This window comes from Hoeflea sp., assembly GCF_039975035.1.
Taxonomy (GTDB): domain Bacteria; phylum Pseudomonadota; class Alphaproteobacteria; order Rhizobiales; family Rhizobiaceae; genus Hoeflea.
In genome coordinates this window covers 1-56,472 of record NZ_JBDWHW010000202.1, presented here as the reverse complement: position 1 = coordinate 56,472, position 56,472 = coordinate 1, and the positions used below count along the sequence as shown (strand labels likewise).

Annotated in this window: 55 protein-coding genes (1 of these 55 only partly in view); 30 read left to right on the top strand and 25 right to left on the bottom strand. The window is 60.4% G+C overall.

Translation table 11 applies throughout. The features are described 5' to 3' along the window. The 6 genes in view from ABJN75_RS18175 to cobM are tightly spaced (at most 3 nt apart) and all read left to right on the top strand, a layout consistent with a single transcriptional unit that may run on beyond the window. Nucleotides 1-1,004 carry the 3' portion of a sirohydrochlorin chelatase gene (locus ABJN75_RS18175; protein WP_348440999.1) on the top strand. 223 nt of this gene lie to the left of the window's left edge, so 1,004 of the gene's 1,227 nt are visible here — the last part of the coding sequence; the start codon falls outside the window, past its left edge; it ends in the stop codon at nt 1,002-1,004. A 3-nt stretch (nt 1,005-1,007) separates the two neighbouring features. Continuing rightward, on the top strand, nt 1,008-1,649 hold the full coding sequence (locus ABJN75_RS18170; RefSeq protein WP_348440998.1) for a precorrin-8X methylmutase: 642 nt from the start codon (nt 1,008-1,010) through the stop codon (nt 1,647-1,649). Beyond that, nucleotides 1,642-2,883: a precorrin-6y C5,15-methyltransferase (decarboxylating) subunit CbiE gene (gene cbiE / locus ABJN75_RS18165; protein WP_348440997.1), complete on the top strand. Its 1,242-nt coding sequence runs from the start codon at nt 1,642-1,644 to the stop codon at nt 2,881-2,883. The genes ABJN75_RS18170 and cbiE overlap by 8 nt, the downstream gene beginning before the upstream one ends. Beyond that, nucleotides 2,880-3,608, top strand: coding sequence for a precorrin-2 C(20)-methyltransferase (gene cobI, locus ABJN75_RS18160; RefSeq protein WP_348440996.1), 729 nt, complete (start codon nt 2,880-2,882; stop codon nt 3,606-3,608). Before cbiE ends, cobI begins: the two co-directional genes overlap by 4 nt. Next, nucleotides 3,605-5,464 carry a precorrin-3B C(17)-methyltransferase gene (cobJ, locus tag ABJN75_RS18155; RefSeq protein WP_348440994.1) on the top strand — a complete coding sequence of 620 codons (1,860 nt, stop codon included), beginning with the start codon at nt 3,605-3,607 and terminating at the stop codon, nt 5,462-5,464. Before cobI ends, cobJ begins: the two co-directional genes overlap by 4 nt. Continuing rightward, nucleotides 5,461-6,243, top strand: coding sequence for a precorrin-4 C(11)-methyltransferase (cobM, locus tag ABJN75_RS18150; RefSeq protein ID WP_348440992.1), 783 nt, complete (start codon nt 5,461-5,463; stop codon nt 6,241-6,243). Before cobJ ends, cobM begins: the two co-directional genes overlap by 4 nt. 9 nt (nt 6,244-6,252) lie before the next feature. On the opposite strand, the gene ABJN75_RS18145 is transcribed toward cobM, so the two are convergent. Together ABJN75_RS18145 and ABJN75_RS18140 are read right to left on the bottom strand one after the other, a co-directional pair. Beyond that, entirely contained in the window at nt 6,253-6,948 is a 696-nt protein-coding gene (locus ABJN75_RS18145) for a cobalt-precorrin-6A reductase (RefSeq protein WP_348440991.1), read from the bottom strand. Then, nucleotides 6,938-8,047: a cobalt-precorrin-5B (C(1))-methyltransferase gene (locus ABJN75_RS18140; protein ID WP_348440990.1), complete on the bottom strand. Its 1,110-nt coding sequence runs from the start codon at nt 8,045-8,047 to the stop codon at nt 6,938-6,940. Before ABJN75_RS18140 ends, ABJN75_RS18145 begins: the two co-directional genes overlap by 11 nt. Before the next feature lie 108 nt (nt 8,048-8,155). Here ABJN75_RS18140 and cobA point away from each other — a divergent pair, with 108 nt between their 5' ends. The 5 genes from cobA (at nt 8,156) to ABJN75_RS18115 (ending at nt 12,853) form a co-directional block, all read left to right on the top strand. Then, the gene (gene cobA, locus ABJN75_RS18135; protein WP_348440989.1) at nt 8,156-9,001 is read left to right on the top strand and encodes a uroporphyrinogen-III C-methyltransferase; all 846 of its coding nucleotides are present in this window, start codon (nt 8,156-8,158) and stop codon (nt 8,999-9,001) included. Next, a complete protein-coding gene (locus ABJN75_RS18130) occupies nt 8,998-10,296 on the top strand; it encodes a cobyrinate a,c-diamide synthase (protein WP_348440988.1) in 1,299 nt (432 codons plus the stop codon). The genes cobA and ABJN75_RS18130 overlap by 4 nt, the downstream gene beginning before the upstream one ends. A gap of 3 nt (nt 10,297-10,299) precedes the next feature. Further along, nucleotides 10,300-11,319: a threonine-phosphate decarboxylase CobD gene (gene cobD / locus ABJN75_RS18125; protein WP_348440987.1), complete on the top strand. Its 1,020-nt coding sequence runs from the start codon at nt 10,300-10,302 to the stop codon at nt 11,317-11,319. Then, nucleotides 11,319-12,290: an adenosylcobinamide-phosphate synthase CbiB gene (gene cbiB / locus ABJN75_RS18120; protein ID WP_348440986.1), complete on the top strand. Its 972-nt coding sequence runs from the start codon at nt 11,319-11,321 to the stop codon at nt 12,288-12,290. The genes cobD and cbiB overlap by 1 nt, the downstream gene beginning before the upstream one ends. 131 nt (nt 12,291-12,421) lie before the next feature. Then, nucleotides 12,422-12,853 (top strand): L,D-transpeptidase, encoded by a 432-nt coding sequence (locus ABJN75_RS18115; RefSeq protein ID WP_348440985.1) that lies wholly within the window; start codon nt 12,422-12,424, stop codon nt 12,851-12,853. A 113-nt stretch (nt 12,854-12,966) separates the two neighbouring features. Here the strand turns inward: ABJN75_RS18115 and ABJN75_RS18110 are convergent, their stop codons facing one another. From ABJN75_RS18110 to hemN, 7 genes are all read right to left on the bottom strand, one after another. After that, nucleotides 12,967-13,938, bottom strand: coding sequence for a lipid A biosynthesis lauroyl acyltransferase (locus ABJN75_RS18110; protein WP_348440984.1), 972 nt, complete (start codon nt 13,936-13,938; stop codon nt 12,967-12,969). Between the two features lie 17 nt (nt 13,939-13,955). Then, complete coding sequence (locus ABJN75_RS18105; protein ID WP_348440983.1) at nt 13,956-14,984, bottom strand: zinc-binding dehydrogenase; 1,029 nt, start codon at nt 14,982-14,984, stop codon at nt 13,956-13,958. A gap of 161 nt (nt 14,985-15,145) precedes the next feature. Next, nucleotides 15,146-16,432: a beta-ketoacyl-ACP synthase gene (locus ABJN75_RS18100; RefSeq protein ID WP_348440982.1), complete on the bottom strand. Its 1,287-nt coding sequence runs from the start codon at nt 16,430-16,432 to the stop codon at nt 15,146-15,148. A 13-nt stretch (nt 16,433-16,445) separates the two neighbouring features. Further along, entirely contained in the window at nt 16,446-17,651 is a 1,206-nt protein-coding gene (locus ABJN75_RS18095; protein WP_348440981.1) for a beta-ketoacyl-ACP synthase, read from the bottom strand. Further along, on the bottom strand, nt 17,648-18,133 hold the full coding sequence (locus tag ABJN75_RS18090) for a 3-hydroxyacyl-ACP dehydratase FabZ family protein (RefSeq protein WP_348440980.1): 486 nt from the start codon (nt 18,131-18,133) through the stop codon (nt 17,648-17,650). The genes ABJN75_RS18095 and ABJN75_RS18090 overlap by 4 nt, the downstream gene beginning before the upstream one ends. 24 nt (nt 18,134-18,157) lie before the next feature. Next, nucleotides 18,158-18,442: an acyl carrier protein gene (locus tag ABJN75_RS18085; protein ID WP_348440979.1), complete on the bottom strand. Its 285-nt coding sequence runs from the start codon at nt 18,440-18,442 to the stop codon at nt 18,158-18,160. A 120-nt stretch (nt 18,443-18,562) separates the two neighbouring features. Beyond that, nucleotides 18,563-19,912, bottom strand: coding sequence for an oxygen-independent coproporphyrinogen III oxidase (gene hemN, locus ABJN75_RS18080; protein WP_348440978.1), 1,350 nt, complete (start codon nt 19,910-19,912; stop codon nt 18,563-18,565). Between the two features lie 157 nt (nt 19,913-20,069). On the opposite strand from hemN, the gene ABJN75_RS18075 reads away from it, so the two are divergent. The 3 genes from ABJN75_RS18075 (at nt 20,070) to ABJN75_RS18065 (ending at nt 23,867) form a co-directional block, all read left to right on the top strand. Continuing rightward, nucleotides 20,070-20,795 carry a Crp/Fnr family transcriptional regulator gene (locus ABJN75_RS18075; protein WP_348440977.1) on the top strand — a complete coding sequence of 242 codons (726 nt, stop codon included), beginning with the start codon at nt 20,070-20,072 and terminating at the stop codon, nt 20,793-20,795. Nucleotides 20,796-21,118: 323 nt separating this feature from the next. Further along, entirely contained in the window at nt 21,119-21,817 is a 699-nt protein-coding gene (locus ABJN75_RS18070) for a PAS domain-containing protein (protein WP_348440976.1), read from the top strand. 385 nt (nt 21,818-22,202) lie between these two features. Then, a complete protein-coding gene (locus tag ABJN75_RS18065; RefSeq protein ID WP_348440975.1) occupies nt 22,203-23,867 on the top strand; it encodes an electron transfer flavoprotein-ubiquinone oxidoreductase in 1,665 nt (554 codons plus the stop codon). Between the two features lie 274 nt (nt 23,868-24,141). Here ABJN75_RS18065 and ABJN75_RS18060 read toward each other — a convergent pair whose 3' ends face one another. Beyond that, a complete protein-coding gene (locus tag ABJN75_RS18060) occupies nt 24,142-24,687 on the bottom strand; it encodes a YaeQ family protein (protein ID WP_348440974.1) in 546 nt (181 codons plus the stop codon). A gap of 423 nt (nt 24,688-25,110) precedes the next feature. On the opposite strand from ABJN75_RS18060, the gene ABJN75_RS18055 reads away from it, so the two are divergent. From ABJN75_RS18055 to ABJN75_RS18045, 3 genes are all read left to right on the top strand, one after another. After that, nucleotides 25,111-26,319 carry an NADH:flavin oxidoreductase/NADH oxidase family protein gene (locus ABJN75_RS18055; protein ID WP_348440973.1) on the top strand — a complete coding sequence of 403 codons (1,209 nt, stop codon included), beginning with the start codon at nt 25,111-25,113 and terminating at the stop codon, nt 26,317-26,319. A gap of 114 nt (nt 26,320-26,433) precedes the next feature. Then, nucleotides 26,434-27,021, top strand: coding sequence for an EamA family transporter (locus ABJN75_RS18050; RefSeq protein ID WP_348440972.1), 588 nt, complete (start codon nt 26,434-26,436; stop codon nt 27,019-27,021). Beyond that, entirely contained in the window at nt 27,018-27,416 is a 399-nt protein-coding gene (locus tag ABJN75_RS18045) for a hypothetical protein (protein WP_348440971.1), read from the top strand. The genes ABJN75_RS18050 and ABJN75_RS18045 overlap by 4 nt, the downstream gene beginning before the upstream one ends. Before the next feature lie 175 nt (nt 27,417-27,591). On the opposite strand, the gene ABJN75_RS18040 is transcribed toward ABJN75_RS18045, so the two are convergent. The 4 genes from ABJN75_RS18040 to ABJN75_RS18025 all read right to left on the bottom strand — a co-directional run bounded on the left by ABJN75_RS18040 (nt 27,592) and on the right by ABJN75_RS18025 (nt 30,215). After that, complete coding sequence (locus ABJN75_RS18040) at nt 27,592-29,091, bottom strand: AMP nucleosidase (protein ID WP_348440970.1); 1,500 nt, start codon at nt 29,089-29,091, stop codon at nt 27,592-27,594. Nucleotides 29,092-29,245: 154 nt separating this feature from the next. Then, nucleotides 29,246-29,419 carry a hypothetical protein gene (locus tag ABJN75_RS18035; protein WP_348440969.1) on the bottom strand — a complete coding sequence of 58 codons (174 nt, stop codon included), beginning with the start codon at nt 29,417-29,419 and terminating at the stop codon, nt 29,246-29,248. A gap of 24 nt (nt 29,420-29,443) precedes the next feature. Next, nucleotides 29,444-29,614: a hypothetical protein gene (locus ABJN75_RS18030; RefSeq protein WP_348440968.1), complete on the bottom strand. Its 171-nt coding sequence runs from the start codon at nt 29,612-29,614 to the stop codon at nt 29,444-29,446. Nucleotides 29,615-29,876: 262 nt separating this feature from the next. After that, entirely contained in the window at nt 29,877-30,215 is a 339-nt protein-coding gene (locus ABJN75_RS18025; protein WP_348440967.1) for a DUF2147 domain-containing protein, read from the bottom strand. 470 nt (nt 30,216-30,685) lie between these two features. On the opposite strand from ABJN75_RS18025, the gene ABJN75_RS18020 reads away from it, so the two are divergent. Continuing rightward, nucleotides 30,686-30,952, top strand: a complete 267-nt coding sequence (locus tag ABJN75_RS18020) for a sel1 repeat family protein (RefSeq protein WP_348440966.1) — start codon at nt 30,686-30,688, stop codon at nt 30,950-30,952. A gap of 180 nt (nt 30,953-31,132) precedes the next feature. Here the strand turns inward: ABJN75_RS18020 and ABJN75_RS18015 are convergent, their stop codons facing one another. Beyond that, nucleotides 31,133-32,245 (bottom strand): pyridoxal phosphate-dependent aminotransferase, encoded by a 1,113-nt coding sequence (locus ABJN75_RS18015; RefSeq protein ID WP_348440965.1) that lies wholly within the window; start codon nt 32,243-32,245, stop codon nt 31,133-31,135. Nucleotides 32,246-32,502: 257 nt separating this feature from the next. Here ABJN75_RS18015 and ABJN75_RS18010 point away from each other — a divergent pair, with 257 nt between their 5' ends. From ABJN75_RS18010 to ABJN75_RS17990, 5 genes are all read left to right on the top strand, one after another. Further along, nucleotides 32,503-33,459, top strand: a complete 957-nt coding sequence (locus ABJN75_RS18010; RefSeq protein WP_348440964.1) for an AEC family transporter — start codon at nt 32,503-32,505, stop codon at nt 33,457-33,459. Nucleotides 33,460-33,572: 113 nt separating this feature from the next. Then, nucleotides 33,573-35,078: a glycerol-3-phosphate dehydrogenase gene (glpD, locus tag ABJN75_RS18005; RefSeq protein WP_348440962.1), complete on the top strand. Its 1,506-nt coding sequence runs from the start codon at nt 33,573-33,575 to the stop codon at nt 35,076-35,078. Between the two features lie 103 nt (nt 35,079-35,181). After that, entirely contained in the window at nt 35,182-36,669 is a 1,488-nt protein-coding gene (gene glpK / locus ABJN75_RS18000; protein WP_348440960.1) for a glycerol kinase GlpK, read from the top strand. Nucleotides 36,670-36,800: 131 nt separating this feature from the next. After that, nucleotides 36,801-36,971 (top strand): VOC family protein, encoded by a 171-nt coding sequence (locus ABJN75_RS17995; protein WP_348440958.1) that lies wholly within the window; start codon nt 36,801-36,803, stop codon nt 36,969-36,971. Nucleotides 36,972-37,034: 63 nt separating this feature from the next. Continuing rightward, complete coding sequence (locus ABJN75_RS17990; protein ID WP_348440957.1) at nt 37,035-37,172, top strand: hypothetical protein; 138 nt, start codon at nt 37,035-37,037, stop codon at nt 37,170-37,172. A gap of 13 nt (nt 37,173-37,185) precedes the next feature. Here ABJN75_RS17990 and ABJN75_RS17985 read toward each other — a convergent pair whose 3' ends face one another. From ABJN75_RS17985 to pcaC, 9 genes are all read right to left on the bottom strand, one after another. Beyond that, nucleotides 37,186-38,559: a L,D-transpeptidase gene (locus ABJN75_RS17985; protein ID WP_348440956.1), complete on the bottom strand. Its 1,374-nt coding sequence runs from the start codon at nt 38,557-38,559 to the stop codon at nt 37,186-37,188. A 90-nt stretch (nt 38,560-38,649) separates the two neighbouring features. Continuing rightward, nucleotides 38,650-39,822 carry a 4-hydroxybenzoate 3-monooxygenase gene (gene pobA, locus ABJN75_RS17980; protein WP_348441009.1) on the bottom strand — a complete coding sequence of 391 codons (1,173 nt, stop codon included), beginning with the start codon at nt 39,820-39,822 and terminating at the stop codon, nt 38,650-38,652. Nucleotides 39,823-39,827: 5 nt separating this feature from the next. Then, nucleotides 39,828-40,886: a 3-carboxy-cis,cis-muconate cycloisomerase gene (locus ABJN75_RS17975; RefSeq protein ID WP_348440955.1), complete on the bottom strand. Its 1,059-nt coding sequence runs from the start codon at nt 40,884-40,886 to the stop codon at nt 39,828-39,830. A gap of 1 nt (nt 40,887) precedes the next feature. Next, on the bottom strand, nt 40,888-42,093 hold the full coding sequence (gene pcaF, locus ABJN75_RS17970) for a 3-oxoadipyl-CoA thiolase (protein WP_348440954.1): 1,206 nt from the start codon (nt 42,091-42,093) through the stop codon (nt 40,888-40,890). Further along, entirely contained in the window at nt 42,093-42,887 is a 795-nt protein-coding gene (locus ABJN75_RS17965) for a CoA-transferase subunit beta (RefSeq protein WP_348440953.1), read from the bottom strand. The genes pcaF and ABJN75_RS17965 overlap by 1 nt, the downstream gene beginning before the upstream one ends. Further along, nucleotides 42,884-43,738 (bottom strand): CoA transferase subunit A, encoded by an 855-nt coding sequence (locus ABJN75_RS17960; protein WP_348440952.1) that lies wholly within the window; start codon nt 43,736-43,738, stop codon nt 42,884-42,886. Before ABJN75_RS17960 ends, ABJN75_RS17965 begins: the two co-directional genes overlap by 4 nt. A gap of 14 nt (nt 43,739-43,752) precedes the next feature. Continuing rightward, the gene (gene pcaG, locus ABJN75_RS17955) at nt 43,753-44,361 is read right to left on the bottom strand and encodes a protocatechuate 3,4-dioxygenase subunit alpha (protein ID WP_348440951.1); all 609 of its coding nucleotides are present in this window, start codon (nt 44,359-44,361) and stop codon (nt 43,753-43,755) included. Between the two features lies 1 nt (nt 44,362). Next, nucleotides 44,363-45,103 (bottom strand): protocatechuate 3,4-dioxygenase subunit beta, encoded by a 741-nt coding sequence (pcaH, locus tag ABJN75_RS17950; RefSeq protein ID WP_348440950.1) that lies wholly within the window; start codon nt 45,101-45,103, stop codon nt 44,363-44,365. After that, nucleotides 45,100-45,495 carry a 4-carboxymuconolactone decarboxylase gene (pcaC, locus tag ABJN75_RS17945; RefSeq protein ID WP_348440949.1) on the bottom strand — a complete coding sequence of 132 codons (396 nt, stop codon included), beginning with the start codon at nt 45,493-45,495 and terminating at the stop codon, nt 45,100-45,102. Before pcaC ends, pcaH begins: the two co-directional genes overlap by 4 nt. 97 nt (nt 45,496-45,592) lie before the next feature. On the opposite strand from pcaC, the gene pcaQ reads away from it, so the two are divergent. From pcaQ to ABJN75_RS17925, 4 genes are all read left to right on the top strand, one after another. After that, nucleotides 45,593-46,510 carry a pca operon transcription factor PcaQ gene (gene pcaQ / locus ABJN75_RS17940; RefSeq protein ID WP_348440948.1) on the top strand — a complete coding sequence of 306 codons (918 nt, stop codon included), beginning with the start codon at nt 45,593-45,595 and terminating at the stop codon, nt 46,508-46,510. 88 nt (nt 46,511-46,598) lie between these two features. Then, nucleotides 46,599-47,360: a DeoR/GlpR family DNA-binding transcription regulator gene (locus tag ABJN75_RS17935; protein ID WP_348440947.1), complete on the top strand. Its 762-nt coding sequence runs from the start codon at nt 46,599-46,601 to the stop codon at nt 47,358-47,360. 468 nt (nt 47,361-47,828) lie between these two features. After that, a complete protein-coding gene (locus ABJN75_RS17930; RefSeq protein WP_348440946.1) occupies nt 47,829-48,974 on the top strand; it encodes an efflux RND transporter periplasmic adaptor subunit in 1,146 nt (381 codons plus the stop codon). Further along, nucleotides 48,971-52,102, top strand: coding sequence for an efflux RND transporter permease subunit (locus ABJN75_RS17925; protein ID WP_348440945.1), 3,132 nt, complete (start codon nt 48,971-48,973; stop codon nt 52,100-52,102). The genes ABJN75_RS17930 and ABJN75_RS17925 overlap by 4 nt, the downstream gene beginning before the upstream one ends. A gap of 82 nt (nt 52,103-52,184) precedes the next feature. On the opposite strand, the gene ABJN75_RS17920 is transcribed toward ABJN75_RS17925, so the two are convergent. Next, nucleotides 52,185-53,156 carry an SLAC1 anion channel family protein gene (locus ABJN75_RS17920; protein WP_348440944.1) on the bottom strand — a complete coding sequence of 324 codons (972 nt, stop codon included), beginning with the start codon at nt 53,154-53,156 and terminating at the stop codon, nt 52,185-52,187. Between the two features lie 469 nt (nt 53,157-53,625). Here ABJN75_RS17920 and ABJN75_RS17915 point away from each other — a divergent pair, with 469 nt between their 5' ends. From ABJN75_RS17915 to ABJN75_RS17905, 3 genes are read left to right on the top strand one after another with little or no spacing between them, the layout of a single operon-like run. Next, nucleotides 53,626-54,669: an ABC transporter ATP-binding protein gene (locus ABJN75_RS17915; RefSeq protein ID WP_348441008.1), complete on the top strand. Its 1,044-nt coding sequence runs from the start codon at nt 53,626-53,628 to the stop codon at nt 54,667-54,669. Beyond that, complete coding sequence (locus ABJN75_RS17910) at nt 54,666-55,562, top strand: ABC transporter permease (protein WP_348440943.1); 897 nt, start codon at nt 54,666-54,668, stop codon at nt 55,560-55,562. The genes ABJN75_RS17915 and ABJN75_RS17910 overlap by 4 nt, the downstream gene beginning before the upstream one ends. Continuing rightward, a complete protein-coding gene (locus tag ABJN75_RS17905; protein WP_348440942.1) occupies nt 55,559-56,359 on the top strand; it encodes an ABC transporter permease in 801 nt (266 codons plus the stop codon). Before ABJN75_RS17910 ends, ABJN75_RS17905 begins: the two co-directional genes overlap by 4 nt. The last annotated feature ends 113 nt before the right edge of the window (nt 56,360-56,472 follow it).

Sequence of the window (56,472 nt, the reverse complement as noted above, 5' to 3'; positions counted from 1 at the left end):
CGGGCATGCTGTTTGCCGCGGGCCACGCCAAGAACGACATCCCGTCGGTGCTCAATACCTATCAGGCGCAAAACTCCGGAATGGTGATCAATTACGGGCGCGAACTTGGCATCGACCTGAAGATGATCAGGGCCGCAGGCGAACGCATCCAGCAGGCGCTCGACAAGGCCAACAAGGAACTGGGCGAGGTGGGCCTGCACGACACGCTGCTGATGGTGGTCGGCCGCGGATCGTCCGATCCCGACGCCAATTCCAACGCGTCGAAGGTGACGCGGATGCTGTGGGAAGGCTTTGGCTTCGGCTGGGCCGAGACCTGCTATTCGGGTGTCACCTTTCCGCTTGTCGGTCCGGGGCTGAGCCATGCTGCGAAGCTCGGCTACAAGCGCATCATCGTGTTTCCCTATTTCCTGTTCACCGGCGTGCTGGTCAAGCGGATCTATTCGCAGACGGATGAAGTGGCGGCCAATCATCCCGACATCCAGTTCATCAAGGCATCCTATCTCAGCGACCATCCGCTGGTGCTGGATACGTTCCAGGACCGGGTGCAGGAGATCGTCGACGGTGAGGCGCTGATGAACTGCCAAATGTGCAAATACCGCGAGCAGGTGCTGGGCTTCGAGGCCGAGGTCGGGCTGCCGCAGGAAAGCCATCACCATCATGTGGAAGGCATCGGCGGCGGTCTGGAAGATTGCCCCTGCAAGGGCGATTGCGATGCATCCTGCCGTGAGGAAGAGTTCTGCAAGGAGCACGGCCTGCCGTGGACGCCGGTGCACAGTCATGCGAGCCCGGCTTCGCTGGAACCGGCGCATGATCATTCGCACGATCATGACCATGCGCACGGGGATGATCACCATCACCATGATGGACACAGTCATAAACATGGGCACTCCCATGATCACGATCATAGCCATGGTGATGACCATTCCCACGACCATCATCACCATCCCTATCCGCATGCAGATCATCCGCATGGGCCACGCTCGATGGACAAGAAGAAGAGCTGAAGCGTGAGCACTCCGGCCCCCATCCGTGATCCGGTCGAAATCTACCGGCGGTCCTTCGCCATCATCCGGGCAGAAGCCGATCTGATGCGGTTTGACGCAGCTTCCCAGGAGGTGGTGGTGCGGATGATCCATGCCTGCGGCATGGTGGATCTGGCGGGTGATGTCGTCGTGTCCGACGGCTTTGCCGCGTCTGCGAGGGCGGCGCTGCAGGCTGGCGCCCCGGTGCTGTGCGACGTGGAGATGGTGCGTCACGGGGTAATCACGCGGCTGATGCCTGCGGATAATGAAGCGCTGTGCCTGCTCAACGATCCGCAAGTGCGCGAGATCGCTGCGCGGGATGCGACCACGCGCTCGGCGGCGCAGGTCGATCTGTGGGCAAAGCGGATGGCGGGTGCTGTGATTGCCATCGGCAACGCACCAACCGCGTTGTTCCGATTGCTGGAGCTGATCGATGCGGGCGCGCCAAAGCCCGCGGCGATCATCGGTGTGCCGGTGGGATTTGTCGGTGCGGTGGAAAGCAAGGATGCGCTGATTGCCGATCCGCGCGGTGTCGAATTCCTCGCGGTCAAGGGCCGTCGTGGCGGCAGCGCGCTGGCCAGTTCGGCCGTCAACGCGATTGCCGGGGGGCTTGAAGGACATGGCTAGCGAAGTTGGAGCCAAGGCTCCGTGGCTGACCATCATCGGTATCGGCGACAACGGGCTCGACAGCCTGACGCCGCTAGCGCGGACGCTGTTTGACGCAGCCGAGACCATCATTGCGCCCGAACGGGTGCTGGCGCGGATCGATTGCGGCAAGCGGGAAACCATTGCCTGGACCTTTGGCATCAAGGACACAATCGCGCTGGTGATGGCGCGGCGCGGAACGCCAGTCACCATTCTCGCCACCGGCGACCCGATGTTTTATGGCGTCGGCGCGACGCTGATGCGCGATCTCGACAAGGCGGAGATGCGGGTGATCCCGTCGCCGTCGGCATTTTCACTCGCTGCCTCGCGGCTCGGATGGGCGCTGCAGGATGTGGCGATGATTTCGCTGCATGGCCGCTCGGTGCATGGCCTGGCGGCGCATGTGCAGCCGGACGCGCGTATCGTTGCGCTGACCTCGACAGGCCGCACGGTGGTGGAAGCGGCGCAGATCCTGAGTGCACGCGGCTATGGCCGGTCCGAGATGCATGTGCTTGAACATATCGGCGGACCAGATGAGCGCATCAAGACCATGCGGGCCGACCGGGTTGCCGCCGACAAGCCGGACTTTGCCGATTTCAACACGCTGGCGATTGTCTGTGTCGCCCAGCCGGGCGCGGTTTTGCTGCCGGCTGTTCCGGGACTGCCGGATGAGACCTTCGAGCATGACGGACAACTGACCAAGCGGGAAGTCAGGGCAACAACCCTGGCGCGGCTTGGCCCGGTGCCGGGCGGGTTGTTGTGGGATGTCGGTGCGGGGTGCGGGTCGATCGGAATAGAATGGATGCGCGCGGCGCGCGGCGCCCGGGCAATCGCGATCGAATCCAATGAAGCACGCCGGACGATGACAGCGCACAATGCGGTGGTCCTGGGAACTCCCGGTCTCGATATCGTGCCAGGCGCCGCACCCGGGGCGCTGGCAAATCTGGACATGCCGGATGCGGTGTTCATTGGTGGCGGCATTTCCCATGACGGAGTGTTCGACGCCGCATGGGACGCACTCAAGCCGTTCGGCCGCATGGTCGCCAACGCTGTGACGGTGGAGGGCGAAGCCCGCTTGTTCGCGCTGCAATCGGTCCATGGCGGTGAGCTGATCCGCATGCAGGTGAGCCGTGCCGAACCGGTGGGTCGCTATCTCGGCTGGAAGCCGATGATGCCAGTGACGCTCTGGTCGGTAACAAAAGGGCTGGATGCATGAACGGTAAATTGTACGGGGTCGGACTTGGTCCGGGTGACCCGGATCTGATCACGTTGAAGGCGCACAGAATCCTGCAGAGCGTTCCGGTGATCGCCTGGCCGGCGCCTGATACAGGGCCGAGTTTCGCCCGTGCCATCGCCGCGCCACACTTGCCTGGAGGGCAGCTGGAGATCCCGATTGTGATGCCAATGCGCACCGAACGGTTTCCGGCGCGCGACGTCTATGACAAGGCTTCCATGGAGATCTCCGCTCATCTTGATGCGGGCCGCGACGTTGCGGTCTTGTGCGAGGGCGATCCGTTTTTCTATGGCTCGTTCATGTATGTGTTCGAGCGGCTTGCGTCGCGCTATCCCACCGAAGTGGTGCCGGGTGTGTCTTCGATGATGGCAGCGGCAAGTGCTGCTGGGCGTCCATTGGCCGCGCGCAACGATGTGTTGAGCGTGATTCCGGGCCCGATGGATGACGAGGCGATGGCCGCGCGGCTCGAGCTTTGCGACGCGGTGGCGATCATCAAGGTCGGACGGCACTTTGGCCGGATCCGGGCCTTGATAGATCGGCTCGATCTGATGGATCAGGCTGTTTATGCCGAGCGGGTGTCGCTTGAGGCCGAACGGCTGATGCCGCTCGCGGACGTCGCCGATGTCACCGCACCCTATTTTTCGATGATCCTGATCTACAAAGGCGGCGAGGAATGGATCCACGCATTGCCCGGGAGTAAAGCATGACCACATCACCGGCGATTGTCATTCTCTCGGATGCGGCCTTGCCGACGGGACGGCGTATTGCCGAAGCTCTGGGCGGAGAGGTGCACGGCCTTGCCCGGCGCGTTGCTGACGGCGCTGATCTTGGATTTGACGATACCGGCGCGCATCTGGCTGATTTGTTCCGGCAGGGCCGGCCGATCATCGGACTGATGGCGGCGGGTGCGATAATCCGGCTTCTCGCGCCGCACCTCAATGACAAGCTGCGCGAACCGCCTGTGCTCGTCGTTGCCGAAGACGGATCGGCTGTGGTTCCGCTACTGGGCGGTCATCATGGCGCCAATGATCTGGCGCGCCGGATCGCCGCACTCCTTGAGGGGGTTGCAGCCATCACCACGGCGGGCGATCTGAAATTCGGCGTGGCACTCGATGCGCCGCCGGAAGGCTGGGTGCTGGCGAATCCAGAAGACTCCAAGCGGGTGATGGCCGATCTGGTGGCCGGCGGCAGCATCCGGCTTGAAGGCGACGCACCTTGGCCCACCGAGAGCGGGCTGCCATTTTCGACCGATGGCGACGTGGTTCTGGCTGTTTCCGACACGGCTGTTGCGCCACCCGCCAACGGACTGCTGTACCATCCAAAGACACTTGTGCTTGGCATCGGGTGCGAACGCGGTGCTGACGGTGACGAGGCGCTGAAACTGGCGCTGGAAAGTCTCACCGAAGCAGGCCTGTCTCCGGCGTCGGTCGGGTTGGTGGCGTCGATCGATGTGAAGGCCGATGAAGCGGCAGTGCATCATGTGGCGAGCCATTTTGGCTGTTCGGCGCGGTTCTTCGATGCGGCAACGCTGGAAGCTCAAACGCCGCGGCTGAAGCATCCGTCAGATATCGTGTTTGCCGAGGTGGGGTGCCATGGTGTGTCCGAAGGTGCGGCACTGGCCTCTGTCGGGGCATCAGGTGAATTGATTGCGGCGAAGCGCAAAAGCCGCCGTGCCACTTGTGCCATAGCCCGGGCGGTGGAGCCTTTCACTGCAGCGAACCTGTCGGGCAGGGCGCGCGGTAAATTGATGGTGGTCGGCATCGGGCCTGGGTCGAATGGCTGGCGTTCGCCGGAAGTCTCGGCAATGGTTTCGGCATCGACAGATCTGGTTGGCTATTCGCTCTATCTTGATCTGCTCGGACCGCTGACCAAAAGCAAGACGCGGCATGATTTCGATCTGGGCAAGGAAGAGGCGCGGGTGCGCCACGCCATGGAGCTGGCCGGTGAGGGAAAATCGGTGGCGCTGGTCTGTTCCGGTGATGCCGGGATCTATGCGATGGCGACGCTGGTGTTCGAACTCTTGGACAAGTCGGACGGGCCGGAAGGCCTGACGGCACAAGCACGCCGGATCAAGATTGCAGTCTCGCCGGGCATCTCGGCGCTGCAGGCTGCGGCGGCACGCGCGGGTGCGCCACTGGGCCATGATTTCTGCACCATCTCGCTGTCCGACCTGCTGACGCCCTGGGAAGATATCAAGCGCCGGGTGACGGCGGCGGGCGAGGGCGATTTCGTTATCGCGTTTTACAATCCGGTGTCGAGGAAGCGCCGCACCCAACTGGCCTGGGCGCGTGACAAGCTGCTCGAACATCGCCCGACTTCCACGCCGGTGATCCTTGCCACCAATCTCGGGCGCGAGGGAGAGCTGATCCGCATCGTCCCGCTCGGCTCGCTCAATGTCGATGATGTCGACATGCTGACCGTGGTGGTGGTCGGCTCATCCAATTCCACGACGGTGGCAACCGGCGACGGCAGGAGCTGGGTCTATACGCCGCGCGGTTACGCCCGCAAGGAAGGCACCGCGATGACACAGGTTGGGACACAGATATCAGGAGACGCGGCATGACCGTCTATTTCATCGGCGCCGGACCTGGCGCGCCGGACCTCATCACTGTACGCGGGCTCAAGCTGATCGAGCGCTGCCCGGTGTGCCTGTATGCCGGTTCGCTGGTGCCCGAAGAGATCGTGCACGCCGCGCCGGAAGACGCGCTGGTCAAAGACACGGCGCCGATGCATCTCGACGAGATCATCGCGGATATGGAAGTGGCGCATGCGGCGGGTCAGGACGTGGCACGGGTGCATTCGGGCGATCCGGCGATTTATGGCGCGGTGGCCGAACAGATGCGGCGGCTCGATGCGCTGGGGATCGACTACGAAGTGGTGCCGGGCGTGCCGGCCTTTGCCGGGGTTGCCGCAAGGCTTGCCACGGAGCTGACATTGCCGGAGATCGCCCAGACGGTGATCATCACCCGCACCGGCATGAAGGCGTCGTCGATGCCGGAATTCGAGCAGCTGGAAATTCTCGGCCAGTCCCGCGCGACGCTGGCGATCCACCTGTCGATCCGCAATCTCGATTATGTGCGCCGGTCGCTGGAGCCCTATTACGGGGCGGATTGTCCGGTGGTGATCGCCTACCGCGCCACCTGGCCGGACGAGCTGTTCATCCGCACCACGCTGGAAGGCATGAAGGAAGAGGTGCGCAAGCACAAGATCACCCGCACGGCGCTGATCATGGTCGGCAAGGTGTTTGGCGACGTCAGCTTCCGCGACAGCGACCTCTACAATTCCGAGTACTCGCACGTGCTGCGGAATGTCGGGAAAAAGAAGAAGGCGAAGGTGGCGTAATCGCCTCGATCAGCCCCGCCCAACCATGATTACCAGCAGCCCCAATTCCCGCGCTGCTTCGATCTTGGCGTAAGCCGCCTTGCCGCCCGAGTTGCGGCAGACGATGTGGGTGATGGAGTGGGCGATCAGCAGCATTGTTTCCACTGCCGGGGTATCGCCTGGACGTCCCAGTATCAAGGCGTGACCTGGAAGCTCCAGCGGCAGATCCGGCGGGTCGATCATTCGGACGACGAAATGCACGTCGTCGCGGACGGCGAACTGACTGATATGCTGCGAGCCCAATGCCAGCAGCACACGGGCGTTGGGCGGAATGGCGTCGCGGGCGGCTTCCAGTGTTTCGACTTCGATCCAGTCATCGCCGGGTTGTCTTACCCATGGAGTGCGGGTGCGGATGTCGAGCGGCACTCCGGCGATCCGCGTGGCTTCCATGGCATTGGCGCTGATCTGGCGGGCGAAGGGGTGGGTGGCATCGATCAGGCGTGTCACGCCTGTCTCACGCAGATAGCGGGCCAGTCCCTCAACTCCGCCGAAGCCGCCGGTGCGGAGCTCGCCGGCAAGCGGCGCGGGTTCCCTTGTGCGACCGGCAAGCGAGGTGATGATCCGGGCTTCGGGGTTTGCCGCAACCCATTCTCTGGCCAGATCCGCGGCTTCCCGTGTGCCGCCCAGAATCAGGATGGTTTCTGATGGCTCTGGACTATTCGGCATGAGCGAGCAGCGCTCCGGCGCGATCGGTGACCATAACGTCGACGGAGACCGGCGCGCCGCGCAACGTTGAAAGCGCGGCGGCGCGGGCTCTTGCTGCGACGATGGAAGGGAGATCGATCCCCTGATTGCGAGTCAATTCCAGCGTTTCGAGTGCGGTGTTGGCTGCCCGAATTCTGTCTTGCAAGGCGGGGTCTGCACCCAATTCCACAGCACGTGCCGCCAGCCATTCCATGTCGACCTGGCTGCGGCCGGAATGAAGGTCAAGTGCGCCTTGTGCAAGCTTGCACATCTTGGCGAAGCCGCCGGCGATGGTCAGGCGTGGTACGGGGTGGGTGCGGAGATATTTAAGCAAGCCGCCGGCGAAATCACCCATGTCGAGGCAGGCCAGATCGGACAGGCGATGAAATGTCTGCGCGGTCTTTTCCGAACTTGAACCGGTGGCGCCCAGCACATGGGCGAAACCCTCGGCGCGGGCGACATCGATGCCGCGATGGATCGAATGGATCCAGGCAGCGCAGGAATAGGGGTGCACGATGCCGGTGGTGCCGAGCACCGAAAGCCCGCCGATAATGCCGAGCCGCGGGTTCCAGGTTTGCAAGGCAAGCTCGGCGCCGTTCTCGATTGCAATCTCGATTTCGATGTCGACGGGCACGCCGTACTGTTCGCAGAGAGCGGTGACGACCTCGGTCATCATGCGGCGGGGAACCGGGTTGATGGCTGCTTCGCCCACCGCAATCGGCAGGCCGGCCCTGGTGACTGTGCCAACGCCTGCGCCTGCCTTGAAGACAATGCCGGTCGCTTCGGGCAAGCGGCGCACACTTGCCATGACAAGCGCGCCGTGGGTGACGTCCGGGTCGTCGCCGGCGTCCTTGATGATGCCTGCCATGGAACAGGTCCCGCTGATGGTTTCGCGGGCAAGCGCAAAGCTCGGGGTCTCGCCTTTTGGCAGGGTGATTTCGACAGGGTCAGGAAAGTCGCCGGTGAGCAATGCCGTGAGCGCCGCCTTGGTTGCGGCGGTTGCGCAGGCGCCGGTGGTCCAGCCGCGGCGCAGTGCCGTGGCGGGTTTTTCCAGCCTGATTTCGTTTTCGCCAGTGTCCATGTCGCAGTTCTCGGTCGTGTCTTGCCTGTTGCCGTTATAGAGTGCGATTGATACGGGTGTAACCCATGGTATTTTGCAGCAATTGCCTGCGAGCGTGAACGGAAAAGCATGAGCGACTGGCAAAAAGATCTGCCGCAGATGAAACCGGGCGAGGTGTGGCTGGTGGGTGCCGGACCGGGCGATCCCGGCCTGCTGACGCTGCACGCCGCCAATGCGCTCGCCCAGGCCGATGTGATCGTTCACGATGCGCTGGTCAACGCCGATTGCCTCAAGCTGGCGCGTACCGGTGTGGCACTGGAATATGCCGGCAAACGCGGTGGCAAGCCCTCGGCCAAGCAACGTGACATTTCGCTGCGACTGGTCGAACTGGCGCGCGAGGGCAATCGCGTGTTGCGGCTCAAGGGTGGAGATCCGTTCGTGTTCGGGCGTGGCGGCGAGGAAGCGCTGACGCTGGTCGAGCACCACATTCCGTTCCGTATCGTGCCGGGGATTACCGCCGGCATCGGCGGGCTGGCCTATGCCGGCATTCCGGTGACGCACCGCGACACCAACCACACCGTCACCTTCCTGACCGGGCATGATTCCTCCGGCCTGGTGCCGGACCGGATTGACTGGGATGGTGTGGCGCGCGGTAGCCAGGTGATCGTGATGTACATGGCGATGAAACACATCTCCACCATCGCCGCGCGGCTGATCGATGCCGGCCGGGCCGCCGACGAACCCGTCGCTTTTGTCACCGATGCATCGACAGCGGCGCAGAACGTGCTTGAAACCACGCTCGCCCGGGCGGCCGACGATGTCGCCGCGTACGGATTGCAGCCGCCGGCGATCGTCGTGGTCGGGCAGGTGGTGCGGCTCCGCCCGGCGCTTGACTGGATGGGAGCGGCTGCCGGCCGGGTGCTGACCGCCGACCCCATGGGACACCGCGCCGACGCGCAGAAGGACAGTGCATGACGGGCTTGATGATTGCCGCGCCTCAATCGGGTTCGGGCAAGACGACAGTGACTCTGGGACTTCTCAGGGCCTTGAAACGTCGCGGGGTTTCGCTGGCGCCGGGCAAGGCCGGTCCGGACTATATCGACCCTGCATTCCATGCAGCGGCGAGCGGCGCAACCTGTCTCAACTATGATCCGTGGGCAATGCGCAGCGACCTGCTGCTCGCCAATGCGTCGCTGCAATCGCAAGGCGGACGCATGCTGGTGATCGAGGCGATGATGGGGCTGTTTGACGGCGCGGCGGACGGGTCCGGATCGGCTGCGGACCTTGCCGGATTGCTGGGCCTGCCGGTCGTTCTGGTGATCGATTGCTCCAGCATGTCCCATTCGGTGGCGGCGCTGGCGCGGGGCTTTGCCAATTTTCATCCAGACATTCTCATCCCCGGCGTCATCCTCAACCGCGTGGCGAGCGCCCGGCATGAAGGCATGCTGCGCCAAGCACTGGAGAACGCGCGTATCGATGTGCTCGGCGCGCTGCCAAACGACGAGAAACTGGTTACGCCACAGCGCCATCTGGGACTGGTGCAGGCCGGCGAGAACGCAAAGCTTGCAACGTTGATCGACGCTGCTGCCGACGTGATCGAAGCCCGTGTCGATATCGACAAGCTCATCAAGCTGGCAAAGCGCGCGGTATCGTCACCTGCGCCAGCCAATATTCGCCGGTTGCCTCCGCCGGGTCAAAAGATCGCGGTGGCGCGCGATATCGCGTTTGCCTTTGCTTATGAACACATGCTGCTTGGCTGGCAGCGGCGGGGCGCCGAAATCTCGTTCTTTTCGCCGCTTGCCGATGAAGCGCCGGATGATGATTGCGACGCCGTGATCCTGCCCGGTGGATACCCGGAACTGCATGCCGGCGCAATTTCCGGCGCGGCCCGGTTCAAGTCCGGCACGCATTCGGCCATCGGTCGCGGCATTCCCGTCTATGGCGAATGTGGAGGCTATATGGTGCTTGGCGACGGGCTGATTGATGCCGAGGGAACGCGGCATGAAATGCTGGGTGCCTTGCCGCTGGTGACCAGCTTTGCCGACAAGAAACGGCATCTGGGCTACCGGCAGCTAACCCCATTGCCGGGATTTTTCTGGCCCATGGAGCTCTCGGCGCACGAATTCCACTACGCCACCACCGTGGCCGAAGGCGAAGCGGACCGGCCGTTTTCGGCGCGGGATGCGCTGGGTGCGGATCAGGGGGAAGTTGGCCTCAAGCGTGGCAATGTTGCGGGATCTTTCATGCATGTCATTGACCGGATGGACTAGGCGATGACCCCGGGCAGCGAACCGATCGCCCATGGCGGCGCGCTTTCAGAAGCCATGGCGCGCTATGGCGGAACGGCTTCCGAGTGGCTCGATCTGTCGACGGGGATAAGTCCGTTCACCCTGCCGTTGCCGGAACTGACACTCAATAGCTGGCGGCGATTGCCGGAACAGGCCGAAGTGCTGCAGGTGTGCGAGCTGGCGATGCAGCACTATGGCGGCTCGGTAATGCCGGTGGCCGTTCCAGGCACACAGGCAGCGATCCAGTTGCTTCCGTGGCTCACACCGGATGCCAGAAAGGTTGCGATCGTTTCGCCGACCTTTGCGGAGTATGAGCAGTCCTATCATCGCATGAATATTTCCGTCGAGCCGATCAGGACGCTTGAAGCAGCCGCGGGCACCGGGGCGGATGCCGTGGTTCTGGTGAACCCCAACAATCCCGACGGGCGGGAAACACCGCGCGATGATGTGTTCGGCTTTGCCCGGGCGCACCGTCGCAAGCTGGTGATCATCGACGAAGCCTTTGCCGACATGCGTCAGGACCTGTCGATGGCCGGAGCGGCAGGGATGGAACCCAACCTCGTTGTGCTGCGATCCTTCGGCAAGTTCTTTGGTCTTGCGGGATTGCGGCTCGGCTTTGTTTTCGCGCAACCGTGTCTGGCGGCAATCGTCAACGAACGGATCGGCCCATGGGCGGTTTCCGGCCCGGCGCTGGCGATCGCAACGCATGCCTTTTCACGCATTGATCTGGTTGAGGAACTGCGCAGGAAGATCGAAATAGCCAATGCGATGACCAGATCGGCTCTCAACAAGGCCTGCGTGCCGATTGTCGGCGAGACGGCGCTGTTTTTCTATTGCGAAGTGGGCGATGGCGCTGCGGTGCGCGAAGCACTCGCCAGTCACAAGGTGCTGGTGCGGGCGTTTGATCACAGCCCGTCGCGGATCCGTATCGGACTGGCGCCTGATGAACTGTCCGCCGTCAGGCTTCGCGAAACATTGCGGCTTGCGGGTGCCCGGGCTTCGTGATGGGGCATTTGCCGGTTCTTCTCGCTGCGCTGGTGCTGGATCGCCTCATTGGCGATCCCGACTGGTTGTGGCGCCGGATCAGCCATCCTGTTGTGATTTTCGGTCAAGCGATCAGATTTGCCGACAAGCGGTGCAACCGGGCAGGAGACAGCCCGGGTGTTCGCCGCCAAAAGGGACGCATCGCGATTGTCGGTCTGCTTTTGCTCGCGGCACTGGTCGGTTGGGTCCTGGCCAGTGTGTTCGATCGGCTTGGCGCTGCGGGCGTGCTGCTCGAGGTCCTGACGGTAAGCGTCTTTCTGGCACAGAAGAGCCTTGCCGATCATGTCACCGCTGTGGCCAACGGACTTTGCCGGGACGGGCTGGCTGGAGGTCGCAAGGCGGTTTCCATGATCGTCGGGCGTGACCCGGAAGCGTTGGATGAGGCCGGGGTCTCGAGGGCAGCGATCGAAAGCCTTGCCGAGAATTTTTCAGACGGAACCGTCGCCCCTGTCCTGTGGTTCGCGCTGTTGGGGCTGCCCGGGCTGCTAGCTTACAAGATGCTCAATACCGCCGATTCGATGATCGGACATCTCAATGACCGGCACCGGGATTTCGGCCGGGCGGCGGCGAAGCTGGATGATCTTGCCAACTGGCCGGCATCGCGTTTGTCGGCGCTGCTGATTGCGGCCGGAGCGGGAATGGTCAACGGGTGGACCTCCCTGCAAAGGGCCGCGGACTCGGCACTGAAAGATCAGGGACTGCATCGTTCGCCCAATGCAGGGTGGCCGGAAGCCGCGATGGCGGGCGGACTTGATCTTGTGCTGGGCGGTCCGCGCCGCTACGGCGGAGAGGTGGTGATGGAGACCGGTTTGAACGGCTCGGGCCGACCGCAAGCGGGGGCGCGGGACATTCTGGACGGGCTTGCGATATACCGGCGTGCCTGCGACTGCCTCGCGCTGATGGTTCTGGCGGGCTTTGTTGTTTCATTTTAATTCAGTAAAATCAATGACCTAGATTAATTGTTAGAATGCGATCATGCATTTTAACTTTAACTCATGAAGTCACCTGTTTAGATTAGACTTGTTCTAGTATAATTTGGTTCAGGGTAACTGGGGAAACAAACATGCGTAATTTTTTCTTGGCAGGGGTATTGGCCCTTGCACTTATGCCATTCTCGTCGGCTTCGGCATTTGCCGCCAAGCTTGTGGCGAAGGTCGATATTTCATCGCAAACTATGGTTGTAACCCACAATGGCAAGGTGAAATACAAGTGGCCTGTCTCGACCGGCCGCAAGGGATACTCGACGCCGACCGGAACCTATACGGCCAAGTGGCTCTCACGGCATCACCGGTCGCGCAAGTACAACAACGCGCCGATGCCTTATGCGGTGTTCTATCATGGCGGTTACGCTGTGCATGCGACCTATGACACCAAACGGCTCGGACGCGTCGCCTCGCATGGCTGTGTGCGGCTGGCGCCGGAACATGCGGCGAAATTTTTCTCGCTGGTGCAAAAGACCGGAAACAGCAACACCCGCATCGTGGTCAAGCGCTAAACAAAACCGTTGTGGAAGGGCGGAAAGCCGCTCAGGCTGTGCCGTCGGTGTCCTGTCTGGAAGGGGGCAGCCCCTCACATGCTTCTTTGGCCCGGTTCGTCACCGGGCCAAATTCATTTCGGGCTTTGGGAAATCTTCAATGCTTTAAGCTGATACTTGATTTGCCAGCGGTCATGGAACCATTGCCACTGACCCGGGTATTCGCGCACCCAGTCTTCGACCTTGTCGTTGAGCAATTGTGCCGTGGCCGCAACATCGACCTTGCCATCCGGACGGCGCGGGATTTCGATCGGTGCCTCGACAACCAGCCGGTGGCGACCGTCGGGAAGGCGGATGGCTCGCGCCGGATAAACGTCACATTCATATTGCCGCACCAGCTTGGCCAGCAGCGGATTTGTGTGGGCCTCGAGCCCGAAAAACGTTGTTTTCTCGCCCTTGTGGAATTTCTGGTCAACCAGCATTCCGACGCCGCCGCCGCTTTCCAGGCGCCGCGCCAGTGTGAAAGCGGCTCCGGCGCGCGAGGGCACCAAATGCCCCCTCGATGTGCGGCGTGCGGCAAGCACCCTCTTGGCGATATAGGGATTGTTGGGCGGACGGAACAACGCCATCACATCCAGTTCGTAGGCCGCCGCCGCGATCGGCAACAGTTCGAAATTGCCGGTATGTGCGGTGAAGACGATGAACGGCTTTTTGGTGTCGCGAAGCCTGATGAAGTTTTCGATGCCGTCGACTTCTATTCGTCCAGCTTCGGTGGCTGCCGGATCGTAATCGAAAAGCTGGTCGAGAAAGACATATTCCGCGGCAAGCCGGGACATGTTGCCCCACATTTCGATGGCGATCTCATGCCGTTCGGCTTCGGTTTTTTCCGGATAGGCCCTTGAAAGGTTGGCCATCGCCAGCCTGTGGCGTGACGTCAACGGGCCGATTCGCCGGGCGAGATAATCGACGAGTGCAATCGCCTTGTCCGCGGGAAACAGCGAGATCACCCGCAATACGCCGAAGATGGTTTTCGCGATCAGCCAGTCCCTGGCGCGTCGCATTGCGATGATGATGCGCGTCAGCGCCATGCGGAGGGGACTTGCCATGTGCCGGTTCGTTGACCTTAATCCATCTTGAGAATGATTTTGCCGAAGACATCGCGGTCTTCCATGCGGGCCAGGGCGACGGAAATATCGTCAAAACCGACTTCCGTATCAATGACCGGATGGACGAGGTTGGCGGCCATTTTCTGCATGGCATTGGCCATGTTTTCCATACGGCAGCCAAACGACCCGAACAATTTGAGCTGTTGCTGGAACAACATCATCAGGTTCATCTGGGTGGAGACGCCGGAGGTCGAGCCGCAAGTCACCAGCCGTCCGCCGCGCCTGAGCGACAGCATAGAGCCTGCCCATGTGTCAGCGCCGACATGTTCGAACACCACATCGACACCGCGTTTCTTGGTGAGTTTGCGAACCACACCCTCGAAACGGTCTTCGCGGTAATTGATCACATGGTCCGCGCCCAATGCCCTGGCCGGTTCGATCTTCGCATCGGAGCCGACGGTGGTGATAACGGTGCAACCGATCTTCTTGGCGAGCTGGATTGCGGCGGATCCTATGCCCGATCCTCCGGCGTGAACGAGGATGGTTTCACCCGGCTCGAGTCTGGCATTGTCTAACAGCATGTGTTCGACTGTGCCGAAGGTCACCGGTGTGACAGCCGCGCCGATGGCTGTGACGCCGGGAGGTGCGGGCACCAGAAGCCGGGCCGGCAGATTGACCTTTTCCTGGGCAAAGCCATCGAGATGGAAGCCGTGAACGCCGCTGACGTGTTCGCAAAGATTGTCGCGGCCTTCGCGGCAGGGACGGCACAGCCCGCATGTGCGTGCGCCGTAGATTGCAACCAACTGGCCGGGAACCAGACCGGAAACGCCATGGCCAACCGCGTCAATCACGCCTGATGCCTCGGCGCCGATTACCAGCGGCATCTTGCGTTTGGCAAAGGCCATGCCGCGCCAACCCCAGACATCAATATGGTTGAGCGCAACCGCCTTGATGGAAACAGTGGCTTCGCCGATGCCCGGCGGCGGCGGCGGCGGCAAGTCCACCGTTTCAAGCTTGCGATCTTCGATAAGCTGCAATGCCCGCATGGATAGTGTCCTTCGCCGCATGGCGGAGCCCTGTCGGCCGCCAATGTCTTTACAGGTGGAGCCCAAACGCCGGGATCCAGGTGGGCGCCACGCTTGTTCGCTCACACCTTGAATGGATGTTTGACCGGCAATGCCGCAGGATCGCCGGAGTGCGACATGCCTTAAGCGGGTTCAGCCGACATGACAAGGCATGCGTTTTGTCCGCCAAAGCCGAAAGAGTTGGACAGAACGCTGGTGACCGTGGCGTCGCGTTTGACATTGGGGACCACGTCGAGCGGGATTGTAGGGTCCGGATTGTCGTAATTGATGGTGGGCGGAAGAACGCCGGTCGAAATGGTCAGCAGGGAAAATACCGCCTCCACCGCGCCCGCCGCGGTCAGCGTATGGCCGATCATCGATTTGTTGGATGATACCGGTACATTGGCCATACGGTCGCCGAACACGGTCGACAATGACAGATATTCCATCTTGTCATTTTCGGGGGTCGAGGTGCCATGGGCGTTGATATAGCCGATTTCATCGGCAGATATCCCGGCGTCTGCCAGAGCCGCGCGAATGGTGGCGATCGCCGGTGCGCCGCCGGGCGAAGAGCGGGTGCGATGGAAATCGTCGGCCTTCTCGCCGCAGCCGCTGATGATGCCCAGAACCCGCGCGCCGCGAGCGATGGCTGTCTCCAACGATTCGAGCACCAGTGTTGCAGCTCCCTCGGCAATCACGAATCCGTCGCGATCCTTGGTGAAGGGGCGGGAAGCCGTCTCGGGCCGGTCGTTGTTGGTTGATAGCGCAGAGAGCAGTGAAAACCGGATCAGCGCTTCGGCGCTGACCGAACCGTCGGTAGCCACGCTCAGCGCGCGGTCAACACGTCCCTGGCGGATAGCTTCGACGCCAAGCTGGATGGCGGTTGCGCCGGATGCGCAGGCCGTCGACAGCGTGACAGGCAGTCCACGGGTTCCGAACCTATCGGCCAGACGCTCCGAAATGGCCCCGAACAAGACCGCTTCATGGAATTGCGGGTCGGCTTGTTCGCGCAACACGGTGAGGAATTGCTCATAGGCGTTTCCGCTCATCGCGTCGGGCTGCACGCGGTCGCCAAGCTCGAAGCGCGCGCTCCATTCCGGTTCAATCGGAGGCGCCGCGAGGAACAGCGGACCACCGAAATCGCCGGAAAGACCGGCTTGCGCGAGCGCTTCAATGGTGGTCTCCCGAGCAAACGCGAAGGAGCGTTCGACCGCATTGGAAACCGGGATGTCGATGAAATCGACGGTGCCGCTGATCCGTGTGGACAAGCCCTCTGACGGAAACCGGGTGATCGGATGGATCCCGGATTTGCCCGCGGTCAGTGCGGCCCAGTTGTCTTTGATACCCTGACCCAGAGACGAGACGACGCCCATGCCGGTGACTGCTACCAGCGGGCGGCCCAGATGGTCCTTGTAGGCGGCTTTGCTCATGATTGTCTCCGTCTCATGGCATTCTCGTCAGGCGGGCGATGCCTTCGCCGCGAGCGTGACCAATCGTGGTTACGATCGCCGAATTGGCAGCAGTCGAGGCGGTGCCGTCGTCGCCGGCCGCGAAGGGGCTAATTGGCCCCTCGGCGTCAAGCGTCAGGCAGGCAAGCGCCAGTCCGGTGGGGAATTGGGCCTCCAGGGAGTGACCGAACAGGGCGCCGACGGTGCGCACAGGCGTTGCCGGGAACCGTGATTTCAGGAAAGCCCGTTCGCGAGCTGCCAGATCCGGAAAGCCGCTGGTTCCGCAAAAGACCACAGTATCGGCACCGGTCTGTGGTGCGCCGGTATCGTCGGACAGGCGGTTCAACCGGTTCTCCAGCTGATCATGGTCGCGCGAGCCGCGATCGGCTGCAACTGCGTCGAGGCGGGCATAGATATGGGCGCCGCGGGCAGTGGCGTGCTCGAGTGATTCGAGGACCAGAAACGCGCCGGATGTTCCCAGGTTCAGGCCATTCGCCGATCCATCGCTGTTCCAGAACGGTCTGTCCGGGGTCTTGCCGAGCCCCTGAACTGCTTCGATCACCATCATCATGTCGATACGTTCAGCGATGAATGCGCCGCCGACAAGGCAATGCGTCGACTGTCCGGCGGATATACGGGCATGGGCGACCTCGATGGCCGAAATGCCCGCGCCTTCCTCTCCCATCAGGGTCCGGGATGATCCGGTGACTTTGTGGACGATTGAAATGTTGCCGGCGAGCAGATTGGACAATTGGGCGAGAAACAATGTCGGACGCAGTTCGGTGGTCAATTTTTCGTTGAGCAATTGTTCCCGGTCGTTACGTTTGCGACCTTCTTCGATAATCAGCGTGTCAACGGCGATATCACGTTCACCGCCACCGGCAGCCACGATCATGTCCATCGACGCGCAAGACTCCAGGTCACCCTTGAGCCCCGCATCATCGAGAGCCAGGCCTGCTGCGTAGACGCCAAGCCGTTGCCAGTTTTCCATCTGGCGCTGGTCGCCGCGGCGCGGAATCTGCTGTGACCAGTCAATCTCGGGAAGAGGATGAACCGTGTAGGGCGCAAAACTGTCAGTGTCGACGTTGCGGGCCGGCGCAGCACCGCCCATCAGCACATCGTGATGGACTTGACGTCCTACCCCGAGGGACGTCACCAGACCGATGCCGGTTACCACCACCTCATGGCGCTTGTCTGTCATTGCCGATCTCCTGTGGCATTCGCCATGGCGCTCAAAAGTCCCACTTCGCCGGCGCGGGTGCGCACTGTTTCGGCAAGCGGTACCTGATCAAAAGGAACTGTCCTGAGCTTGAGCTGACAGTCGGCCACCTTCTTGCCACCGCTGGTGATTTTGGCCTTGGTCACCGCATAGCCGGAGCCCTCATGCTCCAGCGTCGCAGTGATCTCCAGAGCCGTTCCGGGTGTGACGAAATCTCGCATCTTGGCGCCATCCACTGTCATCAGAAACGGCATTGCCGAAAAGCCGGTCTTGGCGAGAACCAGAAAGCCGCTGGCCTGAGCCATGGTTTCTATCAGCAAGACGCCGGGAACCAATGGCATCCCGGGAAAATGGCCTTCGAATACAGGGCTGGCGTCGGGGACTTTCGAGCTTGCAACCAGAGTGGCATGCTCAAGGTCAAGCGCCACAATGCGGTCAATCATCTGGAAGTATTCAAGTTGCATGGAAAAGCCCCGCCGCGCCGGGCCTCAACCCTTTGCTGCTCTCAGCTCATCAATCTTGGTGCAAAGGTTTCCAAGAACGAAATATTCCTCTGTCGAAGCTTTCCCGTCATTGACTTCCTGGGTCCACTGCTCGAGCGGGATCTTGATGCCGAATTCCTTGTCGACAGCGAAAACAATGTCGAGGAAATCCAGGCTGTCGATGCCCAAATCATCAATCGTGTGGCTTTCTGTGGTGATGGAATCGCGGTCAATCTCGCTTGTTTCTGCGATGATGTCGGCGACCTTGTCAAAAGTTGCGGTCACGCTCATGTCCTCATTGGATAACAGTTTGGGCGAAGCTATAGAAAAATCCGGCGCAAAAGCCAATGGCTTCTTTGCCCGCTATTGGCCAACGGACCCGAATGATATTACCAGATAAGACTGAGGCGATCAGACCGCAAGGGAATGGCGGGCGGTGCCGGTGCCAAAATAGGCGTCGAATGCGGACGCCACGGATCGCACGAAAGGTCTGCCTTTCTGTGTGATCTGGAAAAGTCCGCCGGCGAATTCGATCATGCCATCGGTGTCGCAGCCAGCCAGATACTCGGCTTCATCGAGGATGCTTTCCGCAGCGCCGCCGAATTCGTGCCGGATGGTGGCAAAGGAAAAGGCGAAATCGCACATCAACAACTCGATGATGCGGGCGCGGATACGGTCTTCGGTTGAAAGTTCAAAGCCGCGCACAACTGGAAGCCGGCCGAGATTGACCTGACGCTGGTATTCGCCAGTCGATGGCTGGTTCTGCACATAACCTTGCGGCAGCTGACCTATGGAGGAGGCTCCCATGCCGATCAGCGCATCGGCGGTGTCGCTGGTGTAGCCTTGGAAATTGCGCCGCATCGCGCCGGAAGCTGCAGCAATCGCCAAGCTGTCGGCAGGCAACGCAAAATGATCGATGCCAATGGCGGTGTATCCCGCAAGGGTCAGTGAAGAGGCGGCACGGTTCATCTGCGCGAACCGCTCCGTCACATCCGGTAACGCTGCCTCGTCGATCATCTTCTGATTGGCTTTCATCCACGGGACGTGAGCGTAGCCGAACAGCGCGATCCGGTCCGGGGTGAGGGAGAGAACCTTCTTGATGGTACGGTCCATGGATTTTCGGGTCTGGTGCGGCAGACCGTAGAGCACGTCGCAATTGACCGAACGGACACCGCGGGCCCGGACCTGTTCGACGACGTCCCGGGTCTGTTCGAATGTCTGCTCGCGGTTGATGGCTCTCTGTACCTTTTCGTCAAAATCCTGGACACCAATAGAGGCGCGGGTCATTCCAATGGCAGCAAGTGCATCATATCTGTCGGCTGTGAGGTCGTTGGGATCCATTTCCACGCTGATTTCGGCATCGGCGTCGAAATTGAACCGGTTGCGCAGTGTCTGGCTGAGGGTCACGATGTCATCAGGGCGCAGCATGGTCGGCGATCCGCCGCCCAGGTGCAGCGCGGTGACCCGGCAGCCCGGATCTATCAGGCTCGAAATCGTCTCGATCTCGTTTGTGAGAGCGGCCAGATAAGTCGTGAGCGGTTCATATTTCAGGGTCTGCTTGGTGTTGCAGCCGCAAAACCAACAAAGCCGGTCGCACCAGGGGATGTGGATATAAAGAGATACAGTCTGCCCCGGCTTCAGTTGCCGCAGCCAGCGCGCGTAAACATCGCCGTCAATCCCGGCATGGAAATGCGGGGCTGTCGGATAGCTGGTATAGCGTGGGGCCGGCCCACCATGTTTGCGGAGAAAATCTTTTCGCATTCACCGATCTCCCATACTTGAGTGCGTACATTGCTTATGTGAAGCCTGCGCGCCTTGACTTTGATCAAACCTCGCTGTTCTTTGTGGCCCATGGAGGAGGCAGCTGGGTATTGTGGTATGCAGGCGGCAGGTTGCCCCTGCGGGCATTGAGGGCTTGATGGACGCGCAACGCAAAGACATCCACAATTCTGAAATTCCAGTTTTGTGCCGGGCATGTGAAGCGCGTCACCGGGGTGTGTGCGGCGCTTTGTCCGCCAGTCAGTTGATTACCCTGAACAAGCAATCGACACGCAAACACGTTGCTATAGGCTCCCAGCTTATCGGGGAAAGCCAGGAATCCAGCAACTACGCGAATATCATCTCGGGCGTGGTGAAGCTGACTAAAATGATGGCAGACGGCAGGCAGCAGATTGTCGGTCTGCAATTTGCGCCCGATTTTCTAGGTCGCCCGTTTCGGATTGACAGCAGTATTGCCGCCGATGCCGCCACAGACGTTAATGTCTGCAGCTTTCCCAAGACGCTGATCGACAGAATGATCAGGGATACGCCGGAACTCGAGCACAGGCTGCTCGAGCAAACCTTGAAGGAACTGGACGAGGCCCGCGACTGGATGCTGACGTTGGGACGAAAGACGGCATCGGAAAAAGTGGCCAGTCTTTTGTACCTGATCGCCACTCATATAGATCCTGAATCGGAAAGTGAGTCTGCCAGTTTTGAATTGCCGCTGACTCGCTCAGATATTGCCGATTTTCTTGGCCTGACCATTGAGACGGTAAGCCGGCAGATGACCAAGTTGCGCAAGGACGGCATCATCCATATTCGCAACAACCGGCATCTGGATGTGCCTGACCTGGCAAAGCTGGCGGAGCGGGCTGCGCAGTAAGACAACGCCAACCAGCAGCCGTACAATTACATGACCAATATCATTCCGGCATATTCCCCGATTGCACCATTGTCGTGAAGCGATGCTTCCGGATCGACCCGGAGGTGGCCTTGTCATTGAATGAGCAAATATATTGGGATAGACATCCATTGCGCCAAATAGAATTTCGTCGCTCATACTGAGATGCTGTTGCATGATTTTTGGTGAACGCAATAAAGTATAGCCTCAGGCGGGAGCAAGAATGTATGGTGACTTGCCGGCAGGTTGTATTTCTTGTGGTGGAGACAATCCTGCAAGGGAACCGGGTGAGGGCTGGAGTTTAGATGCTGTCTCAACTTGTCCAGGAATATGAATATCTGGCGAATCAGCTTCTTGCTGCAGCGTGTCATGAGGATGAAGCTGCGGTTGACAGGATTGATGCCCGGATTCAGATATTGATAGACCGGTTGTTTGCGTTGCGGGTTCACAGCCGCAGCGAGATTTCAGCTCAAATCGGTTTTTTCAAAAGGCTTGCGCAGCGAAATTGTGAAGATGGCAGCAGTGTCTGGCGTTACACCGACGCGATGACCTCCTTGTTCGAGCGCTATATGGATTTTGATACGGGCTTGAAGCCGGGAATGCCGGGATTGGCGTATCTTCCTGTGCTGGACGGTTACGACCCGTCTGTGCACGAACTGGCGCTGGATTGTTTGCCGGAGCGGGTGGCGATAATCGGGCTCGACTATCGCTATATCTATTGCAACAAGCGCAACGCCGATTTTCATGAGAAACGGTCTTCTGACTTTATCGGCAAGCCGCTGTTCGAAATCATAGATATGGAACGGTTTGAAGAACGGGCCAAACCGCGTCTCGATCAATGTTTTGGCGGCGCATGTGTTTCTTACGATTATGAGATTCCCGATACCTGTGGACGCTTGTTCGCGGTCAATTGCCGGATGACGCCATTGCCTGGCACGAATGGAACCATCATCGGCGCTGTGCTGGTCTTGTCGATGCATCCGATGTTTGCCCGCGCGGGCTGAAGCGTTTGGTAACTCCAGGCGATATCACGGTGCCGGTCCAGCTCTGTGTTCATTTTTGACGTCCGGTCGTCGATAAATGCCGGGGCACCTATCCGCCGCATATGGGTCTTCACAGCGCGGAGACGCAGAGACTATATCTGTTATTTACGTTTACGTAAGCGTCAGTATTTGATACGCAACAGAGCGTAGCCTGTCGAATTCCGGCTCGACTTCGCGCGTGTCATTTGTCATGACAGGGGGAATCGGCCGCAAGGCCAATTGGGTGGACCGGACAGTGAAACGGGCAGTCGGGACTGTCAGGGGAGCGTGTCAAAGCCGGAGTTGAAGTTGCCTGGCGCGCCAGGGCTGTTTCGGCGCCGGTCTGATGAAGAGATGAGGATTTCCGATGAACGATATTGCTGAGCTTCCTGAACGCGAAAGCATGGAATTTGATGTGGTGATTGTCGGCGCGGGTCCCGCGGGCCTTTCTTCGGCGATCCGGCTGAAACAGATCAATCCGGAGTTGACAGTTGTTGTTCTGGAGAAGGGGGGCGAAGTCGGCGCGCATATTCTGTCGGGCGCCGTGGTCGATCCTGTCGGAATCGACAAGCTGATACCCGATTGGCGCGATGATCCCGATCATCCTTTCAAGACGCCGGTCACCGCTGATCAGTTTCTTGTGCTTGGGCCGGCCGGTTCGGTGCGGCTACCGAATTTCCTGATGCCGCCATTGATGAACAATCATGGCAATTTCATTGTATCGCTTTCCAATGTGACAAAGTGGCTTGGCGATCGCGCCGAGGCGCTCGGGGTGGAGATCTATCCGGGTTTTGCCGCCACGGAGATTCTGACCAATGACGAGGACGCGGTCATCGGTGTGGCGACCGGCGACATGGGCGTCGAGCGCAATGGCGAACCCGGTCCCAATTACGCCCGCGGCATGGCGCTGTTGGGCAAATACGTGCTGATTGGCGAGGGCGTCCGCGGCTCTCTGGCCAAGCAACTGATTTCCCGGTTCAAAATGGACGAGGACCGCGATCCGCAGAAATACGGCATCGGTCTCAAGGAGTTGTGGCAGGTCAAGCCCGAGCATCACAAACCGGGCCTGGTGCAGCACTCGTTCGGCTGGCCGCTCGACATGAAGACCGGCGGGGGATCGTTCCTCTATCACCTCGAAGACAATCAGGTGGCGGTCGGTTTCGTCGTTCACCTCAATTACAAGAACCCGTGGATTTCCCCGTTCGAGGAATTCCAGCGTTTCAAGACCCATCCGGCGATTGCTCCGGTGTTCGAGGGCGGCAAGCGGATTGGTTACGGCGCGCGCGCCATTTCCGAGGGCGGATGGCAGTCGGTGCCCAAGCTTGTCTTCCCGGGCGGCGCGCTGATCGGCTGTTCGGCTGGTTTCGTCAATGTTGCCCGCATCAAGGGGTCACACAATGCGGTGCTGTCGGGGATGATTGCGGCGGAACATGCGGCCGAAGCCATTGCGGCTGGCCGGGCGCAGGATACGCTGGACGGATATGACGCCGCCTGGCGCAGTTCCGAGATCGGTGCGGATCTGAAGAAGGTGCGCAACGTCAAACCGCTGTGGTCAAAACTCGGCACCATCGGCGGCGTGGCGCTGGGCGGGCTCGACATGTGGCTCAACACCCTGTTCGGCATTTCGCCATTCGGCACGATGAGCCACGGCAAGCCGGACTATGCAATGCTGGAGCCTGCGGCACAGCACAAGAAGATCGACTATCCAAGGCCTGACGGGGTGCTGACCTTCGACCGGCTGTCCTCGGTGTTTTTGTCCAACACCAACCATGAGGAAAACGAACCGGTGCACCTGCAGGTCAAGGACATGGCGCTGCAGAAGACCTCGGAACTGGACGTTTATGGCGGGCCTTCCAATCGGTATTGCCCGGCAGGCGTCTATGAATGGATCGAGACGGACGGCACGCCGACCTTCGTCATCAACGCGCAGAACTGCGTGCACTGCAAGACCTGCGACATCAAGGATCCCAACCAGAACATCAACTGGGTGCCGCCACAGGGCGGCGAGGGGCCGGTTTATACCAATATGTGAGGCGCGGCGGGGCAGGGCGCGCAGATGCGCCTTGCCTGAAATTGCAGCTTTGCAGTGCCGGCTTTGAGCAACCGCAAGCCGTGCTGGCCCGGTTCGAGCCCGATTGCGACTTTCGGCCTTTATGGCCGACTGTCACTTTTGGCCGAAGTGGCAGTCCGCGGAAACTCTCGGCGCTGCAGCGCAGCTTCTTGAGTGCTGACATCGGGTGAGCCGGATCTGATCATGATCGGCACCCGAGCAACTCAAGCCCGTTTTTACGCCCGAAACCCGTGAGTTATACGGCACTCTTCCATTTTGACGGGGTAACGTAAACGATGCTGTCACCAACGCTGACCATCACCTCGCCGTCCTGAATATTTACCTGGAGCTTCATCGCGCGGCTTGCCAGTTTTGCCAGTTCAGCCGTGTCTTTCTCGGAAAAATTTGTCACTTGAAGATTTCCAAAACGGGCGGTGCTGTTTTTGATCTTGTCCCACCACATCTCGGCCGTCCTGCCGCCATAGGGATAGACGATCACCTTGTCGGCCTTGCCACAGGACTGGCGCATCAGTTTTTCGCTGGGAAGCCCAAGCGCTACCCACAATTCAAGTTCGCCGCTCAGGCTTTTCTGCCAGATGTCCGGCTCGTCATCCGTTGAAAGGCCCTTTGTCATTTCCAGATGCTCATGGGCATTCAGGGCAAAAGCCAAAATACGCACCATCAGCCGTTCATCCGTCTCCGAGGGGTGTTTGGCAACGGTCAGTTGATGGGTGTCGTAATAGTGACGATCCATATCGGAGACTGAAAGTTCGACCTTATAGATAGTGGCTTTTTGCGCCATGACATGTTCCAAAAATTCAAAGATCAGGTTGCTTACTGCGTCTGATGAGATTGTGAAAGCAGATAAAAAACCCACGCATAAAGACGGGCGAACAACTATCGTCAAGTTGTGTGACCTGACTGCGTGGGTAGGGTGGTCCGGATCAGGCCAACACCTTCAAGACGGCGTCTGAACCGGGGGCATGCAATTCGGGTATGGCATCTCCCGTTACGCGGTCACCGCAGTGGAACTGGCGAAGCCTTCACCAGAGCGGAGCGGGTGTGAAGCGGGGAAAAAAGATCAAGGGCAAGGCGCGGCCCAAAGCCGCCATTCGTGTTATCCGCAGCGAACGGCAGCAAAGCATCCAAACTTACATTGAGTTGCCGCACCAAGAATTTTCATAGATGTATTGAACGTCGCTGAACTTTGACTGGAGCTATTCGTATGAAACAAAATAGGGTTCTGTTTGAGCCGCTTGAATTGCCTTGCGGCGTCGTTTTGAAGAATCGGATTGCAAAATCTGCAATGTCGGACTCCTTGGGCGACGGAACGGGCCATCCGACAACCGAACAAAACAGGCTGTATCAGCGTTGGGCAGAAGGTGGGTTGGCGGTATCGATTATTGGTGAGGTGCAGGCCACATCCAACTACGCCGAAAAGCCCGGAAATCTGGTGTTCAACGCAGATTCTGACATCTCAAAGTTTCGGAACCTTGCCGAGCATGGCGGTAAAGACGGCACACAGTTGTGGCTGCAACTCGGTCACGCTGGGGCGCTCGCATTCGCGCCAATCAGTAACCCCACGGGGCCAAGCGCGCTCGATCTCCCTGGGCTTCGTTGTGAGGGGATGACACAGAATGAAATCCGTCAGGTGCCGTTAGAATTCGCTAGGACAGCCAGGTTGGCACAGCAGGCTGGGTTTGGTGGTGTTCAGATTCACGCAGCACACGGCTTTCTGCTCAGCCAGTTCCTGTCACCTTTGTTCAATAAACGCAGCGATGCTTATGGCGGGGCGATTGGTAACCGCATGAGGCTTTTGCTCGACTCCATTGAGGCAACGCGTGCGGCAGTCGGCCCGAACTTTCCAATCGCGGTGAAGCTCAACTCTTCAGACCAACTCGAAGGCGGGTTTGACGAAGACGGCGCGCTCCAGGTGGTGTCCGCTCTGGACAGGTCATCCGTGGACCTCATCGACATCAGCGGCGGGACATATTTCCCGGGCGCGAAGTCTGCTTCTGACAGCGCGGGAGGCGGGCCATATTTCATCAAGTTTGCCAAACGCGCCCGTACGGTGACATCCAAGCCTTTGATGCTGACCGGCGGCTTCAAAACGCGGGCGCAGGCGGAAGAGGCAGTGACGAACGGTACGGTCGATGTCGTCGGCCTTGCCCGTGCGCTTGTCCTTGAACCGGCCCTTCCCAACCTCTGGATCGCAAACCAGACTCCAGAACCAGCCTTTCCGAGGTTTCCAGATGCGCCAGAGGGTGGAATAACGGCGTGGTATACGATGCGGTTGACCGAAATCGGTGGAGACAGAGAGGCAGACGATGTTGGTGATCTTCACCAAGCCATTCGCGACTATGAAGTACGTGACAACATCAGAACGGAAAGCTGGTTACGCCACTTCAATGGTCATGCCGCTAAACTGAATTGATCGGTCATAAGCCCGAATGCGAAGCCACTATGGGCCAGCCTGAATCCTCCAGTAATCCCGCATGCAGCCGTCAGATGTTCGCCCTGATCCAATAACGCCATATCATCGGGTCAATTGGCGCATGAGACCGTGCTAAGCGGCGGTCAAATCGCTTTGCCTGCTTTACAATTTCCTTCTAACGATGAGCGCATGATTACAAAGCAAAATACGTCATTGGCGACAGCGGTCGTTATCTTTACCGGCGCGCTATGGGGGCTGTATTGGATACCAGTCCGATCGCTGACAGGGAATGGGCTTGCGGGGGCTTGGGGGACGGTTGCTATCACGCTCGCTGGAGCGCTCCTATTATCGCCGATGGCTATCGTAAAGCGGCGGGAGTTGTTGCGAACCGATCCCCTCGCTCTCGCCTCCATAGCTTTGGGTGGTGCAGCCTTCGCGTTGTATTCGGTCGGGTTCGTCTATGGCCGGGTCGCTATTGTTATTCTCCTCTATTTCCTCACTCCCGTCTGGAGCACCTTGATCGGCAGATATGTCATGGGGTGGCGCACGACGCGTCTGCGGGTACTTTCGATTGTAGTCGGTCTTGCCGGGCTTTCCGTCATGCTGGGCGCAAACGGGGAAATCCCGCTACCGCGCGCGGTATGGGGGAGTGGATGGCACTTATTGCGGGCATTCTATGGTCTATCGGAACAACTGGCATGAATACAAAATCAAAGCTCGCACCAGTTCCATCTGCGTTCGTGTTCGCCGTTGGTGCTGCACTCACGGCTCTGGTTCTCGCCCCATTCCTCGATTCCCAGCACGTTGAACTTAGTTCTGATGATTGGGTGAAGGCACTTGGAGTAGCCGTTGTTACGGGTGGCGTGTGGTGGGGGCTGTCGATAGCCAGCTTGATGTGGGCCACGTTGAGGCTGGAACCTGCTCGTGTTGGTATTCTCTTGATGACGGAAGTCGTTGTTGGTGCCGTATCAGCAGCTGTACTCGCCGCAGAGCATCTCGCCCCATTGGAGCTTACTGGCGGCGCATTGGTTCTAACCGCGGGTATCCTTGAATTGTGGCCGTCTCGGCGCGAGGTGACGGATGCGGCCGATGGCTGATAAGGCAACTCATAACTGACCTTTGCACATGGCGCAGCAAAAGCCGCTTCCAGCCCGTTTCCGCCGTTACTGCAAAATCGGCGTCAGTCGCTCCGTCCGTCCTGCGAACCAACTCGGTTGGCGGACATGGCTTTGAAAAAAAAAGCGGGATCTCGGATCCCGCCTTTTCTGTCTGTCACTGAAACGCGGTCTCGAAGAAGCTTCTGAGTTTGCGGGAATGCAGCCGTTCGGGCGGCATGGCAGCGAGCTTTTGCATGGCCAGCAGACCGATCTTGAGGTGCTGGTTGACTTGCGTCTTGTAAAAGGCGGAAGCCATGCCGGGCAGTTTGAGTTCGCCATGCAGCGGTTTGTCGGAGACGCAGAGCAGCGTGCCATAGGGGACGCGAAAGCGGAAACCATTGGCGGCGATGGTGGCCGATTCCATGTCGAGCGCGATGGCGCGCGATTGCGACAGGCGCTGCACCGGGCCGCGCTGGTCACGAAGCTCCCAGTTGCGGTTGTCTATGGTGGCCACCGTGCCGGTGCGCATGATGCGCTTGAGATCGTAGCCTTCCAGCCCGGTGACTTCAGCAACCGCGTCCTGGACGGCGACCTGGACTTCCGCCAGGGCAGGGATAGGCACCCAGGCCGGCAGGTCGTCATCAAGCACATGGTCCTCACGCACATAAGCGTGGGCCAGGACATAATCTCCCAGATTTTGGCTGTTGCGCAGGCCGGCGCAGTGACCGAGCATCAGCCAGGCATGCGGGCGCAGCACCGCGACATGATCGGTAATGGTCTTGGCGTTGGACGGGCCGACGCCGATATTGATCATGGTGATGCCGCCATGTCCCTTGCGCTTGAGATGATAGGCCGGCATCTGCGGCAGCCGCGGTGGAGCGACCCCCTCGGTCGGGCTGCCATGGCCTGCCGGGGTGATCAGGTTGCCGGGCTCGACGAAACACTCGTAGTCGTTGCCGCCTTCCGACATCAGCGAGCGGGCGTGCTCGCAAAACTCGTCAATGTAGAACTGGTAATTGGTAAACAACACGAAATTCTGGAAATGGTCCGGCGCGGTGGCCGTGTAGTGCGACAGCCGCGCCAGCGAATAATCGATGCGTTGCGCCTTGAACGGCGCCAGGGGCAGCAATTCGCCGGGGCCAGGTTCGTAAAGCCCGTTGACGATTTCATCGTCGGTGGTGGCCAGATCAGGGGTGTCGAACAGATCGCGCAGCGGCATGTCGAGTTTCTCGGCCACCGCCGCTTCGACATAGGCGCCTTCGCCGAAGGCGAAATGCAGCGGGATTGGCGTGTCTGACTCTGAAACTGTCAGCGGTGCGCCGTGATTGCGCAGCAGCAGTTCGAACTGGTTGATCAGGTAGGAGCGAAAAAGCGCCGGACGGGTTATCGTGGCGGCATAGCAGCCCGGCGACACCACGTGGCCGAAGGACAGCCGCGAATCGATCATGCCGAAGGATGTGGTCTCCAGGCTTATCTGCGGATAAAATGCGCGAAAGCGGCCTTTTGGCCGCTCGGTGGCAAGGCCCTGAAAGGCCTCGCACAAAAATCGTGTGTTACGTTCATAGATGGCTTCGAGCGCCGCAACCGCACTCGCCGCATCGGAAAATTCCTGCGGTTTGATAGGATCGGGTGAAATGAAGCTGTTGGCTGTGTGTGAAGAGATTCGTTGTTCCATACACTGTTATATACGAGAATGATCGACAAGCAAAAGGCGTTCGTGGCCAAAAGGTGCTTCAGGGGAATCGGGTGAAAGTCCGATTGCCGGCAGCGCGCTATTTGCGAATGGCCGGCAGTGTGTCACGGGCGTTCAGCGACACGCAGTGCCCTGCTCAATGGCCCTGACGCTGCAGACTGATGTAAAGCACGAATCCTGCACCCGACATGCCCGGCCCCTTGTCGCCGGCATTGGCGAAGGCGAAGGCGCCGACAGGGCCGACGAAAAAGGCGGTGAAAGCGGCAATCCGGATGAAGGTGGAAATGGATCGGCGGGTGTGTGTGTTCATTGTGTCATTCCTTGGAGGCCGGATTCAACGCGAAGCCCTGCAATTCAGATCGGGATGAAAAACGCATGCGTGGAACGGTCCATCGCGCCAGCCGCGCGATGCGTGGCCGGCATTGGCGACCGCAGCGGCCATCCACAGCGCGAAGATCACGAAGATCAGGCAGATGATGATGAAGCGGCGTGTGAGCGTGGCCATGCGGCTGGTTCCCCTGTTGTGAGGAGAACATTCGCATGGGCCGACTGAACCGCATCTGAGAGGGCCGTTCATCTGCCGTTCAAACAGGTTAACGGCAAGGACCATCGATCGTGGCGGCAGTGCAAACACAGGACGGTTGCAAGCCTGTTCCGGCGCTGCTCTGAAAGGACCCGGCGGGGATAAGGGAGGCAACGGACACAAAAAACCCGCGCCGGATGCCAGCGCGGGTTGGTTCACCCATGTGTGCGAGCGAAAGCCCGGTTTACATTTTGGCCCAGTTTTCCGACCGGCACAAAATACCCAGGACGCACCCTTTCATTTTCATGGTGTTTCCCGAGATTGAGGCGGAGCCTGAGTAGGTCTTGTCCTTGGCCGGATCGGTGATGGTGCCGGAGTAGCTTCCGCCACTGCCCGTCATCTTGCCGATGCGCTTGCCTGCATGCTTGCCGGTTTTAAGCTGCACGCAATAGGCCTTGCCGCAGGCGGAGATCGCCGCGGTTTCGCCGCTCTTGGTCTTCCAGTTGCCTTCGATCGGGTCTGCCAGCGCCGGAGCGCTCATGGCGGCCATGAGCACGCCAGCTACAATCAATTTGCGGATCATTGTGTTCCTCCCAGGAATGCGCGCTTCCTCAAGCGCATTTCTTACTTAACTTACGGCCACGTAAAGGTAAACCGCGATTTCTCGCAGATATCGGCTTTTCAACATCGCTTTCGTGGGCTTCCGGGCGGGCTGAATTTCGCCAATCTTACCGGACGAGATCGGATAACCGGAAAAAGCGATGGATCTTTGGTTAGCCGATCGTAACTTTTTTCAGGCCCGCCAAAGTGCCTGGTTTCACCGCTTTGACCAGTTTCCAACGGGTGCGATGTTTAACGGAATCGCAAATTTACCAAGCATTCGGACTTTGTTCGTCTCCAGTTAAGCATGCAATTTAACTCGCTTTTTAATCGATAGCGGCACACTCCAATTCAACAAGACGCACCGGGCCAAACCGGACGCAAGCAGGAATGAGACGGCTTCTCAAGAGCTGGCAGGGACAACGAAACCAACTTAAGACAGGGACTGGCAACATGGCACGTTATGAAATTCACGATCACGATCAGGCCACCATCGGCGGCGAAGCCAAGGCTGATGTATTCTGCGAAATGGGGCTGATGTATGCGACCGGACGCGAATGCGAGGTCGATTACATTGCCGCCCACAAATGGCTCAATATCGCAGCTATCAAGGGCTCTGACCGCGCCGCCACGCTGCGCGCCGAACTGGCGGAAAGCATGAGCAAGTCTGACCTTGCGGCAGCGTTGCGCGCCGCGCGTGAATGGATGACCATGCATTGAGCCCAAGCGGCTTGACGCGGCACTGTTTGGCCGGTCCGCCAATCGGCGCATCATCCAGGAAAAATCACCTCGAGGAAAACGGGGCGGAGCTCTACTCCGGGCAACACCGAGAGGCTTCTCGAAAGGCCGCGATGGACCGCAACAGGTCGATCGCGGCTTTTTGATGTGGGCAGGGCGGGATCAGTCCAGTTCGGCTGCGACCTCGACCAGAGCCTGCTCGAAGATGTCGATCTCGGCTTCCGGTCCGGTTGAGATCCTTATGCAACGATTGAGCGTTTCGACACCCGGCATGCGGATGAAAACACCGCGGCTGACCAGGCCATCGAGAATTGTTCTGGCGCGGGCGCCATCGCCGCCGCAATCGATGGTGACGAAATTGGTGGCCGACGGAATCGGCTTGAAGCCGTGGCCGCGGGCGATGTCGGCTATTTGATCGCGCGAGGCGACGATCTGGGCGATGGCATGGCCGAGCCAGGCCTGGTCTTCAAGCGCCGCCAGCGCGGCGACCTGACCCAGCCGGTTGACGCCAAAGTGGTTCCGCACCCGGTGAAACCGCGACACCGTCTCCTCGACGCCGAAGACATAGCCTATGCGCTGTCCCGCCAGGCCATAGGCTTTGGAAAACGTGCGGAACCTCAGCACATTGGGCATTCCGGCCAGGGTATCTATGTCCGGTATCGCCGAGGACGGCGCAGTCTCGCCATAGGCTTCGTCGAGCACCAGCATCGTGGTCTCGGGCAGGGCCCGGGCAAACGCCGTGATCGCCGCTGCCTCATGCCAGGTGCCCATCGGATTGTCAGGGTTGGAGAGATAGACCAACGGCGCATTTTCTCGTTTTACCGCCTCCAGAAGCCCGTCCAGATCCTCGTGGTCGTCGCGGTAGGGAACCGGGACCAGCCTGCCGCCGAAACCCGTGACATGGAAGTTGAAGGTCGGGTAGGCGCCGAGCGAGGTGACGACCGGAGTTCCCGGCTCGACGATCAGCCGGACAAGCAGTCCCAGCAGCCCGTCGATGCCTTCGCCAACCACCACCCGTTCCGGCGCCAGGCCAAGATGGGCGGCAAGACGACCCCGCAGTTCATGGTTTTCCGGATCGGCGTAACGCCAACTCAAGCCGGCTTCCCGTTCGATCGCCTCGATCACCGACGGTGCCGGGCCGAAGCCGCTTTCATTGGCGCCGAGCCTCGCAATGAACCGCGCACCGCGCGCCCGCTCCTGGGTTTCCGGTCCGACAAACGGCACGGTGGGCGGCAGCGATTCGGCAAGCGGGGTAAAGCGGGAGAAAGCGGGCATGGCAGGGTTCCACAGTCTGGATTGATACATCAGCCCTAACCCCAACGGCGGCGCGCTTCAAGCACTCAGACGGTCTTTGCCGTACGCTGCGGGGAGGGGGCGGCCCAAACCCGGGGATAATGGCGGGAATCGCCGGAAATGCCTCTGCCGACAGCAAGATCGGGCTTGCCGGGCTGTCGTCTAGCTATCGCAGCGCTTTGCCGCGCGCGCGGGACGGTTTATGACCCGGGGACCGTCACACAGTTCTCGAGTCAGCCATGCCCCCTTTTGCCGAAACCATCCTCGTTGTCTTCACCTTGATCGCCATCGGCTATGGTGCGGCGGCGTTGCGGGTGCTCAAGCCGGAGACCGGCGACGGGCTGTCGGATTTCGTGTTTACCATCGCCGTCCCGCTGCTGCTGTTTCGCACGATTGCGACAGCGAATTTTGATCATGGCGCGCCTTGGGCGCTGTGGGTGAGCTATTTCACCGCCGTGCTTGTGACCTGGACATCAGCGCATCTGATGATCCGCAAGGGCTTCGGCCGCGATGCGCGCTCGGGTGTGGTCGCAGGAGTAACGGCAGGGTTTTCAAACCTTGTGCTGCTCGGCATTCCATTCATGTCCGGGCTTTACGGCGAACCGGGATTGGCGGTGCTGTCGCAGATCGTATCGATTCACATGCCGATCATGATGGGTGCGTCGATGGTGCTTTTTGAATGGGCGGTCAAACGCGATGGCGCCGGCGGAGAATCGAAATCCGTAATCGCGCTGGTGACCGGTTTCATACGCCAACTGATCTCCAACCCGCTGATAATCGGCATCCTGGGCGGCCTGCTTGTCCGGCTTTCCGGACTTGAAATTCCTGTCGTCGCTGACCGGGTGATCGCCAGCCTGGCCAATGTAGCCGGACCGCTGGCGCTGTTCGCCATTGGCGTATCCTTGCGTGGCTACGGCATCCGCGGTCAGGTGCCGCAGGCGCTAGCCATGGTTTCTTTGAAACTGCTGCTGATGCCGGCGGTGGCGCTTGGCATGGCGCTGTTGCTGGGTCTTCCTGAATTCCAGGTCAAGGTGGTTGTGGCCGCCGCATCGCTTCCCGCGGGCGTCAATTCATGGCTGATCGCCAACCGTCTGGACACAGGCCAACGGCTGGCGTCTACATCGATGACGCTTGGCACAGCGCTGGCCGCGGCCACGACCGGGATCTGGCTGCTTATCGTTGACGCCGTTGTGTGAGGCGAATTCGAAACGTACCGGGCATTGTATCAGGTTCGTTTGTTTTCTTTTGACATTCGTTATTCTTTCGAATTAGAGATTGCTATGAGCAAGCCGCACCACGGGAGAGGCCAGTGACACAAGACAAGCTTTATGATGTTTTTGTCATCGGAGGTGGCATCAACGGGTGCGGCATAGCCAGGGATGCGGTCGGGCGCGGATATTCGGTGTGCCTTGCGGAGATGAATGATCTGGCTTCGGGCACATCTTCCTGGTCATCCAAACTCATTCATGGCGGTTTCCGTTATCTCGAGTACTACGAGTTTCGGCTGGTGCGGGAAGCGCTGAGCGAACGGGAAGTGCTGCTGTCCAATGCGCCGCACATTATCTGGCCGCTGCGCTTTGTGTTGCCGCATCACAAGGATATGCGTCCGGCATGGCTCCTCAGGCTCGGTCTGTTCCTTTACGATCACATCGGTACGCGCAAGCTGCTGGAGGGCACAAAGACGGTGGATCTGAGGAGGTCGCCGGTTGGCAAGCCGCTGAAACCGCTGTTTGCAAAGGGATTTGAGTATTCCGATTGCTGGGTCAACGACGCGCGGCTTGTGGTGCTCAATGCCGTTGATGCAGCGGAGCGGGGCGCCGATGTCCGCACCCGCACGGAAGTGGTCAAGGCAGAGCGCACGGATGGCGTCTGGAACATCACCATGGCTGACCGCTCAAACGGGGCTGAGGAAACCGTGAAGGCACGGCTGATCGTCAATGCCGGAGGTCCCTGGGTGGACAAGATCCTTTCCGGTGTTTTGGGACGCAGTGATGTGCACAACGTGCGACTGGTGCAGGGCAGCCACATCGTGGTGCCGAAGCTGCATGACCATGACCGGGCCTATATTTTCCAGAATGGCGACGGGCGGATTATTTTCGCACTGCCTTACGAGCAGGATTATACCCTGATCGGCACCACCGACCAGGATTATGACGGCGATCCGAAGAACGTCGCCATCACGGATGGGGAAATCGATTATCTGTGTGCGGCGGCAAGCGAATATTTCGAAAAGCCGGTCGAGCGCGCTTCCATCGTCTGGACCTATTCCGGCGTCCGCCCGCTGTTTGACGACGGCGCCTCGGCGGCTCAGGAAGCGACACGCGAATATGTGCTCAGGCCTGATCCCTCAGATGGCGCGCCGCTGATCAATATTTTCGGCGGCAAGATCACCACCTATCGCAAACTGGCCGAATCGATGCTGGAACTGATCGAGGCCAGGCTCGGCAGGAAATCGGCGCCATGGACGCACCGGGCGGCGCTGCCCGGTGGCGATTTTCCCGCGGACGGATTTGACGACCAGGTCGCGGCGGTGAAAGCGGACTACCCCTTCCTGGCTCCCCAACAGGCGTGGCGCTATGTTCGTCAATATGGCACGCGGACGCGGCTCCTGCTCGGAGACGCCAGGGCAATATCGGATATGGGGCAGGATTTCGGATATGGTCTTTACGCGCGCGAGGTGGATTATCTGATGGCGCAGGAGTGGGCGATGGAGGCTGAAGACGTGATCTGGCGGCGTTCCAAACGCGGACTTCGTCTTGAGAAGGATCAGGTAGCCGCACTTACGACCTATATGGCGGCAAACCGCGCGGCTTAAGACCGGGTTCACAGGCACGACGTGCAGGATTGCATTCGGCGGGGCGCGGGGCTTTTCGCGGTGGGAGAAACCGGTTCATATGTGCCGGAAACAGGAGGACAGCATGAGCGGATACATTCTGGCGATCGATCAGGGCACCACTTCGAGCCGAGCCATCGTGTTCGACGGCGAGATGCGCATTGCCGGAACAGGTCAGAAAGAGTTCACGCAGATCTATCCGCAATCGGGCTGGGTGGAGCACGATCCGGAGGAAATCTGGAAGACTGTGCTCTGGGCGGTCAAGCAGGCGCTGAAGAAAGCGGGAATTGAAGCCTCCGACATTTCGGCGATCGGCATCACCAACCAGCGCGAGACAGTGGTGGTGTGGGAACGCGAAAGCGGCAAGCCGATCCACAACGCCATCGTCTGGCAGGACCGCCGCACCGCGTCCTATTGCGAAAAGCTCAAGCGACAGGATCTCGAAAAGACCTTCACCCGCAAGACCGGGCTTCTGCTCGATCCGTATTTTTCGGGCACCAAGCTGTCGTGGATGCTGGCCAATGTGAAGGGAACCCGGGCGCGGGCAGCACGCGGCGAGCTTTGCTTCGGCACCATCGACACATTCCTGATCTGGCGGCTGACCGGCGGCAAATCCTTCGTTACCGACGCCACCAATGCCTCGCGCACGCTGATGTTCAATATCAGCACCCAGGACTGGGATAGCGAGCTGCTGGAAACCCTGCGGATTCCGGCTCGAATGCTGCCCGAGGTCAAGGATTGCGCGGCGGATTTCGGCGTGACCGACAAGAAATGGTTCGGCGCCGAGATTCCGATCCTTGGCGTGGCCGGCGATCAGCAGGCGGCGACAATCGGCCAGGCCTGTTTTGAACCGGGCATGCTCAAATCCACCTACGGGACCGGCTGCTTCGCGCTACTGAACACTGGCGAGGATATGGTGCGCTCGAAGAACCGGTTGCTGACCACTATCGCCTACCGGCTCGATGGCAAAACAACCTATGCGCTGGAAGGCTCGATTTTTATCGCCGGCGCAGCGGTCCAGTGGTTGCGTGACGGCATCAAGGTCATCAGGAAGGCCGAACACAGCGGCGACCTGGCGGCACAAGCCGATCCGACCCAGGATGTGTATCTGGTGCCGGCCTTCACCGGTCTTGGCGCGCCGCACTGGGATGCCGAAGCCCGCGGAGCGATCTATGGCATGACCCGCAACACCGGTCCCGCGGAGTTCGCCCGCGCGGCGCTGGAGGCGGTGTGCTACCAGACCCGCGATCTGCTGGATGCGATGCACAAGGACTGGAAGAGTTCGGAGGCCGACACGGTGCTGCGGGTCGATGGCGGCATGGTGGCGTCTGACTGGACCATGCAGCGGCTGGCCGACATTCTCGACGCGCCGGTGGACCGCCCGACGATTCTTGAGACGACCGCGCTGGGCGCTGCCTGGCTTGCCGGCCAAAGGGCGGGTGTCTGGCCCAGGCAGAAGGCTTTCGCCAAGGCCTGGTCCCGCGACACGCGGTTTGAGCCCAAAATGGACGACAAGACTCGCAACGCCAAACTCAAGGGCTGGCGCGATGCGGTGCGGCGGACGCTGAGCTGACAGCGCACGCCGAGATCCTGGCCAATCCAGGATTATCGCATTTTGGGGTTGAGCTTGTTTCGGAGTATCGTTGACCATTATCCGGGATTTGACCAATTGCGGTCATCGATACGGGACAGAGGAGCGATCCCATGCAGCTTGGTGCGTTTTCGATCAGTCTTGCGGTCAAGGATCTGGCGGCGTCCAGAGAATTTTATGAAAAACTCGGATTCAAGGCTGTCGGCGGCGAGGCCGGTGAGAACTGGCTGATCATGAAAAACGCCGACTGCGTGATCGGGCTGTTTCAGGGCATGTTCGAGTAGAACATCCTGACTTTCAATCCGGGCTGGGCAACCAACTCCGAGCCGCTCGAGGCCTTCACCGATGTGCGTGAGCTGCAGAAGCAGCTCAAGTCTCTCAGCGTCGCCTTTGACGCGGAGGCGGATGAGGCATCGACCGGGCCCGCCAGCTTCATCATCAAGGATCCGGACGGCAATCCGATCCTCGTCGATCAGCATCGCTGACGGGCGACCAGCCTTACTCGATAAAACTCACGCTCACCCCGGGTGTCACCAGGCCTGCCAGTTCCTCTGCGTCCCAGTTGGTCAGGCGCACGCAGCCGTGGGATGCGGTCTTGCCGATCTTGGACGGTTCGGGCGTACCGTGAATGCCGTAGGTTGGCTTGGACAGCGCGATCCAGATTGAGCCGACCGGTCCGTTGGGTCCGGGCGGGACCTGTAGGATCTGGTCATTGTCGCCCTGTTTGAAATTGACCTTGGGATTGTAGGTGTAGCCGGGATTGCGAGCCACACGCTCGATGATGACTTCGCCGGAGGGCGAGGGCGTGTCGGACGAGCCGATTGTTGCCGGATAGGCGACCAGCAATTTGCCGTTCGCATCATAGCCTCGGACCTGCTTGCGGGTCTTGTCGGCAATGATGCGGGTGACCGCGCCGGTCTTCTTGCCGGCCGCGTCGACGACCTTGATCTGAACGCCGGGGCGGGTGAAATCGACGCCGGGATTGAGCGCCTTGAGATAATCCTCGTCCATGTGAAACCGTTCGGCCAGCATCTCGACGGTCGAGGTGTAGGCGAGGTGATCAAGCTTGGCTTTGTCGGCATAATCGCTTGGAATCGAGGCGATGAACGGGCCGGCGGCATCTTCCGAGGTGATTGTGTAAGTCGTAAAAGCCAGACCGCCACTCGCCGCCAGGCGGCGGACAATCAGGTCGGTATCGGCGGGATCAACCCGCTCTCCGGTTTCCTCGAACCAGGCGTCGAGCGCCTTGTTGACGTTGGAGCCCATGCGACCGTCAATGACGCCAGGGGAGACGCCGTTGCGGTCGAGAAAGACCTGCAGGGCCGCCACTTGCGCCTTGGACAGTTTCGGCGCGGCGGGTGTTTGTTCGGCGCGAGGCATGGAAGGCTCCACAAACCTCGGTGCTTCGGTCGCAGCCGGCGCGCTTGCCATGTCCGAACTGTCAGGGGACTCATCCGGCACCGTGCCGGTCATCGGGTTGAGATCGCGGCGCTCAATGTTGGCGCGGGGTGGCGTTGGGGCAAACCCGTCACGTGAAAACCTCTCGCGTGGCGGCCGTGGCCGGGCCGGGAAGGCGGATTCAATCTGGTTTCCGGCCCCGCGTGGCCGACCGCCATTCTGCTGGCGGTATTGCCAGGCCGGGATCTCGAAGCCGATCACCTGGTCCCAGGCGTCGATCAACAGGCGGCGGCCTTGGGTGTCGATGACAACGCGGACCGCGCCTGCCTCCGGAATCTGGCGCATCAACTGGCCGTCGGTGTCGACAAGCACCATGCGTTCGCCATCATAGGGGCCGGCAAGGGCCTGGGGCACGGAAAGGGCGGTGAGGGTCAGAAGTGCTGCGGTAAAACGAAAACGGGCGGTTGTGAACATGGGGTCTACCTGCGGCTCGTGGGACAATAATGGAGACAGTATCGTCCGATTCTGCTGAATGCAGGCTGAACAGACTTTCAAAAACCGGCCTCAGTAAGGCAAGCCGACATAGTTTTCCGCAAGCGCCGTCTTGGCGGCTTCGGATCCGAGCGTAAAGGCCAACTCGGTTTCAAGAATGCGCGCCTCGAAAGGCGCCTGGTCGGGAAAGCGATGCAGCATGGTAGTCATCCACCATGAGAACCGGACGGCTTTCCATACCCGGTCGAGCGCGCGCTTTGAGTAAGCCTCAAGCAGTGTGTCATCGTGCTCCAGGAAATGACCGCGCAGCCCCTCAAACAGGTAATGCACGTCGGAAGCTGCCAGATTGAGCCCCTTTGCCCCGGTGGGCGGAACGATGTGTGCGGCATCGCCCACGAGAAAGAGATTGCCGAAGCGCATCGGTTCGGCGACGAAGGATCTCAGAGGCGCGATGGATTTTTCAAATGATGGCCCGGTGGTGACCGCCTCGGCGATCTCGGGCGGCAGCCGGCGGCGCAATTCAGTCCAGAACTGGTTGTCGGACCAGGCTTCAATACTGTCGCCGGCGTTGCACTGGATATAATAGCGGCTGCGGCTCTTCGAGCGCATCGAACAAAGTGCGAAGCCGCGGGAATGACTGGCATAAATCAGTTCGTGGCTGACCGGCGGGACATCGGAAAGGATGCCGAGCCACCCGAAGGGATAGACCTTCTCGAAGGTGCGGATCGCATCCTCGGGCACGGCGCGGCGGCTTGCGCCGTGGAAGCCGTCGCAGCCGGCGATGAAACGGCAGTTGATCCGGACCTCTTGACCATCGATGCGGCAGGTAACATGGGGCTTGTCGCTGTCAAATGCATGGAGTTCGACGGTTTCGACCTCGTACAGAGTGACGCCGCCGGTCTCTGCGCGGCGGTCGACCAGGTCCCGGGTGACTTCGGTCTGGCCATAGACCGTGACGCACTTGCCGCCGGTCAGACCGGAAAGATCGATGCGATGGACGTCGTCTTCGCGGGTGATGGCGAAGCCTTCATGCACAAGCCCTTCGGCGTGCATTCGTCCGCCGATTCCAGCTTGCTCCAGCAAGCCAATGGCGCCTTGTTCAAGCACGCCAGCGCGGACCCGCGACAAGACATGATCTAGGCTGGCGCGTTCGAGGATTATCGTCTCTACGCCGATGTCATTGAGCAATTGCCCCAGCAGCAGGCCCGAAGGTCCGGCGCCGATGATGCAGACTTGCGTGGTCAGAACTTTCATCCCGGCTCTCCCATGCTTTCGATTGATCTGACCAGCGCGGATGCCGCGATCAGACTGGCGCCTGCGGTTTCACACATCTGCGGCAGGATCATCCATTCCAGCATCCATGCCGCCCCGGAGCGCTCCATTTCGTGGATCTGGGACTGATGCATGGCGGACAGGAGTGTGGCGTTGAATCTTGCCAGCGTCACCAGCCGCTCGGCGGTGACCGGGTTTTGCTTGTGCGGCATGGCCGATGACGACCCGCCACCCGACAGCCGAATATCGTTATCGCCCCGCAGCGCCATCAGGGCGATATCCTGGCCGATCTTGCCAAGGGCGCCGGTCAGTTCGGACATCCAGTTGGCGTGGGCGATCATGGGAGCCCGCGACGAATGCCAGCTGTGACCCGGCCAATTGAGACCAAGTTCATCGGCAATGGTTTGGGCAATGATTGCAGCGTTGTTGCCAAGCGCCTGGAGATTGCCGACAGCGCCACCAAATTGCAGGATCCGCGTCCGGCCGGTGAGGTCCTTGAGGCGGGTGCGCAGATCGTCGAGCGGCTGAGCCCAGGCGGTGAGCCGGTCGGATGCCTGAAAGCCAAGCGCGGGCTGCATGCGGGTGATCGCCCGCAGCGGGTTGGCGCCATTGGCAGCGGTGACGCCGGCAAGCAAAGCCAGCAGTTCATCGAGCCTGAGTGCGAGAATGGCGCCGGTTTGCCCCAACGCCTCGATTGCGGCCGTATCGACGAGATCCTGACTGGTTGCTCCGAAATGCAGCAGATCGCTGCCGGGGCCGGAGACCCGGGATCGCAACTGCCGGACATATTCAGGCACCGGCACGCCATCCCTGACGGTGGCCATTTCAATCGCCGCGTGATCGGGCTCGAAAGCCGATATCTGGTCAATCAGAGGCGCAGCATCGCCAGTGTCGACCAATCCGGCCTGGGCAAGGCCCCTGATCAGGGCCTGCTCGAAGCGGGCGAAACTGGCGAACGTGGCTGTATCTGCGAAATGTTCCGCGATCTCGCGATCCCGGAACAGGCCGGATGTCCATCCATGCCCGCCAGCGTCCATCTCAGACCCGCTCGAGCGCGATGGCGATGCCCTGGCCGACGCCAATGCACATGGTGGCCAGCGCCAGTTTCTCGTTACGGATGGCGAGTTCCAGCGCCGCGGTTCCGGTGATGCGGGCGCCGGACATGCCGAGCGGATGGCCCAGCGCAATGGCGCCGCCATTCGGATTGATGTGCTCGGCGTCCTCTGACAGGCCAAGCTGACGCAACACGGCAATGCCCTGGCTGGCAAATGCTTCATTGAGCTCGATCACGCCGAAATCCGATGGCTTGAGACCCAGCCGCGCGCAAAGTTTCTGCGTCGCGGGCGCGGGACCAATGCCCATGATGCGTGGCTCGACACCGGCCGTTGCGCCGCCGAGAATGCGGGCGATGGGGGTCAGGCCGTGCTTTTTCGCTGCGGCTTCGCTGGCGATGATCAGAGCGGCTGCGCCGTCGTTGACGCCCGAGGCGTTGCCGGCTGTGACGCTGCCTCCGGCACGGAACGGAGTCGGCAGTTTTGCCAATTGCTCGGGCGTGGTTTCGGGGCGGGGATGCTCGTCGGCATCAACGACAATCGGGTCGCCCTTGCGGCGCGGGATTTCCACCGGAGTGATTTCCCGGGCAAACCGGCCCGATGCCTGTGCCGCGCCTGCACGCCCCTGGCTGCGCAGTGCGAAAGCATCCTGATCGGCGCGGCTGATGCCGAAGTCCTCGGCGACATTCTCGCCGGTTTCGGGCATGGAATCGATGCCATACTGGGCTTTCATCACCGGATTGACGAAGCGCCAGCCGATGGTGGTGTCGTATATCTCCGCCTTGCGCGAGAAAGCGCTGTCCGCCTTGGGCATGACGAACGGTGCGCGCGACATGCTTTCGACGCCGCCGGCGATCACCAGACCGGCTTCACCGGAGCGGATCATGCGGGCCGCAGCCAGGACTGCATCCATTCCGGAGCCGCAGAGGCGGTTGAGTGTCGTGCCGGGCACTGTGACCGGAAGGCCTGCAAGCAGGGTTGCCATCCGGGCGACGTTGCGGTTGTCTTCGCCGGCCTGGTTGGCGCAGCCGTAATATACCTCGTCGACTTCAGCCCAGTCGACACCTGTGTTGCGATCGGTAAGTGCGCGCAGCGGAATTGCGCCGAGGTCATCGGCGCGGACGTTCGCCAGGGCGCCGCCAAAACGGCCAATCGGGGTGCGGATGTAATCGCAAATGAATGCTTCGGCCATCAGGCGGTTTCTCCGTTTTTATCGCCGGAATGAGCGGCTTTGGTGCGGGCGTTGAGATCGCGCAATGTGTCGATCTCGATCTCGGTCGGGCTCGGGGTCTTATCAAGGCTGTCGGCGAACCGGACAGTCCAGCCGCATTCGGCCTGAACCATCTCGCGGCTGACGCCAGGGTGCAGTGAGACCACCGTGAACTCGCGTGTTACAGGATCAGGTCTCCACACGGCAAGGTCTGTAACCATCAGGGTCGGCCCCTTTGTGGTAATTCCCAGCCGGGCGCGGTGATCACCGCATTCTCCGTGACCGAAGCTGGTGAAGAAATCGATTTTTTCCACCATGGCGCGCTTCGACTGCTTGAGCGTGATGAAGATCTCGCCGCAGGACGAGGCGATTTCCGGTGCGCCGCCACCGCCGGGCAGGCGGGTCTTGGGATGATGGTAATCGCCGATCACGGTGGTGTTGATGTTGCCGAACCGGTCGATCTGGGCGGCGCCGAGGAAACCGACGGTGACCCGTCCGCCCTGCAGCCAGTAGCGGAACATCTCGGGCACCGAGACAGTGGTGACCGCCGTGTCGCAGAGTTCGCCGTCACCGATCGACAGGGGCAGCACTGAGGGTGCGGTGCCGATGGTGCCGCTTTCATAAATCAGGGTCACATCGGGCGCATGGGTGAGGCGGGCGATGTTGCAGGCAGCCGAGGGTGCGCCGATGCCGACAAAGCAGACATCGGTGTTCTTCAGCGCCCGGGCAGCGGCGATGGTCATCATCTCGGTGGGGGTGAAATCCGTCTGGCTCATGCCGCGCTCCTCAGATGGCCGATCCGTCCGGCAAAATCCTCGGGCCTGGCATCGAGCACATTGTCTTTCATCCAGGCAAGGAAGCCGTCACGGTCGCTGGCGATCTTGTCCCAGGCGATATAGCTGGCGTTGTCGCGAGGGTAATAGCCATGCGCATAGGATGGATGCGCGCCTCCCGGGACCAGGCAGATGGCGCTGACGGTCCATCCGGGCAGAACGCAGGCATTGGGGTGGGCGGACAGATCGTCGACGATCTCCTCGACAGTGACCACAGAACGCCTGGCTGCCAGCACTGCTTCCTTCTGGACGCCGACGATACCCTCGATCAGGATATTGCCGTTGCGATCGGCTTTCTGGGCGTGGATGAAGGTGACGTCCGGGCGGATTGCCGGGACTGCCGCCAGCTCCTCGCCGGTGAACGGGCAGGTTACCGATTTGATATTGGGATTGACCCGGGCGAGTTCTGCGCCCTTGTATCCGCGCAGCACGGCGAAAGGCAGTCCCGCCGCGCCGGCCTCATAGGCGTTGGCCATGGCGGCGTGGGAATGCTCCTCGATCTCGATCGGCTGCGGCCAGCCGTTTTCGACGGCATCGCGCAAACGTCTGAGCAACCCGACGCCGGGATTGCCGGCATAGGAGAAAACCAGCTTGCGAACCGCGCCCATGCCGATCATCTGGTCGTAGACGAGATCGGGCGTCATCCGTATCAGGGTGAGATCCTTGACGCCTTGGCGGATCGCCTCGTGCGCGCTGGCATGGGGGATCAGGTGAGTGAAGCCTTCAAATGCGGCAACGTCGCCGGAGTTGAGATTTTGCGCCACCGCTTCCGGCAACGTCATGAATTGAGCCATGGGCGGTCTTGTCCTCAGATATCGAAGAATACGGTTTCCTGCGGGCCTTGCAGGTAAATGTCATGGGTGTAGACGCCGCTGCCGCCTTTGGCGACGAGTGTCGTCACCCGGTCGCGGTGCTCGATGCGTCCCAGAACCGGGTCGTCCGCGTTGGCTTCCACCTCGTCCTCGAAATAGATCCGGGTGTTTAGCCCCAGATTGATGCCGCGGGCGACGATCCAGATATTGATGTGGGGTGCCTGCAACCGGCCGTCGGGAAAGCGCACGCGGCCCGGCTTGATCGTGTCGAAACGGAAAACGCCGGTTTCTGCATCGGCGGGGCAGCGTCCCCAGCCCGAAAACTCCGGTTCGCCCCTGCTTCTGTAGTGCCCGTCCGCGTCGGCCTGCCAGATTTCCACCAGCGCGTCCTTGATCAGGTTTCCGCCGCCATCGATGACCCTGCCTTCCAGTGTGATCCGTTCACCCTTGGTCTTGTCATTGACCATGGCGATACCGAGGTCGGTTTCATAGACGCCCTGTATGCCGCAAAAATTGGGGGTCAGGCCGATATGGACGTAAGGGCCGGCGGTCTGCGACGGCGATTCCCTGAAAGGATAGAGCGGGGTGTCTGTCGGTCCGGACATGTCAGTTTCCCTCCGGTCTGTTTTCAAACAGTGTCGAGCGGCTGCCACGAAGGATGATGTCGAAGCGGTAGGCCAGCGCATCCATGGGCGCGCTTGCGCTCATGTCGAGCCGTGCGGTCAGCTGCGCGATTGCCTTCGGGTCGTTAATCGTGCGCACGATCGGGCAACGCGGGATCAGCGGGTCGCCTTCGAAATACATCTGGGTGATCAGCCGCTGGGCGAAACCATGGCCAAACACCGAAAAATGGATATGCGCTGGCCGCCAGTCATTCGGGCCGTTCGGCCAGGGGTAGGGACCGGGCCGGATGGTGCGGAAGGCATAGGCCCCGTCATCGCCGGAGACGGTGCGTCCGCAGCCGCCGAAATTGGGGTCCAGTGGCGCCAGGTATCCATCCTTCTTGTGGCGGTAGCGGCCACCGGCATTGGCTTGCCAAAACTCGATCAGCACACCTGGAACCGGCTGGCCACGCTCATCAAGCACACGGCCCTGCACAATGACGCGCTCTCCGATGGCGCTCATGCCGGATTGGGCGAAATTCAGCACCAGATCATTGTCGAGCGGGCCGATCATATTGTGGCCGAAGGCCGGGCCTGTGGTTTCCGACAACGAGTTGCCGAACGCCACCAGCGGGCGGGATGGGGATCGCAGGACCGAGGTCTTGTAGTCTGGCGTATAAGCCTTGGGATGCCAGTTGCGGTCCCGGGGGAAGAAATTGGCGATGGGCGCCTGGTTGGATTTCACGATTTGGTCCCTCCCTGCGTGGCATTCATCTCGGCCAGCGTGCTCTTGGCAATACGGATGGCGGTGTTGGCGGCGGGGACCCCGGCATAGATCGCCACGTGCAAAAGAGCCTCGCGAATGTCGCTCTCGCTGGCACCGGTGTTGGCGGTGGCGCGCACATGCATGGCGAGTTCTTCTTCATGACCGAGTGCGGCCAGCAACGCGATTGTCACCATCGAACGTTCGCGATGGCTCCATTCGGGGCGCGACCAGACCCGTTGCCACGCGCTGGCAGTGATCAAATCCTGGAATGGTGCGTCAAAATCAGTGGTTCTGGCGATCGCTGTGTCGACATGGGCATCGCCCAATATGGCGCGACGCGTTCGTTCGCCTTCGGACTTCGTGCTGGCCATCTGGTTCTCCCGGTCTTCCGTTCGTCCAATTCTACTTTACATAGTGGAATGGAAATGAATAATCACTTTTTGGCCTCTTAATCATACCGGAAATGATATGGAAATATCTCGACGCATCAAGATCCGGCATCTGGAAGCCTTTATCGAAGTGGCGCGGCAGAAGAGCGTCGGCCGTGCGGCGATCACTCTGTCCCTGACCCAGCCGGCGGTGACACGGACAATCCGCGAGCTCGAGCAGATTGTCGGGGCGGCGCTGATCGAACGCGACGGTCGGGGCATCCGGCTGTCGCATCAGGGGGAGGTGTTCCTGTCCCATGCCGGATCCGGACTTGCCGCCGTGCGTGACGGGATCGCGGCCCTGGCCAATATCGGCACCATCGCCGGCCCACCGGTGCGCATTGGCGCCTTGCCGACCGTATCGGCGACAATCATGCCGGGCGCGGTCGCCGAATTCATGGCCTCGGGTCTGAAGAGCCCGCTGCGGGTGATTACCGGAGAGAACCGCGTGTTGCTCGATCAGCTGCGCAAGGGCGATCTTGATCTGGTGATGGGCCGAATGCCGGCGCCGGAAAACATGGCCAGCCTCAGGTTCGAACCGCTTTACAGGGACCGCGTGGTTTTTGTTGTCTCCAGGAGCCATCCGCTGGCGGGGCAGCGCCAGGTCACAGCCGATATCCTGGCGCGGTATCCGGCGCTGGTGCCGCCCGCTGGATCAATCATCCACCCGTTCGTCGAGCGCCTGATCCTGGAACAGGGCATGGCCCGTCCGGCGAAAGCCATCGAGACGGTTTCGGACAGTTTCGGGCGGGCATTCCTGCGGTCGAGCGACGCGATCTGGATTATTTCGCGCGGTGTCGTCGCAGCCGAGATTGATTCGGGTGAATTTGTCGAGCTGCCGATCGATACCGTTTCGACCATGGGCGCGGTGGGCCTGATTACCCGGGACGCGGACCGCCCGCATGACGCGGCCGTTTTTTTCGCCGACATCCTGAGGCGCCGCACCGCCCGGAGTTGAGTTGGCTGCCTTGAACAGGCGCATTTTGATTTTCGTTTCTTTCGTTTTAGACTGACTGCGAAATCAACTCTTCCGGATCGCTCGCGCCATGTACCTCGCCCCCCGTCATTCCGAGATCGTCGAACTCGCCAAGACCGAAGGGCGGGTTCTGGTCGATGATCTGGCGACGCGATTTGCGGTGACGCCCCAGACAATCCGCAAGGATCTCAATGATCTGTGCGAACGGCAACTGCTGATGCGCATTCATGGCGGAGCCATCGTCCCCTCCGGCACCCAGAACATGGAGTATGCCCAGCGCGGCAAGATCGCGGCGGAGGAAAAAAGCGGCATCGGCGTTGCCGCCGCCGCGTTGATCCCGGACAATGCGTCGCTTTTCATCAATATCGGCACCACCACCGAAGCGGTCAGCCAGGCTTTGCTGCGGCATGGACAGCTGATGATCATCACCAACAACATCAACGTCGCCAACAGGATGCGGCCCTATGCGCAGTTCGAAGTGGTGATTGCCGGTGGCGTCGTGCGTGCATCCGACGGGGGTATTGTCGGTGAAGCGGCGGTTGATTTCATCCGCCAGTTCAAGGTCGATTACGCCGTGATCGGCGCGTCGGCGATTGATCACGACGGCGCGCTGCTCGATTATGATTTCCGCGAGGTCAAGGTGGCCCAGGCCATCATCGCCAATGCCCGTCACGTGATCCTTGTTGCCGATTCGACCAAATTCGAGCGCACAGCGCCGGTTCGCATCGGACATCTCGAACAGGTTGACACCTTTGTCACCGATCAGTGCCCCGATGAAGGTATACGCGGCATTTGCCGCGATTGTGATGTGGAACTGATAGAAACAATGTAGTCCGGGCGAGGCTCGGCGCATTGGGTTTACGCGGCGCCGTCAGCCCGGCGAACGGATATTGCGCGCCTTTTCACCGGCGACACCGAGCCGCTCGCCAACAGCATCGGGGACCGGCATGCCTGAGTTCGCATGAGAACTGAAGACGCAGGCCATTGCCGCCAAGAGGATAAACAGCTGGCTGGAACCCTGCTTCGATGGTCTGATGTTGAATATACTCTGGATACGCCAGATGAATGATAAAATTACATCAATAGAACAATATTTGTTGCAATGAAGCCACCTGTGGCGATGAGTTTAAGACCCAATCAACGGAAAATGCGGTGATTCTGCTTTTTCATGCCAATGTTGCCGCTATATAGGCCGGGTCGCGCAAACGCGGTCGTGGACGTGCATGCATTGTCATGCGCCTGTCGCGCGTAATGGATTTATCCGCGCCTCAGGGCGAAGTTTTTTGAGAGCAGGTTCAACATGGCTATGCCAAGGTTTCACACGGTTGCCGCGTTTGTCGTGCTGGCTGTATCAGCCGCCTGGGTGGCGACAGGTGAGTTTTCCTCGATCGGGAGTGCGGCACAGGACAATTCGGACCAGGCGCATAAAACCGAACAGGCTGATGCCCCGCAGCAAAAACTGCTGCGCACGGTTGCGGTGATGCAGCCCGATTTCATCCAGCACAACCGCATTATACGCGTCTCCGGAGTGACAGCGCCGGACAAGCGTACGACCCTTGCCACAAGGAACGCGGGAATACTGGGTGAACTCAAGGTCGAAAAGGGCGATACCGTTCAGGTGGGCGACGTTGTTCTGGTGCTTGATGGCGCGGAAAAGCAATCCATGGTGAATACAGCCAGGGTATTGCTGGATCAGCGTCAGAAAGAAGCCGAGAATGTCGAGCGGCTGGTCAAGGAGGGCATTACGCCCTCCACCCAAATCGACAGCGCTCGCTCGGCACTGGCTTCGGCGCGCTCGCAACTTGAGGCGGCGCAGGCAGATGTTGACCGTTTGACGGTCGTTGCGCCGTTCTCCGGCGTGATCGACAAGGTGATGGTGGAGGAAGGAAGCTGGCTTCCTTCGGGCGAAGCGGTGGCCGTGCTCCTGCAGCTAGATCCGGTGGTCGCACTGGGTGAGGTCAGCGAACGCGAAATCGCCCATGTCAAAGTTGGCAGCGAAGCCGATGTGCGGCTGATCAGCGGCGAAATTGTTTCCGGCAAGGTTCGTCATATCAGTCTTGAAGCGACAGCCGGCACCCGTACCTATCCGATCGAGGTGGCCATCGCAAACCCGGACAACCTGATTCCCGCCGGCATGACGGCCGAGATCATGATCAAGTCGGCGGCGGTTACCGCCGTCAGACTGCCGCGCTCGGTGGTTACACTCGACGCTGCCGGCAATCTTGGTCTGCGGATCCTCAATGCTGATTCCACGGTCGGATTTGTGCCGATCGATCTGATCGACGATTCGCCAGAAGGACTGGTTCTGAGCGGAATCCCGCTTGACGCCAAGATTATCGTCGCCGGTCAGGATCTGGTGAGCGAGGGCGACAAGGTCAAGGCCGTGCCCGCCGACGCGACCCTGATCAGCGGAGCGACCGTCAAGCGGGCGGAGCAACCAGAATGAATTTTGTTGATGTCGCCATCCGCAATGCCCGGCTGACACTCGCGGTGCTGCTGTTTCTGGTCATCGCCGGGTCGATGGCCTATGTCTCGATCCCCAAGGAAGCCGAGCCGGACGTCCAGATCCCGATTATCTATGTCAGCATGACATATTCGGGTATTTCGCCCGAGGATTCGGAACGGCTGCTGCTTCGTCCCGTGGAAACCCGGCTGAAAAACGTCACCGGCATCAAGGAAATGCGTTCCACCGCCTATCAGGGCGGCGGCAATGTGGTGATCGAATTCATGGCCGGCGCTGACCTCGCCAAGGCGCTTGATGACGTGCGCAACAAGGTGTCCGACGCCAAGCCGGATCTGCCGCAGGGCGCCGAGGAGCCGACCGTCAACGAGGTCAATATTTCGGAGTTTCCTGTTCTTGTGGTAACGCTGGCGGGAGATGTGCCCGAACGCGCGCTGACCCGTGCGGCGCGCGAACTGCGTGACCGGATCGAGGAAGTCAACGGCGTGCTCGACGCCTCGTTGCAGGGCGCGCGCGACGATCTGGTCGAGGTGATCATCGATCCGGTCAAGCTTTCGTCCTACGGCATGCAGCTTGATCAGTTGATCGCAGGTGTCAATGCGTCCAACTCGGTGGTGGCGGCCGGTGCGCTCGAAGGTGACGAGGGTCGCTATGCGGTCAAGGTGCCACTGCTGATCGAAACGGTCGAGGATGTCGCCAATCTGCCGATCATCGCCGGCTCCAACGCGGTGGTGCGGGCGCGTGATCTGGCGACCATCCGCTCGACCTTCAAGGACGCCGAAACAGTGACCCGGCTGGATGGCAAGCCGGCGATCGCCATCGAGGTGTCCAAGCGCACCGGCGCCAACCTGATCGAGACCGTGGATGCGGTCAAGGTGGTGGCAAACGAGTTCAAGGCGTTGCTGCCGCAAGGTGCCGAAATCGGCTTCAGTCAGGATAAATCCACCTCGATCAGGCAATTGCTGGGCGATCTTCAGAACTCGGTTCTGACTGCGGTGATCCTGGTGTTCATCGTGATCCTTTATGCGCTTTCCGGTCGTGCCTCACTGTTGATCGGCTTTGCCATTCCGGCGTCGTTCCTGATGGGTATTCTGGCGCTGTCGCTGGCCGGGTTGACGGTCAATATCGTGGTGCTGTTCAGCCTCATCCTGGCGGTGGGGATGCTGGTCGATGACGCCATCATCGTGACCGAATTCGCCGAGCGGCGAATGACCGAAGGCATGGACAGGAGAGATGCCTTCTCGCTGGCTGCCAAGAGGATGGCAGGCCCGGTGATCGCTGCGACGCTGACCCGGGTGGCTGCGTTTTCGCCGCTTTTGTTCTGGCCCGGCGTGGTCGGCGAGTTCATGAAATACATGCCGATCACGCTGATTGCGACGCTAAGCGCATCGCTGCTCTACGCGTTGGTCTTCACGCCGACACTGGGAGCAATGTTTGCCAAGCCGACGGTTGAGGATGGCCCCAAGCGCGACGGGCTCTACATGCGGTTTGTCGCCCGCGCCGTGCGGCATCCGTTCATTGTTGTGTTTTTCACGCTTGCGGCGTTGGTGGCGGTTCCCGCGACCTACGCTTTCTACGGCAAGGGTGTGGAATTCTTCCCCAATGTCGAACCCGACTACGGGCTGTTGTATGTGCACGCCCGCGGCAATCTCTCGCTTGAGGAAAAGGATGCGGCGGTGCGTGAGGTCGAGCAGAGAATCCTCGGCTGGCCGGGGCTGACCAGCGTTTACACCCGCGTCGGCAAGGTTGGCGGTGGTGGCAACAATGTTGCGGAGGATGTGGTCGGCGTCATCCAGTACGAGTTCGTCGACTGGCGGGAGCGCAAGCCGGCGGGCGAAATTCTTGATGACTTCCGCCGTGAACTGACCGGTTTTCCCGGCGTTGATATCGAGGTGCAGGTCCCCGAAGGCGGTCCTCCGACGGGCAAGGCGATCCAGATTCAGCTCTCCGCCGTTGATCCGGCAGGATTGCCCGAAGTGGCGCGCAAGGTGGCGGCGCAACTGGAAGCGACGCCGGGGGTTATCGACATATCCGACGGTCTGCCGCCACCCGGCGTTGATTGGGAAATCAAGGTCGACCGCTCCGTGGCGGCGCGCTACGGCATCGGTCCTTCCGCTGTCGGAACCGTGGTGCAACTGGTGACCACCGGCTTGAAACTGACCGATTACCGTCCGGCGGGCGCCGACGACGCCGTTGATATCAGGCTCAGGCTGCCTGAAGACCGGCGGACGCTGTCGACGCTGGATGATCTCAGAATCGAGACCAGCCAGGGTTCGGTACCGATCTCCAACTTCGTCACCCGCGAACCCGCAGCCAGCGTGGGCACACTCACCCGTATCGACGGTGTGCGCACCATTACCGTGGAAGCCGGGATCAGCGAAGGCATCCAGGCAGACCCGTTGCGGCAGGGGATCGTTGCCGAACTGGAGAAGGCGGATCTCAATTCGCTCGGCATCCGCTGGAAACTGGCGGGTGAGGACGAAGAACAGAAGGCCGCCGGCGCGTTTCTCAGCAAGGCATTCGGCGCGGCGATATTCCTGATCTTTATTGTGCTTCTGGCTCAGTTCAACAAATTTCTGTCGGTGGCGCTGGTGCTGTCGGCGGTGGTGATGTCGACCATCGGGGTGTTCCTGGGCCTGTTGATCATGGGGCAGCCGCTCGGCATCGTGATGACCGGTATCGGCATCATCGCGCTGGCCGGCGTCGTGGTGAACAACAACATCGTGCTGATCGACACCTACGACCATCTGCGGCGCGAGGGCGTCGACAAGCTCGATGCCATCCTGGAGACCTGCCGCGAGCGCGCGCGGCCTGTGGTGCTGACCGCCGTTACCGCAATCCTTGGCGTGTTGCCGATCGCGTTTGGCTTCAATCTCGAAATCATGGCGCATGAAACAACCTATGGCGCGCCGTCGACACAGTGGTGGGTCTCGCTGTCGAGCGCGATCGTGTTCGGTTTGGCGTTCTCAACCGTTCTCACCCTTGTGGTGACGCCGTCGCTGCTGATGATCGTCACACGGTCGAAGGACAGCAAGATCACCGCCTGGTGGCGGAGGATGAAGGCGCGCGTCGGACTTGGCGGCAAACCGGACGCTGCTGCAGCAACAACGTAAACGGCCGAGTAGGCGGTTTTCAGGAACGGTCGTTACGATTCGGAAGCGCTCGGTCTGGGAAGATCGGGCGCTTCATGGTGCTCTATTCCGAACGGCATATCTGTTTGGCCCGGATGGCCTGTGCCGTACGCACCCCAAGGGTGGCAACCGCAAAGGCCAAAATCACCGTCAGCCCAAAGCCGATGACCCTGTGAGTTTGAGATCCGGTTTCGTAAGCGAAGACGAAGGAGGCGACCGAAAGGGCAGCCACCGGAAAGGTCAGCGCCCACCAGGACAGGGCGAACGGCAACCGGAAGAACCGCAGGCCCTGGGTCAGCACGATCAGCGCGAAGACGTAGCCGATATTGATCAGGATACGGGCGAAGGCGTCGATGTCGCCGGTCAGCCGAACCCAGGCGACAAAGGCCACCGCCGGCGGCGCGATCAGGATCACCAGCGTGGGCATCAGCCGCGAGGGCAGCGGTTCATGGAAAATCAGCCGCTTCCTCACCAGGGTGAGCAACACGATCCAGAACAGAAGCCCGGCTGCGAAGAACAACCAGGACAGCTCAACCGCGCCGAACTGAACACCGGCCAGCGGTACCACCACATTGCCCACCGCCGGAATGAACCAGGCCGGCGACAGGTGGATTGGCGTGAAAGACCGGTGGCCGATCCAGTTGGCGACAACGCTAAGCGCCAGGATGGCCTGGGCTGCGACACCAACGCTCCACACAACAAATGCAAGGTCGGGCATCCGGGGAGCGAGGGCGGTTCCGAGCAGCAGCAACGATATCGAAATTGTCGGGAAAAACGCGATCCGCACCGGATGATCCCATTCGGCTTTCACCGCCAACGGGTGTCGCAGGAGTTTGAGGCCGTAGAAAAACCCCAGAACCGCGAAGACCGCGACCGACGCGCCAAGAACTAACTGCGATGCGGCGTCCGATGCACCAGCGGCTTTTTCGGCTGCAGTCAGCGACAACACGAGTCCCAGCAAGCCCATCATCACGGCAAAAAACGTAACGGGGAAATTTTCAAGCCGGTCCGGCTCAGTAACGGACATGTCAACCATGGTTCAAACGGCTCCCTAATTCCAGCGTCGTCAAGGACTTGCCCGACGCAATATAAGCAGTCATTGATATAAATCAAATGGCCGTCGAGGATTTTCTCAATAGCTTGATCCCAAACCGGAATCATCGCCGCGCAAGTGGGTCACCACGCAACAATGGACGGCCTCCAGGGGTGCGGAAACGGCTGGCGGTTCAGCGCGGGGAAAGTGCCTTTGTCGGCGGAAGTCGGGCCTTTAACTTGACATCCCGACCTAATTGCTGAACGATCATTCAATATCTTCTTGCCTGAAAAATGGTGAAAATGGCTTATTCTCAAGGCTTTGGAGCCACCGGTGAGCGTGTCGCACGGTAGGCCTTGACAAAATGCCGAGATTTCAAGGAGCGCCATTGAGCACCTCAAAGCCATCATCCAATCAAGACCCCTCGTTAGCGCAGGATCATTGCGCGGTTTCAGTCAGATCCTTGAGCAAGGTGTTTGGCTCGGGGGCAAACGCCTTCCGGGCGCTGGACGATGTGTCGGTGGATATCAGGAAGAACGAGTTTTTCACCCTGCTCGGACCCTCTGGCTGCGGGAAGACCACCCTGCTGCGGCTGATTGCAGGGTTTGAGCATCCCACTTCCGGCGAGGTTCTGCTCGACGGAATGGATCTTTCGGCAAAGCCTCCCTATCAGCGCCCGGTCAATACGGTTTTTCAGAACTACGCGCTGTTTCCGCACATGACGGTGGCTCAGAACATCTCATTCGGGCTTGAGATGCTTGGCCGTCCAAAAAACGAGATCGAAGCCGTGACCGGCGAGATGCTTCGGCTGGTGAGGCTTGAGGCGATGGCCGATCGGCGGATTACCCAGATTTCGGGTGGTCAGCAGCAACGCGTGGCACTGGCCCGCGCGCTGGCGCCGCAGCCCAAGGTGCTGCTGCTTGACGAACCGCTGTCAGCGCTTGACCTGCAATTGCGCAAGGAAATGCAGCTGGAGCTCAAGCGACTGCAGACCGACACCGGAATTACCTTTGTGTTCGTCACCCACGATCAGGACGAGGCGCTGACCATGTCGGACCGGATCGCGGTGATGAATCGCGGAGAGATCCTGCAGATCGGATCGCCGCGCGATATCTACGACAAGCCGCGGCACCGGTTCGTCGCGGGCTTCATCGGCGAAATCAACCTGCTGCCGGTCGAAGCGATGGGCGGGCACGACTACGCAATCGCCGGTGTCGGCACCCTGCGGTCCGATGAAGCAAGGGCCGTGCAAAAGGGCGACCGTGCCATACTTGCGATCCGGCCGGAACGCATCGCGCTTTCGGCGTCCTCCGCAGGCAAATTGCCCGGCGTTGTCACCAATGTAGTGTATCACGGCACGGACACGATTTTTTATCTCAAGCTGGCCGACGGGCTGGAAATGCGAGCCCGTTCGCAGAACAATACGGCCCAGATTCAGTCCTTCGCCAAGGGCGATCATGTCGGCTGGTCGGTCGATGCCGCCTCGGTCTCTGTTCTGGTCGATGAACCGTCATGACCCGGTCAGGCAAGACCACCCTGTTTCGCGCCCTGCTGATCGGGCCGGCGCTGCTGGCGATCACCGTCTTCATGATCATTCCGCTTGGACTGATGGCCTACATCTCGTTTCGCGGGCGCGATTATTCCGGCGGTGTGCTGTGGGACCAATTCACTGCGGCGGCCTATGTCAGGCTCTTCTTCGAAAGCGAGCTTGATGGCACGCTGGTGCTGAACTTCAACTACATGTTCATCATCCTGCGCTCGGTCTGGCTGTCGTTTTTGACCATGGTGATTTCGCTGGCTGTCGGGTTGCCGGTGGCGATGTTCATGGCGACCCGCGACCGCAAATGGAAGGCGGTTCTGGTGTTCATGGTGACGTTGCCGTTCTGGACCAATCTGCTGGTTCGCAACTACGCCTGGATCCTGCTGCTGCGTGATCATGGCACGATCAATTCCGTGTTGTTGTGGCTCGGAATCATTTCCGAGCCGCTGCCGCTGCTGCACAATGCGTTTGCGGTCGCGGTGGGGCTGACCTATTCGTTCCTGCCGTTCATGGTGCTGCCGATCTATTCAAGCCTTGAGAAAATGGATTTCCGGCTGGTCGAGGCTTCGTTCGATCTTTACGCCAACCGCTGGCAGACGATCCGGCGGATCATTCTGCCCTTGGCCTACCCGGGTATTGTCGCCGGCTGCGTGCTGGTGTTTGTGCCCGCGCTCGGCGCCTACATCACGCCCGAACTGCTGGGCGGCGGCAAGACGATGATGATCGGCAACCTGATCGGGTTTCAGTTCGGCGGTGCGCGCAACTGGCCGTTCGGGGCGGCGCTTGGCCTGTTCCTGCTGGCGCTGGTGCTGATCTCGCTGGGGCTTTACGCCCGGCGCTATCGCGGTGAACTGGAGGGATCGCAATGAAGCTCAATCCATTCCGCAGCCGCGCTTTTCCCGGTGACGCGCGGCACTGGCCGGGGCTGTTTACCGCCACCGCGGCGTTTTTTGCCTATGTGTATCTGCCGATCCTGATCCTGATCGCGTTGTCGTTCAACGAGAACCGGACGGTCACGGTGTGGACCGGGTTCTCGCTTGACTGGTACCGCGTCGCATTCGCAAATCGCGACATCGTTGCCGCTGCAACCAATTCATTGATCATCGCCTCTGTTGCCTCGGTGAGTGCGACGACGCTGGCGACGCTGGCGGCGCTGAGGATGGCGAGCAATGACCGGTTCCTCGGCAAGGCCGGCATCAACGCGGTTTTCGCGCTGCCGATCACGGTCCCCGAGATCGTGCCGGCGGTCGCAACCCTGATGTTCTTTGCGAGCCTGGGTTTCACCTTCGGGCTCGGCACCGTGATTATCGGGCATATCGTGTTTTGCATTCCTTTCGCCTATCTGCCGATCCGCGCGCGGCTGGAAGGCATGGACCCGAAAATCGGCGAGGCGGCTGCGGATCTGTATGCAAACCCGATTCGGGCGTTCTGGCGTGTGACGCTGCCGCAGCTTGTTCCGGGAATCCTTTCGGGGCTTGTGCTGGCCTTCATCATATCGCTTGATGATTTCGTCACCACATTTTTTCTCGGTGGTGCGGGTTCGACCACATTGCCGATCTACATCTTCGGTTTGGTGAGAACCGGCGTCACACCGGAGGTCAACGCGATCTCCTCGCTGATGCTGCTGTTGTCGCTCTCTTTAGAGTCCCCGTTAGGGGATCCGTAAACCCCTCGCCTTTAGGCGACGGGATGCAGTAGCATCCTTGGATGCAATTCAACAAACGTGGGAGCCATACTGTTTGGGACTGCAAGTACCATTTGGTTTGGACGACGAAGTAC

Coding starts and splice junctions, on each gene's coding strand:
- cobJ (WP_348440994.1), top strand. CDS start 3,605: ATGACCACATCACCGGCGATTGTCATTCTCTCGGATGCGGCCTTGCCG.
- ABJN75_RS18065 (WP_348440975.1), top strand. CDS start 22,203: ATGAACGATATTGCTGAGCTTCCTGAACGCGAAAGCATGGAATTTGAT.
- ABJN75_RS17920 (WP_348440944.1), bottom strand. CDS start 53,156: ATGGTTGACATGTCCGTTACTGAGCCGGACCGGCTTGAAAATTTCCCC.
- ABJN75_RS18060 (WP_348440974.1), bottom strand. CDS start 24,687: ATGGCGCAAAAAGCCACTATCTATAAGGTCGAACTTTCAGTCTCCGAT.
- pcaG (WP_348440951.1), bottom strand. CDS start 44,361: ATGTCCGGACCGACAGACACCCCGCTCTATCCTTTCAGGGAATCGCCG.
- ABJN75_RS17995 (WP_348440958.1), top strand. CDS start 36,801: ATGCAGCTTGGTGCGTTTTCGATCAGTCTTGCGGTCAAGGATCTGGCG.
- ABJN75_RS18015 (WP_348440965.1), bottom strand. CDS start 32,245: ATGCCCGCTTTCTCCCGCTTTACCCCGCTTGCCGAATCGCTGCCGCCC.
- ABJN75_RS18100 (WP_348440982.1), bottom strand. CDS start 16,432: ATGAGCAAAGCCGCCTACAAGGACCATCTGGGCCGCCCGCTGGTAGCA.
- ABJN75_RS18115 (WP_348440985.1), top strand. CDS start 12,422: ATGCGTAATTTTTTCTTGGCAGGGGTATTGGCCCTTGCACTTATGCCA.
- ABJN75_RS18130 (WP_348440988.1), top strand. CDS start 8,998: ATGACGGGCTTGATGATTGCCGCGCCTCAATCGGGTTCGGGCAAGACG.
- ABJN75_RS17965 (WP_348440953.1), bottom strand. CDS start 42,887: ATGAGCCAGACGGATTTCACCCCCACCGAGATGATGACCATCGCCGCT.
- ABJN75_RS18085 (WP_348440979.1), bottom strand. CDS start 18,442: ATGAGCGTGACCGCAACTTTTGACAAGGTCGCCGACATCATCGCAGAA.
- ABJN75_RS18045 (WP_348440971.1), top strand. CDS start 27,018: ATGAATACAAAATCAAAGCTCGCACCAGTTCCATCTGCGTTCGTGTTC.
- ABJN75_RS17930 (WP_348440946.1), top strand. CDS start 47,829: ATGGCTATGCCAAGGTTTCACACGGTTGCCGCGTTTGTCGTGCTGGCT.
- ABJN75_RS17935 (WP_348440947.1), top strand. CDS start 46,599: ATGTACCTCGCCCCCCGTCATTCCGAGATCGTCGAACTCGCCAAGACC.
- cobM (WP_348440992.1), top strand. CDS start 5,461: ATGACCGTCTATTTCATCGGCGCCGGACCTGGCGCGCCGGACCTCATC.
- ABJN75_RS18040 (WP_348440970.1), bottom strand. CDS start 29,091: ATGGAACAACGAATCTCTTCACACACAGCCAACAGCTTCATTTCACCC.
- pcaC (WP_348440949.1), bottom strand. CDS start 45,495: ATGGCCAGCACGAAGTCCGAAGGCGAACGAACGCGTCGCGCCATATTG.
- hemN (WP_348440978.1), bottom strand. CDS start 19,912: ATGCGAAAAGATTTTCTCCGCAAACATGGTGGGCCGGCCCCACGCTAT.
- cobI (WP_348440996.1), top strand. CDS start 2,880: ATGAACGGTAAATTGTACGGGGTCGGACTTGGTCCGGGTGACCCGGAT.
- cbiB (WP_348440986.1), top strand. CDS start 11,319: ATGGGGCATTTGCCGGTTCTTCTCGCTGCGCTGGTGCTGGATCGCCTC.
- ABJN75_RS17960 (WP_348440952.1), bottom strand. CDS start 43,738: ATGGCTCAATTCATGACGTTGCCGGAAGCGGTGGCGCAAAATCTCAAC.
- pcaF (WP_348440954.1), bottom strand. CDS start 42,093: ATGGCCGAAGCATTCATTTGCGATTACATCCGCACCCCGATTGGCCGT.
- ABJN75_RS18095 (WP_348440981.1), bottom strand. CDS start 17,651: ATGACAGACAAGCGCCATGAGGTGGTGGTAACCGGCATCGGTCTGGTG.
- ABJN75_RS18140 (WP_348440990.1), bottom strand. CDS start 8,047: ATGGACACTGGCGAAAACGAAATCAGGCTGGAAAAACCCGCCACGGCA.
- ABJN75_RS17910 (WP_348440943.1), top strand. CDS start 54,666: ATGACCCGGTCAGGCAAGACCACCCTGTTTCGCGCCCTGCTGATCGGG.
- cobA (WP_348440989.1), top strand. CDS start 8,156: ATGAGCGACTGGCAAAAAGATCTGCCGCAGATGAAACCGGGCGAGGTG.
- ABJN75_RS18075 (WP_348440977.1), top strand. CDS start 20,070: ATGGACGCGCAACGCAAAGACATCCACAATTCTGAAATTCCAGTTTTG.
- cbiE (WP_348440997.1), top strand. CDS start 1,642: ATGGCTAGCGAAGTTGGAGCCAAGGCTCCGTGGCTGACCATCATCGGT.
- ABJN75_RS18105 (WP_348440983.1), bottom strand. CDS start 14,984: ATGCGGGCATTGCAGCTTATCGAAGATCGCAAGCTTGAAACGGTGGAC.
- ABJN75_RS18030 (WP_348440968.1), bottom strand. CDS start 29,614: ATGGCCACGCTCACACGCCGCTTCATCATCATCTGCCTGATCTTCGTG.
- glpK (WP_348440960.1), top strand. CDS start 35,182: ATGAGCGGATACATTCTGGCGATCGATCAGGGCACCACTTCGAGCCGA.
- ABJN75_RS18110 (WP_348440984.1), bottom strand. CDS start 13,938: ATGGCAAGTCCCCTCCGCATGGCGCTGACGCGCATCATCATCGCAATG.
- ABJN75_RS18070 (WP_348440976.1), top strand. CDS start 21,119: ATGCTGTCTCAACTTGTCCAGGAATATGAATATCTGGCGAATCAGCTT.
- ABJN75_RS17985 (WP_348440956.1), bottom strand. CDS start 38,559: ATGTTCACAACCGCCCGTTTTCGTTTTACCGCAGCACTTCTGACCCTC.
- ABJN75_RS17905 (WP_348440942.1), top strand. CDS start 55,559: ATGAAGCTCAATCCATTCCGCAGCCGCGCTTTTCCCGGTGACGCGCGG.
- ABJN75_RS18055 (WP_348440973.1), top strand. CDS start 25,111: ATGAAACAAAATAGGGTTCTGTTTGAGCCGCTTGAATTGCCTTGCGGC.
- cobD (WP_348440987.1), top strand. CDS start 10,300: ATGACCCCGGGCAGCGAACCGATCGCCCATGGCGGCGCGCTTTCAGAA.
- ABJN75_RS17925 (WP_348440945.1), top strand. CDS start 48,971: ATGAATTTTGTTGATGTCGCCATCCGCAATGCCCGGCTGACACTCGCG.
- ABJN75_RS18090 (WP_348440980.1), bottom strand. CDS start 18,133: ATGCAACTTGAATACTTCCAGATGATTGACCGCATTGTGGCGCTTGAC.
- ABJN75_RS18145 (WP_348440991.1), bottom strand. CDS start 6,948: ATGCCGAATAGTCCAGAGCCATCAGAAACCATCCTGATTCTGGGCGGC.
- ABJN75_RS18035 (WP_348440969.1), bottom strand. CDS start 29,419: ATGAACACACACACCCGCCGATCCATTTCCACCTTCATCCGGATTGCC.
- pcaQ (WP_348440948.1), top strand. CDS start 45,593: ATGGAAATATCTCGACGCATCAAGATCCGGCATCTGGAAGCCTTTATC.
- ABJN75_RS18025 (WP_348440967.1), bottom strand. CDS start 30,215: ATGATCCGCAAATTGATTGTAGCTGGCGTGCTCATGGCCGCCATGAGC.
- ABJN75_RS17975 (WP_348440955.1), bottom strand. CDS start 40,886: ATGGACGCTGGCGGGCATGGATGGACATCCGGCCTGTTCCGGGATCGC.
- ABJN75_RS18020 (WP_348440966.1), top strand. CDS start 30,686: ATGGCACGTTATGAAATTCACGATCACGATCAGGCCACCATCGGCGGC.
- ABJN75_RS18010 (WP_348440964.1), top strand. CDS start 32,503: ATGCCCCCTTTTGCCGAAACCATCCTCGTTGTCTTCACCTTGATCGCC.